This is a genomic window from Micromonospora sp. U56 (assembly GCF_018070095.1).
Lineage (GTDB): Bacteria > Actinomycetota > Actinomycetes > Mycobacteriales > Micromonosporaceae > Micromonospora > Micromonospora purpureochromogenes.
This window is the reverse complement of sequence record NZ_JAGPYL010000002.1, coordinates 168968-219668: the sequence shown is the minus strand read 5'-3', so window position 1 is coordinate 219668 and position 50701 is coordinate 168968. Positions and strand designations below refer to the sequence as shown.

At 71.4% G+C, this 50701-nt stretch carries 45 protein-coding genes, 2 tRNA genes and 1 pseudogene (1 of these 48 only partly in view); 20 read left to right on the top strand and 28 right to left on the bottom strand.

The annotated features are described in order from the left end of the window. Positions 1–215: 215 nt before the first annotated feature. Positions 216–323: pseudogene (locus KBX37_RS34100) on the bottom strand (integrase core domain-containing protein); the annotation flags it as partial. 228 nt (positions 324–551) lie between these two features. Between KBX37_RS34100 and KBX37_RS02270 the strand changes: the two are divergent. The 6 genes from KBX37_RS02270 to KBX37_RS02245 all read left to right on the top strand — a co-directional run bounded on the left by KBX37_RS02270 (position 552) and on the right by KBX37_RS02245 (position 6642). Then, positions 552–1391 carry an alpha/beta fold hydrolase gene (locus tag KBX37_RS02270; protein ID WP_210774075.1) on the top strand — a complete coding sequence of 280 codons (840 nt, stop codon included), beginning with the start codon at positions 552–554 and terminating at the stop codon, positions 1389–1391. A gap of 609 nt (positions 1392–2000) precedes the next feature. Then, positions 2001–2363 (top strand): nuclear transport factor 2 family protein, encoded by a 363-nt coding sequence (locus tag KBX37_RS02265; RefSeq protein WP_210774073.1) that lies wholly within the window; start codon positions 2001–2003, stop codon positions 2361–2363. Continuing rightward, entirely contained in the window at positions 2350–3186 is an 837-nt protein-coding gene (locus KBX37_RS02260; RefSeq protein WP_247656850.1) for a site-specific integrase, read from the top strand. Before KBX37_RS02265 ends, KBX37_RS02260 begins: the two co-directional genes overlap by 14 nt. Before the next feature lie 379 nt (positions 3187–3565). Then, positions 3566–3946, top strand: a complete 381-nt coding sequence (locus KBX37_RS02255; RefSeq protein WP_210774071.1) for a VOC family protein — start codon at positions 3566–3568, stop codon at positions 3944–3946. 639 nt (positions 3947–4585) lie between these two features. After that, positions 4586–5029, top strand: a complete 444-nt coding sequence (locus tag KBX37_RS02250) for a tyrosine-type recombinase/integrase (RefSeq protein ID WP_210774069.1) — start codon at positions 4586–4588, stop codon at positions 5027–5029. Between the two features lie 881 nt (positions 5030–5910). Next, a complete protein-coding gene (locus tag KBX37_RS02245) occupies positions 5911–6642 on the top strand; it encodes an alpha/beta hydrolase (protein ID WP_210774067.1) in 732 nt (243 codons plus the stop codon). A gap of 10 nt (positions 6643–6652) precedes the next feature. Here the strand turns inward: KBX37_RS02245 and KBX37_RS35175 are convergent, their stop codons facing one another. The 3 genes from KBX37_RS35175 to KBX37_RS02235 form a co-directional block, all read right to left on the bottom strand. Further along, positions 6653–6781, bottom strand: coding sequence for a hypothetical protein (locus KBX37_RS35175; protein WP_256440173.1), 129 nt, complete (start codon positions 6779–6781; stop codon positions 6653–6655). A gap of 490 nt (positions 6782–7271) precedes the next feature. Then, positions 7272–7832 (bottom strand): hypothetical protein, encoded by a 561-nt coding sequence (locus KBX37_RS02240; RefSeq protein WP_210774065.1) that lies wholly within the window; start codon positions 7830–7832, stop codon positions 7272–7274. A 93-nt stretch (positions 7833–7925) separates the two neighbouring features. Then, complete coding sequence (locus KBX37_RS02235) at positions 7926–8342, bottom strand: nucleoside deaminase (protein WP_210774063.1); 417 nt, start codon at positions 8340–8342, stop codon at positions 7926–7928. A 79-nt stretch (positions 8343–8421) separates the two neighbouring features. Between KBX37_RS02235 and KBX37_RS02230 the strand changes: the two genes are divergently transcribed. Further along, a complete protein-coding gene (locus KBX37_RS02230; RefSeq protein WP_374103634.1) occupies positions 8422–9294 on the top strand; it encodes a tyrosine-type recombinase/integrase in 873 nt (290 codons plus the stop codon). Between the two features lie 55 nt (positions 9295–9349). Here KBX37_RS02230 and KBX37_RS02225 read toward each other — a convergent pair. The 6 genes from KBX37_RS02225 to gyrB form a co-directional block, all read right to left on the bottom strand. Further along, a tRNA-Ala gene (locus tag KBX37_RS02225) sits at positions 9350–9425 on the bottom strand. A 42-nt stretch (positions 9426–9467) separates the two neighbouring features. Then, positions 9468–9596, bottom strand: a complete 129-nt coding sequence (locus KBX37_RS02220; RefSeq protein WP_210774060.1) for a DLW-39 family protein — start codon at positions 9594–9596, stop codon at positions 9468–9470. A gap of 44 nt (positions 9597–9640) precedes the next feature. Beyond that, positions 9641–9714: transfer RNA gene (locus KBX37_RS02215), tRNA-Ile, on the bottom strand. Between the two features lie 231 nt (positions 9715–9945). Continuing rightward, complete coding sequence (locus tag KBX37_RS02210) at positions 9946–10833, bottom strand: DUF3566 domain-containing protein (RefSeq protein ID WP_210774059.1); 888 nt, start codon at positions 10831–10833, stop codon at positions 9946–9948. 4 nt (positions 10834–10837) lie between these two features. Further along, positions 10838–13357 (bottom strand): DNA gyrase subunit A, encoded by a 2520-nt coding sequence (gyrA, locus tag KBX37_RS02205; RefSeq protein WP_210774058.1) that lies wholly within the window; start codon positions 13355–13357, stop codon positions 10838–10840. 130 nt (positions 13358–13487) lie between these two features. Beyond that, on the bottom strand, positions 13488–15434 hold the full coding sequence (gyrB, locus tag KBX37_RS02200; protein WP_210774057.1) for a DNA topoisomerase (ATP-hydrolyzing) subunit B: 1947 nt from the start codon (positions 15432–15434) through the stop codon (positions 13488–13490). A 524-nt stretch (positions 15435–15958) separates the two neighbouring features. On the opposite strand from gyrB, the gene KBX37_RS02195 reads away from it, so the two are divergent. Continuing rightward, positions 15959–16513, top strand: a complete 555-nt coding sequence (locus KBX37_RS02195; protein ID WP_210774055.1) for a hypothetical protein — start codon at positions 15959–15961, stop codon at positions 16511–16513. 55 nt (positions 16514–16568) lie between these two features. Here the strand turns inward: KBX37_RS02195 and KBX37_RS02190 are convergent, their stop codons facing one another. Further along, positions 16569–17054 (bottom strand): MarR family winged helix-turn-helix transcriptional regulator, encoded by a 486-nt coding sequence (locus tag KBX37_RS02190; protein WP_210774053.1) that lies wholly within the window; start codon positions 17052–17054, stop codon positions 16569–16571. Positions 17055–17140: 86 nt separating this feature from the next. Between KBX37_RS02190 and KBX37_RS02185 the strand changes: the two genes are divergently transcribed. Beyond that, a complete protein-coding gene (locus KBX37_RS02185; RefSeq protein WP_210774051.1) occupies positions 17141–17371 on the top strand; it encodes a hypothetical protein in 231 nt (76 codons plus the stop codon). Positions 17372–17378: 7 nt separating this feature from the next. On the opposite strand, the gene KBX37_RS02180 is transcribed toward KBX37_RS02185, so the two are convergent. The 5 genes from KBX37_RS02180 to dnaA form a co-directional block, all read right to left on the bottom strand. Then, a complete protein-coding gene (locus KBX37_RS02180; RefSeq protein WP_210774049.1) occupies positions 17379–17897 on the bottom strand; it encodes a DUF721 domain-containing protein in 519 nt (172 codons plus the stop codon). 265 nt (positions 17898–18162) lie between these two features. Then, a complete protein-coding gene (recF, locus tag KBX37_RS02175) occupies positions 18163–19296 on the bottom strand; it encodes a DNA replication/repair protein RecF (protein ID WP_210774048.1) in 1134 nt (377 codons plus the stop codon). 16 nt (positions 19297–19312) lie between these two features. Next, positions 19313–20185 carry a phosphogluconate dehydrogenase (NAD(+)-dependent, decarboxylating) gene (gene gnd, locus KBX37_RS02170; protein WP_210774047.1) on the bottom strand — a complete coding sequence of 291 codons (873 nt, stop codon included), beginning with the start codon at positions 20183–20185 and terminating at the stop codon, positions 19313–19315. Positions 20186–20226: 41 nt separating this feature from the next. Continuing rightward, the gene (dnaN, locus tag KBX37_RS02165; RefSeq protein ID WP_210774046.1) at positions 20227–21360 is read right to left on the bottom strand and encodes a DNA polymerase III subunit beta; all 1134 of its coding nucleotides are present in this window, start codon (positions 21358–21360) and stop codon (positions 20227–20229) included. 841 nt (positions 21361–22201) lie between these two features. Then, entirely contained in the window at positions 22202–23995 is a 1794-nt protein-coding gene (gene dnaA, locus KBX37_RS02160; RefSeq protein WP_210774034.1) for a chromosomal replication initiator protein DnaA, read from the bottom strand. Positions 23996–24629: 634 nt separating this feature from the next. On the opposite strand from dnaA, the gene rpmH reads away from it, so the two are divergent. The 9 genes from rpmH (at position 24630) to KBX37_RS34095 (ending at position 33847) form a co-directional block, all read left to right on the top strand. Continuing rightward, positions 24630–24767: a 50S ribosomal protein L34 gene (gene rpmH / locus KBX37_RS02155; protein ID WP_117668129.1), complete on the top strand. Its 138-nt coding sequence runs from the start codon at positions 24630–24632 to the stop codon at positions 24765–24767. Between the two features lie 35 nt (positions 24768–24802). Continuing rightward, the gene (rnpA, locus tag KBX37_RS02150) at positions 24803–25219 is read left to right on the top strand and encodes a ribonuclease P protein component (protein ID WP_210774032.1); all 417 of its coding nucleotides are present in this window, start codon (positions 24803–24805) and stop codon (positions 25217–25219) included. Then, a complete protein-coding gene (yidD, locus tag KBX37_RS02145) occupies positions 25216–25503 on the top strand; it encodes a membrane protein insertion efficiency factor YidD (RefSeq protein ID WP_210774030.1) in 288 nt (95 codons plus the stop codon). The genes rnpA and yidD overlap by 4 nt, the downstream gene beginning before the upstream one ends. Positions 25504–25506: 3 nt before the next feature. Next, positions 25507–26490 carry a membrane protein insertase YidC gene (yidC, locus tag KBX37_RS02140; RefSeq protein ID WP_210774028.1) on the top strand — a complete coding sequence of 328 codons (984 nt, stop codon included), beginning with the start codon at positions 25507–25509 and terminating at the stop codon, positions 26488–26490. A 212-nt stretch (positions 26491–26702) separates the two neighbouring features. Further along, entirely contained in the window at positions 26703–27305 is a 603-nt protein-coding gene (locus tag KBX37_RS02135) for a R3H domain-containing nucleic acid-binding protein (RefSeq protein WP_210774026.1), read from the top strand. Between the two features lie 64 nt (positions 27306–27369). Further along, positions 27370–28125, top strand: coding sequence for a 16S rRNA (guanine(527)-N(7))-methyltransferase RsmG (gene rsmG / locus KBX37_RS02130; protein ID WP_247656898.1), 756 nt, complete (start codon positions 27370–27372; stop codon positions 28123–28125). Between the two features lie 228 nt (positions 28126–28353). Continuing rightward, positions 28354–29712: an AAA family ATPase gene (locus KBX37_RS02125; RefSeq protein ID WP_374103629.1), complete on the top strand. Its 1359-nt coding sequence runs from the start codon at positions 28354–28356 to the stop codon at positions 29710–29712. A gap of 27 nt (positions 29713–29739) precedes the next feature. Beyond that, positions 29740–30762 (top strand): ParB/RepB/Spo0J family partition protein, encoded by a 1023-nt coding sequence (locus KBX37_RS02120; RefSeq protein ID WP_210774022.1) that lies wholly within the window; start codon positions 29740–29742, stop codon positions 30760–30762. Between the two features lie 2137 nt (positions 30763–32899). Next, positions 32900–33847 carry a hypothetical protein gene (locus KBX37_RS34095; protein ID WP_307848917.1) on the top strand — a complete coding sequence of 316 codons (948 nt, stop codon included), beginning with the start codon at positions 32900–32902 and terminating at the stop codon, positions 33845–33847. A gap of 350 nt (positions 33848–34197) precedes the next feature. Here KBX37_RS34095 and KBX37_RS02110 read toward each other — a convergent pair whose 3' ends face one another. Together KBX37_RS02110 and KBX37_RS02105 are read right to left on the bottom strand one after the other, a co-directional pair. After that, on the bottom strand, positions 34198–35196 hold the full coding sequence (locus KBX37_RS02110) for a D-alanine--D-alanine ligase (protein ID WP_210774020.1): 999 nt from the start codon (positions 35194–35196) through the stop codon (positions 34198–34200). 7 nt (positions 35197–35203) lie between these two features. After that, the gene (locus tag KBX37_RS02105; protein ID WP_210774018.1) at positions 35204–36514 is read right to left on the bottom strand and encodes a PLP-dependent aminotransferase family protein; all 1311 of its coding nucleotides are present in this window, start codon (positions 36512–36514) and stop codon (positions 35204–35206) included. Positions 36515–36810: 296 nt separating this feature from the next. Between KBX37_RS02105 and KBX37_RS02100 the strand changes: the two genes are divergently transcribed. Further along, positions 36811–37476, top strand: a complete 666-nt coding sequence (locus tag KBX37_RS02100; RefSeq protein ID WP_179802428.1) for a GNAT family N-acetyltransferase — start codon at positions 36811–36813, stop codon at positions 37474–37476. 44 nt (positions 37477–37520) lie between these two features. Here the strand turns inward: KBX37_RS02100 and KBX37_RS02095 are convergent, their stop codons facing one another. The 7 genes from KBX37_RS02095 to murJ all read right to left on the bottom strand — a co-directional run bounded on the left by KBX37_RS02095 (position 37521) and on the right by murJ (position 45959). Beyond that, positions 37521–38678, bottom strand: coding sequence for an N-acetylmuramoyl-L-alanine amidase (locus KBX37_RS02095; RefSeq protein ID WP_210774016.1), 1158 nt, complete (start codon positions 38676–38678; stop codon positions 37521–37523). A gap of 194 nt (positions 38679–38872) precedes the next feature. Next, positions 38873–39196, bottom strand: a complete 324-nt coding sequence (trxA, locus tag KBX37_RS02090) for a thioredoxin (RefSeq protein ID WP_088959679.1) — start codon at positions 39194–39196, stop codon at positions 38873–38875. A 36-nt stretch (positions 39197–39232) separates the two neighbouring features. Further along, the gene (gene trxB / locus KBX37_RS02085) at positions 39233–40186 is read right to left on the bottom strand and encodes a thioredoxin-disulfide reductase (protein WP_210774010.1); all 954 of its coding nucleotides are present in this window, start codon (positions 40184–40186) and stop codon (positions 39233–39235) included. 193 nt (positions 40187–40379) lie between these two features. Next, positions 40380–41345 (bottom strand): hypothetical protein, encoded by a 966-nt coding sequence (locus KBX37_RS02080; protein ID WP_210774009.1) that lies wholly within the window; start codon positions 41343–41345, stop codon positions 40380–40382. Beyond that, the gene (sigM, locus tag KBX37_RS02075; protein WP_210774008.1) at positions 41342–42118 is read right to left on the bottom strand and encodes an RNA polymerase sigma factor SigM; all 777 of its coding nucleotides are present in this window, start codon (positions 42116–42118) and stop codon (positions 41342–41344) included. Before sigM ends, KBX37_RS02080 begins: the two co-directional genes overlap by 4 nt. 43 nt (positions 42119–42161) lie before the next feature. After that, positions 42162–43772 (bottom strand): protein kinase family protein, encoded by a 1611-nt coding sequence (locus KBX37_RS02070; protein WP_210774002.1) that lies wholly within the window; start codon positions 43770–43772, stop codon positions 42162–42164. Positions 43773–44216: 444 nt separating this feature from the next. After that, on the bottom strand, positions 44217–45959 hold the full coding sequence (murJ, locus tag KBX37_RS02065) for a murein biosynthesis integral membrane protein MurJ (RefSeq protein ID WP_210773999.1): 1743 nt from the start codon (positions 45957–45959) through the stop codon (positions 44217–44219). Positions 45960–46086: 127 nt separating this feature from the next. Here murJ and KBX37_RS02060 point away from each other — a divergent pair, with 127 nt between their 5' ends. Continuing rightward, a complete protein-coding gene (locus tag KBX37_RS02060) occupies positions 46087–47556 on the top strand; it encodes a CCA tRNA nucleotidyltransferase (protein ID WP_210773997.1) in 1470 nt (489 codons plus the stop codon). Between the two features lie 43 nt (positions 47557–47599). Here KBX37_RS02060 and KBX37_RS02055 read toward each other — a convergent pair whose 3' ends face one another. The 3 genes in view from KBX37_RS02055 to KBX37_RS02045 are tightly spaced (at most 41 nt apart) and all read right to left on the bottom strand, a layout consistent with a single transcriptional unit that may run on beyond the window. Beyond that, positions 47600–49129 (bottom strand): flotillin family protein, encoded by a 1530-nt coding sequence (locus KBX37_RS02055; RefSeq protein WP_210773996.1) that lies wholly within the window; start codon positions 49127–49129, stop codon positions 47600–47602. Between the two features lie 41 nt (positions 49130–49170). Continuing rightward, positions 49171–49713, bottom strand: a complete 543-nt coding sequence (locus tag KBX37_RS02050; RefSeq protein ID WP_210773994.1) for a hypothetical protein — start codon at positions 49711–49713, stop codon at positions 49171–49173. A 10-nt stretch (positions 49714–49723) separates the two neighbouring features. Next, positions 49724–50701, bottom strand: partial view of a PD40 domain-containing protein gene (locus KBX37_RS02045; protein ID WP_210773992.1) — the 3' portion only. 93 nt of this gene lie beyond the right edge of the window; 978 of the gene's 1071 nt are visible here — the last part of the coding sequence; its start codon lies off the right edge, out of view — the gene reads right to left on this strand; the stop codon is at positions 49724–49726.

The following is a 50701-nucleotide window of genomic DNA, read 5'->3' as shown; positions in this document are numbered from 1 at the left end:
TCGCCCTCCAGCCCCAACCCGATCTACCCAACGCGGCCTGACCGCAACAAACCCACAGCCCGGCTCCGCTGCGCTACGCCGGGCGCTGCCGCCTGCCCACTCGCTCACCGATTTACGAGTCTGGAAGGACGAAGAACACGGCCGACAAATTATGAGATCAAGTTGAGCGACCCGGCGAGCCGCACGTATGGACCTCTAGCTGTACCCGGCCATAACGTTGGTGACAGGCGGCTGGTCGACGGAAGTCCTCCGAGTGCGGTGTGACGCCGTTGAGTGTTGTACTGCTCGAGCCATGGGGCAAGGGCGGCTGATCGGTCATCGTTCCCTTGCGGACAGGGTCCCGATGAGTTTCCGCCCCGCCAGTTGTCCATCTCTGAGAGCCAACCCCAGTCGCGCACGTTCAACGCGACGCATACCACCGGCGGGAACGCGTAGCTTGTGCCGCCGTCCCCGCGCCACCGGTCCACTACGCCGCCCTGGAGGTTCATGATGTATCCGACGGTCCACTCGTTCCGCACGTCCGGCGGCGTCATCGCGACGGCGGAGGCGTGATGACGACGGTCGAGGCGGACGGCGTCACGCTCGGGGTCGAGCACTTCGGCGACACGGCGGCACCGCTCGTTCTGCTCGCGGGCGGCACGACCATGCTCTCCTGGCCCGACGCACTCTGCGAGGCGCTCGCGCGCGGCGGGCGCCACGTTGTGCGGTACGACCTGCGCGATTCCGGCGCGTCGACCACCGTCGATCCCGAGGCTCCGGTGTATACGCTGCGCGATCTTGCAGCCGACGCCGCGGCGCTCGCCCGCGAACTCGACGACCGGCCGGCGCACCTGGCAGGCATCGGCGTTGGCGGGATGGTCGCCCAGGTCGCCGCGCTCGACCACCCGGACGCGTTCTCGGCGCTCACCCTCGCCGGAACGCGGCCCGTCGCTCCAGGCCCGGTCGACGACGACCTGCCTGACCATGACGCGGCGACGATGGGCCGGCTGTTCTCGCGTTCGATGCCCGATTGGTCCGACCGCGCCGCGGTGGCCGAGTTTGCCGCCGCAGGCGCAGAGATCCTCGGTGACGACCCCGTCGCCGCGCGCGCGACCGCCGAGCGCAGATGGGACCGCACGCCGGGCACGGAGCCCGCGGTGCAGATGGCCAACCACCTGGGCATGGTGTTCGCCAAGCTCGACTGCAAGCCGCGCTGGCGCGAGCGCCTGTCCGAGCTCGCGATCCCGTCACTGGTGGTGCACGGTCGCCGCGACCCGTTCTTCCCTGTCGGCAACGGCGAAGCGCTCGCGCGCGAGATCCCCGGTGCGCGGCTGCTCGTGCTCGAACGGGCCGCGACGGCGATCCCCGATGCGGCCGCCGGTGAGGTCGCGGCGGCGATGCTCGCGCTCTAGCAGCGGAAACGCCTCTCGGTATCTCTCACCACTCCCTCGCCGTCCGTGGACCTCTTGCGGACCTGGCCTCGCTGGCGGATCTCCTCGTCGGGCAGTCGTAGACCGTCCAGCCTCTCCCGGACGGGGACAAGGTGGAGCGTCCTACCGGAACGACCTTGTCCCCGTCCGGGGAGGCTGGTAGCCCTTGTGGTGCCCGGCGAGGTGATCCGCTTCCGGCCGATCTCTGAGGAGGGCCGGGGTTCGGGGCGGAGCCCCGAGGTCTTCGAGTCCTGTTCGTCCCAAGCGTGGCCGGCCGGCCCGGCCGATGCCGGCCGGTGGTCGCCAGCCGGCCGGGGCCGGGCCGGCGCGGCCCGCTTTGCGGGCCGCCTTGATCTGATAGAGCGGAATTCGGCAACTGTTCGCGCTGCCCCGGTGTGATCCGCCAACTGATCCGCCACACACCTCCGTCAGTTGTGTACGACAGAGGGTCTAGGGCCTAGCGGCGGGTCGGCAGAGCGTGAGCCCACGGATCAGGCGATGAGCGGATGCCCTACTGTGCCGGGTCGTGCGGCTTGATCGGTTTCGCGGGGTCGGCTTCCACCGGAACGGACGGCCGGGCAGGATCTGTTCGTGATCTCCGACGTTCATCGACTTCAGCGTGCCTTCGACGAGGCCGAGCTACGCGCCGACACTGACGTGCTGAACGCATTGCTGGCCGACGACTTTCGGTCCATCGGCGAGCAGGGCTATGTACTTGACAAAGCACAGTGGGTCGGCAAGTTCGCCGAGTTCGCCTACACCAGCCTGGAGAGCCGCGAAGTAGAGGTGTCTTTCTACGGTCACGCGGCCATCGTCCGGTGCGTTCAGCGCAGCCACTCGACCTGGCGCGGGCAGGAAATGGCGTTGACCGTCCGCGTCAGCCAGACCTGGATCGAGTTGCCCGAGGGCTGGCAGCTGGCCGGCATCCAGTTCAGCTCCCTTGGCGGCGCGTGACGGAAACATTCAACACGCCGCGATCCGCGCGGACGTCCAGCTGTTCCTGACCGGTCTGCGGGGCAAGCTCGCGCCGGCCAGCATCATCAAGGTGCGCGCCGCGCTCGGCGTCGCCCTGGCCGACGCCGAGCGGATGGACCTGGTCCCGCGCAACGTCGCCAAAGCGGCCAAGCCGCCCGCCCTCGGCCGTACCAAGCGACGTGCTCTAACTCCCGAGGAAGCCAAGACGCTGCTGTCGGTGCTGACCGGTGATCGGTTGGAGTCGCTGTTCGTCCTGGCGCTGGCGACCGGGCTCCGGCGCGCTGAGCTGTTGGGCCTCCGGTGGTCGGATGTCGACCTGTCGGGAAGGGCGCTGTCCGTTCGGCAGACACTCCAGCGAACGGAACGCGGGTTGGAGTTCGTGCCACCGAAGACGCACCGGTCGACCCGTCCGCTGCCGCTGTCGACTCTGGCCATCCGGGCGTTGGAGGCACAGCGCGTGCGCCAGGCCAAGGAACGGCTCGCCGCTGGAGAGGTGTGGCCGGATCTGGTCCTGGTCTTCGCCAGCAACATCGGCACCGCGATGGAACCGCGGAACGTCAACCGGCGCTTCGAGCAGCTCCGCGAGGTGGCCGGGCTGGACTGGCTGCACCTTCACGACCTGCGGCACGCCTTCGCCACGTTCCTGCTCGACCAGGGCGAGGAGCTGCGGACGGTGATGGAGCTACTGGGGCACTCCACGATCCGGATGACGGCCGACACCTACGGGCACGTCCTGCCGGCGCGGGCTCGCAACGCTGCCTCGGCCATCGATCGGGTGCTGGGCGAGGAGGCCACGGCGTGACCGCTTGGCTGTACGAATGGCTGTACTCGGGACCGAGACCAACCAAGGAAAGTGCTGGTGGAGCCCAGGGGACTCGAACCCCTAACCCCTGCCTTGCAAAGGCGGCTCCACACAGTTGATGCTTGTTGATCAATGCCGACGACTGGTGTTGTCGTCCGGGACTTTGCTGTCCCGTACCAACGGTTGACGGCTGTTGTCGCGCGTCTCGCTGACTTCCTGCTGACTGACGACCGTCAGGGCTCAGCCCGACGGGCACCCTCGTCCAGCCCCGCTCGCCTCGCCCGGTACGATCGCGAGCTTGTTCGCACTGCAGGGAGCCCATGAGATCCGGGTGCGGCCGCCCCGGCAGTTCCCATGCTGCTGAGAGTAGGTTTCGTCAATGGCATGCCGTATCAGTGAGCTCGTGCTCAAGTGCCACGACCCCGAGGTGCTGGCGCGGTTCTGGTGCGAGGTCCTGGACTTCATAGAGCTCGATCGCGAAGAGGGGGTCTACATCGAGATAGGTCCGCGCGAAGGGTTCGGCGGCCCGCAGCCGACGATCTTCCTCATCCGCAACGACGAGCCGAAGAACGGGCATGCCCGGCTGCACATCGACGTCAACCCCACCGACCGCGATCAGGACGCCGAGCTCGAGCGCCTCCTGGCCGCCGGGGCCAAACTCGTCGACATCGGTCAGCCTGCGGAGGCGTCCTGGCACGTCCTCGCCGATCCAGAAGGCAACGAGTTCTGCCTGCTCAAGCGCCGCCTCGACCCACTCTGACGGCCCTCGCCCAAACGATCGACGCAGCCGCCACCCCGCAGCCACCGACAAGATCTGGCGACCCCATCAATAGCTGGGGGGCCGGGTGGATGCTCGACCCGCCCCGTGTCGCATGCGTGTTGGTGAGGCATTGACCCAGCCAGCGGAACCTCGCCATCCCGTCGCCGTCGACCCGCCCTTGTGGGAGCGGGCCGCCGTCGGGCCCGCCACGTCAAGACGGCCTTGACGCACGGACGGACGCTGGCGGTCCCGGCGGCGGTCTGCTCGGCTCGCCCCGGGTCTTCGGCGGTGGGATGGCGCTACCGCAACCACCCACGGACCGCGACCCGCCGACGGAGCCCCGGCCATCCTGGAGCCGGAGCGCCCCCGCCGGAGGCGCACTAGCCGCAACCCCGCGACCGCCGCCAGCTCGCCGACGCGGCCGGCGTGCGCTCCCTTACGCCGCGCGGGCACGTGGCCGCGCGGCCCGGCCGGCTGCCGGCCCACCCCTCACTCGTCAACGATCTGTCGTTCGGCCCCCGGGCTTCCCGCTGTCCGCGCCAGCCGCCGGGCGTCAGGCGTGACGGCCGCAGGGCGATAGCGGCAGCGGCCGGCGCGCGCCCAGGCGGCGGCGCGTGGGGCCCGTTGCGGGCCGCCTTGATGTTGCGTAGCAACTTCCGGCGTCAGGTCTGGCGCCCGTCCCTTGTCCGGTCCGGGCTCCTCGGCCAGGTCACCGAGTCCGGGCCGTTCATGTTCCGCGCAACCTGGCCCGACCGCGACGGCGTCGAATGGACAGCGGAGTTCACCACCGAGCGGGAAGCGGTCGACTGCGTGGCGACCAAGGCGGCCGGTGGACTCCGGTTCCATGATCTGCGGCACTGCTACGCGACGTGGTTGGTGTCCGGCGGAGTCCCTGTCAACATCGTCCAAGCGGTGATGGGCCATGAGCAAGCGTCGACGACGCTCAACCGCTACACGCATACCCCGGCGGATTTTCTCGAGTCGGTGCGCGGGGTCTTCAACAGTTCTGCTGACGATCCGCTGACTACCGTAAAAGATCCTCAATCTGAGGGAACGCAAGACAAGGATGAGGACAGCCTGTGACCAGGCCAGATGGTGTGGTGGAGCCCAGGGGACTTGAACCCCTAACCCCTGCCTTGCAAAGATCAAGCCCTCTGTCGGCCAGCGTCGGTCACTGACGCTGACCTGCTCATCGCGTCGCCCGATGCCGACCTCGGACCGTACCCGTCGGCTGGCTTGGCTGTACGGATGGCTGTACAGCCACCTTCTGATCCTAGATTCCCAAGACCATGTCTAGGCCGTCCGGTCCGGTCCGCTTGGTCCTGGTACTCGGCCGCTCGGCAACTCGATCGGTTCCGGTCCGTCCGGTCCAGTCCGCCCCGGTGGCTCCCACGTGTGGCTCCCAGACTGTCAGACCCGAAAATGGGCTCCCCAGCCGACGGCCAGAGTGACAAACTGCAGGTAACAGCTATGGCCCGCCGTGCTCCCCACCCCGCGCCACGGCTTTGATTACGGGCCTCGGGGCGGTTGGCGTGTCCATTTTCCCGCATGTGCGGCGCCCCGAAGGGACCCAGGAACAGCTTGGGAATTGTCGATCTCCGACAGGCCACCGGGATGGCGGCCTGGTCTTGGCGGTCTCTCGTGGCCTCCGCTGACCCCTGTTGTCCCCGTCCAATGGCACGCCAATGGCACGCCGGGTGATCGCCGCGGCCGACGGCCGGAAGCGATCGCCGACCCTCGCCTTGCAAGGATCAAGACGACTGTCCGCCGGTGTCCGGCCACGGAGCCTCGGCAAAACCCGTTGGCAGACCACGGCGACCACTGCTAACTTTCCGGAGGCCGTGCCAGAGACCGAGGAGGTGGTACCCGTGAACGTATCGACATGGGTGCTCCCCTCTGGGGTCACGGTCGGACGATAGGTCGTCCGGGAGCGCCGTTCAGGAGCACTCCCGAAAGGCACGACCTTGCGATTCACTTCCGAACAGCGCCTCGACGACGGTGTCCTCGAGCGCGAATTCACCCTCGGCGACATCCCTGGCATCCTGTGGACGCCCGCATCCGCATCCGCACCGGCGCCGCTGATCCTGGTTGGCCACCCCGGCGGACTGCACATGATGTACCCCCGACTGGTGGCCCGGGCCCGGCACTCCGCGGCGGAGGGCTTCGCCGCGGCCACCATCGAGCTCCCCGGGGGCGGTGACCGGCCCCGTTTCGCCGCCGCCGAGGAGGCCCGCGCCGACCTGCACCGGGCGCTGGAGGCCGGCGAGCCGGTCGACGACGAGATCGTCGACCGGCTCGTCCTCCCACTGGTCGAAAAGGCGGTCCCGGAATGGCGGGCCGCCCTGGACGCCCTCCTTTCGCTGCCCGAGATCGGCGGCCCGGTCGGGTACGCGGGAGGGGTGACCGCCATCGGCGTCCGGCTGGCGGTGGTCGAGCCGCGCATCTCGGCCGCCCTTCTGTTCGCCGGGAGCTTCGTGCCCCGCACCATGTTCGAGGAGGCCCGGCAGGTCACCATTCCGCTGCAGGTCCTGCTGCAGTGGGACGACGAAGGAAACGACCGGCAGCTGGCCCTGGACCTGTTCGACGCCTTCGGCTCCAAGGAGAAGACGCTGCACGCCAATATGGGCGGGCACACCGGCGTCCCGCAGTTCGAGGGGGACGACGGGAACCGGTTCTTCGCCCGGCACCTGAAGTGAGGCCGGGCCGTCAGGCAGGCAGCAGCAGCCGATAGGAGCTGTCGGCCAGGGTGCCGCTCATCGAGGACAGGTCCCGGCCCTCCTCGATGGCGGTGGCCAGCAGATGCACAACCGCCCCGACCGCGGCGGTACCGGACATCGGCGGTACCGGCCGGTCGGGGCGGCGCATCCCCGGCTTGACGTCGGTGAAGAGCTCCGCTTTGGCTTGAAGGACTGATCCGGGTTCGGAGCGCGAAGCTTCACTCCGTCAGTGCTCGCCGCGGTGTAGCTCGCTCACCTGCTGCCATCTCGTCTGCCGCCGACCCACACCTCGGTGGAGCGGGCCAGGGCCAGGGTGACAAGGTGGAGCGCCCTACTGGACGTACGACCTTGTCACCCTGGCCCTGGCCTGCTCGGCTTGCCTGGGTCGGTGGCTGGCGGGATGGCATCCCACCACCCACGAACCGAAACCGTTCGGCAACTCCATCTCGGAGTCGTCTGGCCCCCGCCGGAGGCATGCCCTTCATTGGCCGGCGCGCCGGCCGATGCCGGCGCTTGCGCCGCCAGCAGGCCGAGCGCGGCCGGCGCGGCCCGCTTGCGGGCCGCCTTGATCCGCTAAGAGCCCAATTCGGCAGTGGTGCGTCTTGCGCTCATGTTGCGCCGATGTGGAATCGCCCACCCGAGTAGTACGTCAAGGCGTGGAGCAGCTCGATGCTGGCGATCTGGGGCACGACCACTGACCCATCGGCGCCGATGACACGTCGTACTGCGGTGGAGCGTTGGGCGATCATCGCGCGACCCGCAGCCGTGAGACGGATGTTCAGAGACGGGCTTGTCAGGGTCGAGAGGGGGCCCTCGATGAGGGTCAGTTCGGCGATGGCGGGCCAGGGCACATGAAGATAGCGTCCTGGGCGCCAACGGCCGTGCTCGCCGAGATGGACGTGCAGTCCGTCGGGCGCGACGCGGAGTGCAGCAGGTTCTGGGAAGCGATAGTCGCGCTGCCTGATCGGGTGCGTGAGCGTCAGTAGAACGGAAGCTGCACCGATCAGGGTGCCAAACAGTGCGCCCAGGACACCCCCGATGGTTGTGCCAGACTGACAACCGAATACCAGACCGAAGATGAGCGCGGCGAGTAGCCAGGGCCACCAGCGGATCGGCCGCACTTTGTTACCGCCGAACTCGAGTCCCTTGCCTGGGAAGCCGGTGGGCATGAGGCCACTGTGCCCCATGCCCGACGCGGGGGATCAAGCGGCATGCCTCATCGGCTACGCCTGCGGGACTGACTCGCAACACGCCGGTACGACTCAGTACTTCGGCTCGACCGGTACGGGCAGCTTGTCGGCCCATGCTCGAAGGACTTCGACGGCCTGCGCACGGAGTGCACCCTCTGCGAGCTCCTCCCGAAGCGACCGGCGATCGATGGGCTGGGCAATCTCTCGGTAGAACTGGAGGTCCTCGAAGCCGTAGGTGGCGACGTCGTGGCTGCTGGCTCCGAAGATCAGGCGCGGTATGCGCGCCCAGTAGCAGGCGACGAGGCACATGGGGCATGGCTCGCTGCTGGCATACATGACGCCGTCCTCGAACAGGTGCCGTCCCAGCTTGGCGCCGGCGTGGCGTAGTGCCATCACTTCGGCGTGCGCCGTGGGGTCCCGCAGCTCGACCACGCTACTGGTGCCTTCGCCGACGATCTTTCCTCCGACGACAACACGTCCCGCAGCCACTCGGTCAACCAGGCTTCCACCGTCCGAGGCTGCGCGGTGAGGTCGACGCCGAGCTGTAGTTGGGACACGGCCCTCCACACTGGTTCGCTACCGCCTTGCGGTGAGCAAGCACCTGGTGCCGGGGCTGGGACGGGTGAAGCTCGACCGGCTGACGCCTCGGGACGTGCAGCGGTTCCTGACCGAGCTTCGGGGCAAGCTGGCGCCGGCCAGCATCATCAAGGTGCATGCCGTCCTGCGCGTCGCCCTGGCCGACGCTGAGCGGATGGACCTGGTGCCGCGCAACGTCGCCAAGGCGGCCAAGCCGCCGGCTCTCGGCCGGTCCGAGCGACGGGCCCTGACTCCTGAGGAGGCGAAGAGTCTGCTGTCGGCGCTCACGGGTGACCGGCTGGAGTCGCTGTTCGTGTTGGCGCTGGCAACCGGGCTGCGACGGGCTGAGCTGTTGGGCCTGCGGTGGTCGGATGTCGACCTGCCGGGTAGGGCGCTGTTCGTTCGGCAAACGCTACAGCGCACCGACAAGGGCCTGGCGTTCGTGCCGCCGAAGACGCACCGGTCCAGTCGGCCGGTGCCGCCGTCCGCGCTGGCTGTGCGGGCGTTGGAGTCGCAGCGGGTACGGCAGGCGAAGGAGCGGCTTGCCGCCGGGGAGGTGTGGTCGGATCTGGGCCTGGTGTTTGCCAGCACGATCGGCACGCCGATGGAGCCGCGGAACGTCAACCGGCGTTTTGAGCAGCTCCGTGCAGTGGCCGGCCTGGACTGGCTGCACCTGCACGACCTGCGGCACGCCTTCGCGACGTTCCTGCTCGACCAGGGCGAGGAGCTGCGGACGGTGATGGAGCTGCTCGGGCATTCCACGATCCGGATGACGGCCGACACCTACGGGCACGTCCTGCCGGCGCGGGCTCGCAACGCTGCCTCGGCCATCGATCGGGTGCTGGGCGAGGAGGGCACGGCGTGACCGCTTGGCTGTACGGATGGCTGTACTCGGGACCGAGACCAACCAAGGAAAGTGCTGGTGGAGCCCAGGGGACTCGAACCCCTAACCCCTGCCTTGCAAAGGCAGTGCTCTGCCAGTTGAGCTAGGGCCCCGAGGGCGGGCGGAGCCGCCGGTGCTGGCCGGTGCCAGCGGGATCAGCGCAGGTCGGGCGCGGTGGTGGCCTCGTGCCAGAGGGCGCGCTCGTCGTTGGAAGCCTTGACCTTCTTGGCGACCAGGGCGGCCACGCCGACGACGCCGACCAGGAACAGAAGCTTCTTGAACATGGGGCGACCCCTCGCGCTCGACTAGCCGTCGGAACGGTGTGCGGTGGGGCTAGCTGGAATCGAACCAGCGACCTCAGAGTTATCAGCTCTGCGCTCTAACCGACTGAGCTATAGCCCCGCGTGGCGACGAGCAAGGTTAACCCATTGCCACGTCCGGCCCCAAATCGGGGTGGTCGTGGCGCCCGTCCCACTCGAACGTACCCGTACCGGCGACGAGCAGGCGACCGCTTTCCCCGGGCGGTCCCACGCCGAGATCAACTCGGTTTGCGTCGAGCCCCGGCGACGGGCGGGGCCGGACACGGCGACGCCGGGGCGGCCGCGGTTGGCGGTGCCCCGGCGTCGTCGGGTGTCAGTCGCGCTCGGCGAGCGTCAGCTCGATCCCGCCGACCAGGTCGGCGCAGACGTTGTAGACGAATGCGCCGAGGGTGGCGAGCGCCGTGAACAGGACGACGTTGACCAGGCCGATCAGCGCCGAGCTGAGGATCACGCCCCTGGCGGTGATCTGGAACCCGCCGGAGCTCTGCCCGCCGGCGTTGACCAGGTCGGTGAGGCTGTCGTTGACGCTCTGGAAGACGCCCATCGCGTCCAGGGCCAGGTAGAGCACCGAGGTGGCGACGACCACCACGATGAAGAGCACCACCGAGACGGCGAAGGCGAACTTCATCACGGACCACGGGTCGATCCGCTTGAGGTTCAGCCGGGCCCGGCGCGGCCCGCGGGACGCGGCCGAGCTGACCGAGCTACGCGCGGCACGTACCGCGTCACCCACGCGCGCGGCCCCGACGGCCGCCGCTCCGCTGATGCCCGGCGGCAGCCCGCCACCGTTGGCAGGGCGGGCGGTGCCGGCCGTACGGCCGCCGTCGGGCGACGGCCTGGTCGGGCCGCCCACCTTCGGCTGGGTGCCGGTGCTGGACGGGGACGTGGCGGTGCCCGCCTTGATCGGCTGGGTGGTGGTAGCCGGCGCGACCGGGGCGCTGACCGGCGCGGCCGCGGAGGTCGGCGCGTCGGGTCCCGGTGTCTCGGCCTTCTCGCTCGCCCCCGAGTCCTCCCCGGGCTTCTCCGGCGGCGGTGCCATGCCGGGAGCCCGGGTGAACTTCGGGGCAGGCGCGTCGGCGGGGACGGTCGCCCGGCCCACGGCGGCGCGGCCGGCCGCCGATGTGCCGCTCTTGGCGGCCTCTTCGTCGACCGGGTTGGCCGAGGTCCCCTTGTTCCCCGACTTCGCCTGTGTCTCCGTCATTCAACTAGTCCTGTTCGTCAGGCTCGTCGGCATTGCGAGCAATCGCCACGATAGTCACGCCGTCCGGGAGGTCCATCAGCTTGACCCCCATTGTGTTCCGGTCACGCGTACGGCGTACAGGCTTCACCGGAGTCCGGATGACGCCGCCGTTGCTCGTGATCGCGAACAACTCGTCGTCCGGGTCGATCACGACCGCGCCGACCAGACCACCGCGTCGCTCGGTGATCTTCGCAGTCAGCACGCCCTTACCTCCCCGGCCCTGGACCGGGTATTCCTCGATCGGGGTACGTTTCGCGTATCCCCCGTTCGTGGCCACCAGAACGTCCAGACCCTCCCGAACCACCTCCATGGCCAGGAGCACGTCGTCGTCGGTGAAGCGCATGCCGATCACGCCCGTGGTCGCCCGCCCCATCGGCCGCAGCGCCTCGTCGGAGGCGTTGAACCGGATCGCCTGCGCCTTCTTCGACACCATCAGCAGGTCGTCGGAGGGCGCGACGAGGGCAGCACCGACCAGCTCGTCCTCATCGCGCAGGTTGATCGCGATGATGCCGCCGGAACGGGGGGAGTCGAACTCCTCGAGCCGCGTCTTCTTCACCAGGCCGTTCTTCGTGGCCAGTACCAGGTAGGGAGCCACCTGGTAGTTCGGAATTTCGATGATCTGCGCGATCTGCTCGTCCGGTTGGAAGGCGAGCAGGTTGGCCACGTGCTGGCCCTTGGCCACCCTACTGGCTTCCGGCAGTTCGTACGCCTTGGCCCGGTAGACGCGGCCCTTGTTCGTGAAGAACAGGATCCAGTCGTGGGTGGAGCATACGAAAAAGTGGCTGACGATGTCGTCCTGCCGCAGCGTCGCGCCGCTGACGCCCTTGCCGCCGCGCCGCTGCGAGCGGTACAGGTCGACCTTGGTCCGCTTGGCGTACCCGGTGCGGGTGATCGTGACCACCACGTCCTCGCGGGCGATCAGGTCCTCCATGGAGACCTCGCCGTCGAACGGCACGATCTTCGTACGCCGCTCGTCGCCCCACTTCGCGACGATCTCGCCGAGCTCCTCCGAGACGATCCTGCGCTGCCGCTCCGGCTTGGCGAGGATGTCCTTGAGGTCGGCGATCTCGATCTCGAGCTTGGTGAGGTCGTCGACGATCCGCTGCCGCTCCAGGGCGGCCAGCCGGCGCAGCTGCATGTCCAGGATCGCGGTCGCCTGGATCTCGTCGATCTCCAGCAGCCGGATCAGGCCCTGCCGCGCGTCGTCCACCGTGGGCGAGCGCCGGATCAGGGCGATCACCTCGTCGAGGGCGTCCAGCGCCTTGGCCAGACCGCGCAGGATGTGCGCCCGCTCCTCGGCCTTGCGCAGCCGGAACGCGGTCCGCCGGCGGATCACGTCGATCTGGTGCTCGACGTAGTAGCGGATGAACTGGGCCAGGTTCAACGTGCGCGGCACCCCGTCGACCAGGGCCAGCATGTTGGCGCCGAAGGTCTCCTGGAGCTGGGTGTGCTTGTAGAGGTTGTTCAGCACCACCTTGGCGACCGCGTCGCGCTTGAGCACGAGCACGATCCGCATGCCGGTACGCCCGGAGGACTCGTCGCGGATGTCGGCGATGCCGGCGAGCTTGCCCTCCTTGATCAGCTCGGCGATCCGCTCGGCCAGGTTGTCCGGGTTCACCTGGTAGGGCAGCTCGCTGACCACCAGGCAGGGGCGGCCGCGCTTGTCCTCCTCGACCTCCACCACGGCGCGCATCCGGATCGAGCCGCGCCCGGTCCGGTACGCGTCCTGGATCGCGGCCTGGCCGACGATCAGGCCGTAGGTGGGGAAGTCGGGGCCCTTGACGATCTCCAGCAGCGCTTCGAGGGTGGTCGCCTCGTCCGCCTCCGGGTGCTCCAGGCACCACTGCACCGCCGCGCCGATCTCGCGCAGGTTGTGCGGCGGGATCTTGGTGGCCATGCCGACCGCGATGCCCTCGGAGCCGTTGACCAGCAGGTTGGGGATCCGCGACGGCAGGATGGTGGGCTCCTTGGCCCGGCCGTCGTAGTTGTCCTGCAGGTCGACGGTGTCCTCGTCGATGTCCCGCAGCATCTCCATGGCCAGCGGGTCGAGCTTGCACTCGGTGTACCGCATGGCGGCGGCCGGGTCGTTGCCCGGGGAGCCGAAGTTGCCGTTGCCGTCCACCAGCGGGTACCGCAGCGACCAGGGCTGCGCCATCCGGACCAGCGCGTCGTAGATCGCCGAGTCGCCGTGCGGGTGGAACTGACCCATCACGTCACCGACGACGCGGGAGCACTTCACGTAGCCGCGGTCCGGCCGGTAGCCGGAGTCGAACATGGCGTAAAGGATCTTGCGGTGGACCGGCTTGAGCCCGTCCCGGACGTCCGGCAGGGCGCGCCCGACGATGACGCTCATCGCGTAGTCGAGGTACGAGCGCTGCATCTCGACCTCGAGGCCGACCGGCTCGATCCGGTCGTGCGCCACGACGGCCGCGGTTGTCTCCGGGATCTCCGGCTCGTTCGGGGTGGACTCGGGAGTATCGGTCACTGTTAACCCTTATCAGACTCAGAGTCGTTTTCGTGCTGTGGATAACGGCTGTGGAAACCGGCCAAGCTGTGGATAACTCTGTGGACCGGCGGGTCGGCCGGGGACCGCCCGGCCGACCCGCCCACCACCGTCAGATGTCGAGGAACCGCACGTCCTTGGCGTTGCGCTGGATGAACGAGCGGCGCGCCTCGACGTCCTCACCCATCAGCACGCTGAACAGCTCGTCGGCGGTTGCGGCGTCGTCGAGCGTGACCTGGCGCAGGGTGCGGGTGGCCGGGTTCATCGTGGTCTCCCACAGCTCGGGGTAGTTCATCTCGCCGAGACCCTTGAACCGCTGGATGTCGTCCGGCCTGGCGTTGGGCTTCTTCTGCTGGCGCAGCGCGATCAGCCCGTCCCGCTCCCGGTCCGAGTACGCGTACTGGGCGTCGTCGCCCTTCTTGTTCCACTTGATCTTGTAGAGCGGCGGGGCGGCCAGGTAGACGTGCCCCAGCTCGACCAGCGGCCGCATGAAGCGGAACAGCAGGGTGAGCAGCAGCGTCTGGATGTGCTGGCCGTCGACGTCGGCGTCGGCCATCAGCACCACCTTGTGGTACCGCAGCTTCTCCATGTCGAAGTCGTCGTGGATGCCGGTGCCCAGCGCGGTGATCAGCGCCTGGACCTCGTTGTTCTTCAGCACCCGGTCGATCCGGGCCTTCTCCACGTTGAGGATCTTGCCGCGGATCGGCAGGATCGCCTGGGTGCGCGGGTCGCGGCCCTGCTTGGCCGAGCCGCCGGCCGAGTCGCCCTCGACGATGAAGACCTCGGACTCGCGCGGGTCGGTGGACTGGCAGTCGGCCAGCTTGCCCGGCATCGAGCCGGACTCCAGCAGCGACTTGCGCCGGGCCAGCTTGCGCGCCTGCTGCGCGGCGATCCGGGCCCTGGCGGCCTGGGACGCCTTCTGGATGATGGTCTTCGCCTCGGCCGGGTTCCGGTCGAACCAGTCGACCAGCCACTCGTTGCAGACCCGCTGCACGAAGCTCTTCACCGGGGTGTTGCCCAGCTTGGTCTTGGTCTGGCCCTCGAACTGCGGGTTGGCCAGCTTGACCGAGATGATCGCGGCCAGGCCCTCGCGGATGTCCTCGCCGGAGAGCTTCTCGTCGCCCTTGAGCAGCTTCTTCTCCGCGCCGTAGCGGTTGACGACGCTGGTCAGCGCGGCCCGGAAGCCCTCCTCGTGGGTGCCGCCCTCGTGCGTGTTGATCGTGTTGGCGAAGGTGTAGACCGACTCGCCGTACGACTCGTTCCACTGCATGGCGATCTCGACCGACATGCCCTCCTCCTCGGCGCCGAACTCGACCACCGTCTTGTGGATCGGGTTCTTCGAGGCGTTGAGGTGCCGGACGAAGTCGGCGATGCCGCCCTCGTAGAAGAAGGTGACCTCGCGCGGCTTGCCCTCCTCGCCCTCCGGAACCCGCTCGTCGAGCAGATGGATGCGGAGGGCACGGTTGAGGAAGGCCATCTCCTGCAGGCGCCGGTAGATGGTCTGGAAGTCGAAGTCGACGGTCTCGAAGACGTCCGAGTCCGGCCAGAAGGTCACGGCCGAACCGGTGCGGTCGGTGGTCTCGCCCTTCTCCAGCGGCGACGGCTTGGAGTTGGAGTACTGCTGCCGCCAGACGAAGCCGGACTTGTGGATCTCCACCGCCATCCTCGTGGAGAGCGCGTTGACCACGGAGACGCCGACGCCGTGCAGACCGCCGGAGACCGCGTACGCCTTGCCGTCGAACTTGCCGCCCGCGTGCAGCACGGTGAGCGCGACCTCGACACCCGGCTTCTTCAGCTTGGGGTGCAGGTCGACCGGGAAGCCTCGGCCGTTGTCGGTGACCCGGACGCCGCCGTCCTCCAGCAGCACCACGTCGATGGTGTCGCAGTAGCCGGCCAGCGCCTCGTCCACGGCGTTGTCCACGACCTCCCACACGAGGTGGTGCAGACCGCGCTCGCCGGTCGACCCGATGTACATACCGGGCCGCTTGCGCACCGCCTCGAGCCCCTCGAGGACGGTGATCGACTCGGCGCCGTACTCCTGCTTGTCCTGCGCTGCCACCCTCGGCCACTTTCTCGCGCCGGCCGCGCCAGGGGCGCGCCAGGCGCGGGTTCGGCGGACAGGACGCGACGTCGGCGCACGGACCGCCCCCGGGAACTCCAGGTCACGGATCGCATACGCCGGTCGCCGCGGTTGCCCGCGGATCGCGATCGGCTCCACCCGCCGCGGTACTTTGACCAAGGGCCTCCAGGCCCGGGTCCGTCGCTCCGCGTCGGGTCTTCGTCTCGCTGTCAATCCTACTGTGCGCGGACGACAGAGACGCCACTCGGCACCCCCTGCGCGGCGTCTGAGACCTCCGTAGCGGCCCGAATCGCGCTAGCCGCGACTCCCCCTACACGCCAAGGGGGGATCGAGGGCGGGGCCGCCACGGAATCGGGCCGGGCCGAAGGCCGGTCGGGGGTCGCGCGCAGAGCGGCCGTACCGTACCTTTGCGGCGCCACCGGTGCTCGTCTTGATCTTTACCATCCGTAACCGGGACGATCGACCCGATCGATCCGACACGTGCTCACAAGGGGTGACGCCAGATGGGGCTGGACAACGTCGCGGTGCACTGGCCGCGGACCGGCCGCTTCTACGATCCGGTCGCGCCGGCCGAGTTCGTCGACTTCGGGGAGATCGTGGACATCCCGCAGATCTCCGCACCGACCGCGGCGCTGGCCGAACACATCGCCAAGACGGGGACGGTCCGGGCGACCGCCTACACCGAACTGGTCGACCTGATCCTCGGCCTGGAAAATGTGCTCTACGCCACTGACGCCGCCGCCGAGGACGAGGACCCGGTGATCGACCCGGACGGGTGCTCCTGGATCGCCGGCGGCGTGGAGAAGTTCGTCGCCCAGCACCGGCCGTTCGGCGAGCCGGTCACCTTCGAGTCGGTCAGCGAGGTGCTCCGCTCGCTGCTGGCCGACGGGCGGCTCGCCGAGCAGCAGCTGCGCTGGCTGGGCACCCGGCTCGACGCGTTGCGCGACGAGAATGGCAACCCCCCGCAGTGGGACTTCACCTGCGCCGAGCTGGGCGTGCTGGCCGCCTTCTACCGCCGCTGCGCGGACCGTGGCTTCGCCGTCTACGCCGACGCCTGATCCCGCGCCGGCCCGACCCGCCCCGTCGACCTGACCGGGCCGGTCGCCGGCGTCGTCAGGAAGTCGTCGGGCCCGGCGCGGCGGGGGTGCCGGTCACGGCGCGGTTGGCCGCGCCGATCACCTCGGTCAGCATCGTGTGCAGGCGCCGCAGCTCCTCGATCGGCATTCCGAGCCGCTCCACGATCGTCGGCGGGATCTGCTCGGCGCGGGCGCGCAGGGCCTGACCGCTGGCGGTGAGGGTGACGGCGAGGCTCCGCTCGTCCGCGGCGTCCCGTTCGCGCCGCAGGTAACCCGCCGCCTCCAGGCGCTTGAGCAGGGGGGACAGCGTGCCGGGATCGAGCTGGAGCAGGCGACTCAGCTCCCGGACCGACAGCGGTGCGTGCTGCCACAGCGCGAGCATGACCAGGTACTGCGGGTGGGTCAGCCCCATCGGCTCCAGCAGCGGCCGGTAGACGGCGACGACCCCGCGCGCGGCGACGGAGAGGGCGAAACACACCTGCTGCTCCAGCGCCAGCGGATCCCCGTCCAACTGGTCACGCACCGATCGGCCTCCTCATGATCGTTGCTATCGTACCAATCATTGGTGTGCCAATCGTTGGGGCGCAAAACATCGAGGAGAGGTCGGCGATGGGCGAGGAGAAGCGGCAGCAGCGGGCTCCCGGGGAGGGCGGCAGGCTGTGGGCCTGGGCCTACAAGTACCTGGCCGGCCCGGCCGAGGGGGTGCCGGGTGCCGTGCAGGGCGGTTCCACCCAGGCCCGCGAGGCGTGGAAGCGGGACCTGGAGAACCGCAAGCGGTGGAGCCGTGAGCAGCGGGAACGCAAGCGCGCCGAGCGCGAGGCCCGCCGCGCCGAGCGGTGACCCGGGCTCAGCCGTAGGTGTCGCGCGGGCCGCGGCCCCGGACCCGCCGCGGGCCCTTCGCCCAGGACGGCGCCGCCGGGCCGTGGATGTGCAGCTTGCGCACCACGTTGTGGCCCACCTCGCCGGCGATCCGCTTGAGCAGCGAGCCGGCGAGCAGCCGCAGCTGGGTGGCCCAGGCCGTCGAGCGCGCCTCCACGGTCAGCTCGCCGTCCTCCAGCTTGACCGGGCGGCTGTGTTGGGCGATCTCCGGCCCGACGACCTTCTCCCAGGCGCCGAAGACGGTCGCCTCCGCGGCCGGCTGCTGCCAGCCGCGCGCCTTCATCAGCCGTTCCAGCACCACGCCGAGCGGCTGCGGGTCGCGCGGGTCCGGGCCCGGCCCGGAGTAGCCGCGCAGCCGCCGCTCGCCGCCGTCGCCGGAGACCGCACTCTTCCGCCGGGTCTTCGCCGCCTCCGCCCGGCGGGCCTTCGCCGCGTCCAGCACCGCGCGCGCCAGCTCCGGCCCGGCCGCGCCCGCCCCGGCGTCCACACCGGCACCGGCCGGGCGCGCCCCGTCGGCGTTCCCGGCACCGGGCGCGCCGGTCGCACCGGCCGGTCGCGCCGGCCCACCGGTTCCGGCCCCCCGCCCACCAGGCGCGGCGGCCGCACCGGCCCCGGCCGCGTGGGCGGCGGCACCGCCCGCGTCGGTTCCAGCTCCCGGAGGGGTACGCGCACCGCGCTGGCCACCCGAGGCGGCGCGACTCGGGCCGCCGGTCCGGCGACTCGGCCCACCGCCCTCGGCGGCGGGCTCCGGCTCAGTCGACACGTCGCACCGTCCCCTCGCCCACCGCGTACCGGGTGCCGCGCAGCGCCGCCGGCACGTCGTCGTCGACCGCACAGGTCACCAGGAGCTGACCGGCCCCGCCGACCAGCTCCGCCAGCCGCTCCCGGCGGCCCGCGTCCAGCTCGGCGAAGACGTCGTCCAGCACCAGCACCGGCTCGATGCCGTCGGCGCGCAGCAGGTCGTACCCGGCCAGCCGCAGGGCCAGCGCGTACGACCAGGACTCGCCGTGGCTGGCGTACCCCTTGGCGGGCAGCGGGCCGAGGGTGAGGCTGAGCTCGTCACGGTGCGGGCCGACCAGCGTCGTGCCGCGGTCGATCTCGTTCGACCGGGCCTCGGCCAGCGCGGCGGTCAGCGCCTCGGCCAGCACCGCCCGGTCGGTGGTGGCTTCGGCCAGGTCCAGCGACGGCCGGTACGCGATCCCCGCCGCGCCCCGGCCCGCCGCCACCGCGTCGTACGCCTTCGTCACGTGCGGGGCCAGCGCGGCGACCAGTTCCAGCCGGCCGGCCAGCAGCTCGGCGCCGTGTCGGGCCAGGTGGGTGTCCCAGACGGCCAGGGTGGACAGGTCCCCGCCGCGCGACCCACCCGTCTTGCGAGCCAGGTACGCGGTGCGCAGCAGGGCGTTGCGCTGCTTGACCACCCGCTCGTAGTCGGCGCGCACCCCGGCGTACCGGGGCTGCCGGAGCACCAGCAGGTCGTCCAGGTAGCGGCGGCGCTCGGCCGGGTCGCCCCGGACGAGTTCCAGGTCCTCCGGCGCGAAGAGCACCAGCCGCAGCGCGCCGAGCACGTCCCGGGCCCGCCGGGCGGGTGAGCGGCCCAGCCGGGCCCGGTTGGCCTTGCCCGGGACGATCTCCAGCTCGACCAGGAGTTCCCGCCCCTCGTGCACCACCGCGCAGCGGATCACCGCCGAGGCGGCGCCCATCCGGACCAGGGGGGCGTCCGTGGCGACCCGGTGCGAGTCCAGGGTCGCCACGTAGCCCAGCGCCTCGACCAGGTTGGTCTTGCCGACGCCGTTGGCGCCGATCAGGACGTTCGGCCCCGGCTCCAGGTCGACGCCGACCCGCTCGTACGAGCGGAAGTCGACCAGTTCGAGCCGGCGGACGTACACAGGCTGTGGATACCGGTCAGCGCTTGTGGACAGCGTGCCCGCCGAACTGCTGGCGCAGCGCGGCGACCGCCTTCATCGCGGGCGAGTCGTCCTGGCGGGAGGCGAACCGGGCGAAGAGCGAGGCGGTGATGACGTTCAGCGGCACGGCGAGCCGGACCGCCTCGTCGACCGTCCAGCGGCCCTCGCCGGTGTCCTCGGTGTAGCTGCTCAGCTCGGCCAGCTCCGGGTCCTCGTCGAGGGCCCGGTCGAGCAGGTCCAGCAGCCAGGAGCGGACCACGGTCCCCTCACGCCAGGACTTGAAGACGCCCGGCACGTTGGTCACCAGCTCCGAGGCGGCCAGCAGCTCGTAGCCCTCGGCGTAGGCGTGCATCAGGCCGTACTCGATGCCGTTGTGCACCATCTTGGCGTAGTGGCCGGCGCCGACCGGGCCGGCGTGCACGAAGCCGTACTCGCCCTCCGGCTTGAGCCCCTCGAAGATCGGCATCAGCCGCGCGACGTGCTCCTGGGCGCCGCCGACCATCAGGGCGTACCCGTTCTGCCGGCCCCAGACACCGCCGGAGACGCCGACGTCCAGGTAGCCGATGCCCTGCTCGGCGAGGCGCTCGGCGCGGGGGCCGTCGTCGCTGAAGCGCGAGTTGCCGCCGTCGATGATGATGTCGCCCTCGCCCAGCACGCCGGCGAGCTCGTCGATGGTCGCGTCGGTGACGCCGGCCGGGACCATCACCCAGACCGCGCGCGGCGACTCCAGCTTCTCGGCCAGCGCCGCCAGGCTCGGCACGTCGCTCAGCTCCGCGTTGTGGTCGAAGCCGACCACCTCGTGCCCGGCGGCGCGCAACCGTTCGCGCATGTTGCCGCCCATCCGGCCGAGTCCTACCAGGCCGAGCTGCATCTGCTCCTACCTCCGTGCGTCTGGATCTGCTGGGGCTGCGATCAGCGGGACACGCGGATCGGCATGATGAGGTACCGGTACCCCGGGATGACCTCGCCATCCTCCCCGGCGGGGGAAATCACCGCCGGCTTGAAGGCGTCGACGAACGCGAGCTGAGCGAACTGGGCGCCCAGGTTGGCCAGACCGTCGATCAGGTACTGCGGGTTGAAGCCGATGGTCAGCGGCTCGCCGGTGAAGGTGGCCTCCATCGCCTCGCTGGCCCGCGCCTCCTCGGTGCCGCCCGCCTCGACCACCAGGCCGTCGGAGGAGAAGCTCAGCAGCACCGGGGTGGTCCGCTCGGCCACCAGGGCGACCCGCTTGACCACCTCGGTCAGCGCGCTGACCGGCACCCGCGCCTCGGCGTTGTGGGTGGCCGGGAAGAGCGAGCGCACCGGCGGGTAGTTCGCCCCGTCGAGCAACCGGCTGGTGGTGCGCCGGGTGCCGCCGGAGAAGCCGATCATGCCCTCGCCGGCCGCGCCCTGGGAGAGCGCCATGGTGACCTGGCCGCCGATCGGGCCGAGGGCCTTGGCCGTGTCGTGCAGGGTGCGTGCCGGCACCAGCGCGTTGATGCTGATCTCCGAGTCGTCCGGGTTCCACTCCATCTCGCGCAGCGCGAGGCGGTAGCGGTCGGTGGCGAGCATCGCCAGCCTGCCGCCGGAGAGCTCCAGCCGGACGCCGGTCATCATCGGCAGCGTCTCGTCCCGGCCGGCGGCCACCGCCACCTGGGCGACGGCGGCGGCGAAGGCGGCCGCGTCGACGGTGCCGGCGCTCTCGGGCATCTCGGGCAGGGCCGGGTAGTCCTCCACCGGCATGGTCGGCAGGGTGAACCGGGCGCTGCCGCAGACCAGCTCCAGGTGGGCGCCGACCGCGGCGATGTCCACCGGCTTGGCCGGCAGCGCCTTGGTGATCTCGGCGAGCAGGCGGCCGGAGACCAGGGCGGCGCCGTCGGCGTCCCCCTGCACCTCGACGGTCACCTGGCTGGAGACCTCGTAGTCGAAGCCGGAGACCTGCAGGTTGCCGTCGGTGACCCGGAGCATCACCCCGGCGAGCACCGGTACGGACGGCCGGTTGGGCAGGCTCTTCGCGGTCCACGCCACCGCTTCGGCGAGCGCGTCGCGCTCTACTCGGAACTTCATCAATGCCTCCGCGTCGACGTCAGCGACAACTCTCTCATGCCGACCGCTGCCCACCGTCCCGCCCGACCGTGCGGGTACCCATCGCACCTTAGGGCGCGTGGGCATCGGCTGTGCGCCCGACCCCGTTGATTCAGATGCCGGAGCGACCGCCGACGGCGGCGTCCGAGCCGATCCACAGGAAGTCCAACGGTGATGATTGGTTTTTGATTCTTTTAGAAGAGATAACTCATCGTCTTCATCGCACCTGTGCAAACTGTGGAGAACCGGCGTCCGCCCAGGTCAGACAGGTTATCCACCGGTGGTTTGGCTGTGGAGAACCGGGGGGTAAACCGGTGTCGTGGTCCACAGGCCGGCCGGACCCCCAGGTTGTCCACGGTTGTCCACCGGTTGTCCACGGGTAATCCACCGGGTTTCTCCCCAGTGCTGTGGACACCGGCGAGGGCCCCAGGAGCCGTCGTCCCCAGAACCTTCAACAGGCTGCCCACAGGTCGACCGTCGTCGGTGGACAACCGGACCGTCGTCCCCAGGCGTCCACAGCTCCGTCCCCAGGGTTTGTCCACAGTCTGTGGGTAACCGGCTCGGAACGCTACGTGGTTTTCCACCGCCTGTGGAACAGGGGGTGTGGACAACCGGGGCGTGCTGTGGACGAACACGACACCGATCCTGGGCCCTCGACCCGGTGCAGGGTCAACCGTCGGCTCTCCACAGGCACGAAAAAGCGCCCGGCCGAACTGGCCGGGCGCGTCTCCGCGCTCCCTCACCGGCGGGCGCCAGCGTGGCGTACGTAACGACGACTTCAGTTCGGCGCGTCTGACGCCGCGCCGCGACCTGAAGCCGTCGCTCAGGTGTTCTGCTTTATCCGGTTGGTCAGCTCGGCGATCTGGTTGTAGAGCGAGCGGCGCTCCGCCATCTGCTGACGGATCTTCCGGTCGGCGTGCATCACCGTGGTGTGGTCCCGGCCACCGAAGGCCTGCCCGATCCGGGGCAGCGACAGGTCGGTCAGCTCCCGGCACAGGTACATGGCGACCTGGCGGGCGTTGACCAGCACTCGGGACCGGGAGTGCCCACGCAGGTCCTCCAGGCTCACCCCGAAGTAGTCGGCGGTGGAGACCATGATCTGGTCGGCCGTGATCTCCGGCCCGGTGCCGTCCGGGATGAAGTCCCGCAGCACCTCCTCGGCCAGCGACAGCTCGACGTTCGACCGGGTGAGGCTGGCGAACGCCGTGACCCGGATCAGTGCGCCCTCCAGCTCCCGGATCGAGTTCGACACCCGGGAGGCGATGAACTCAAGCACGTCCGGCGGGGCGTACAGCCGCTCCTGGGCCGCCTTCTTCTGCAGGATCGCGATCCGGGTCTCCAGGTCCGGCGGCTGGATGTCGGCGAGCAGGCCCCACTCGAACCGGGTCCGCAACCGGTCCTCCAGCGTCGCCAGCTGCTTCGGCGAGCGGTCGGAGGTGATCACGATCTGCTTGTTGGCGTTGTGCAGCGTGTTGAAGGTGTGGAAGAACTCCTCCTGGGTCCGCTCGCGGTTCTCCAGGAACTGGATGTCGTCGATCAGCAGGATGTCGACGTCGCGGTAGCGGCGCTGGAACGCGCTGGTCTTGTCGTCGCGCAGGGAGTTGATGAAGTCGTTGGTGAACTCCTCGGTCGAGACGTACCGGACCGAGCGGGCGTTGCCCAACGTGGTGGCGTAGTGCCCGATGGCGTGCAACAGGTGGGTCTTGCCCAGCCCGGAGCTGCCGTAGATGAACAGCGGGTTGTACGCCTTCGCCGGCGACTCGGCCACCGCGACGCTAGCCGCGTGGGCGAACCGGTTCGACGAGCCGATGACGAACGTCTCGAACATGTACTTCGGGTTGAGCCGGTTGCCGCCGCCCTCCGCGCCCCCGGGGCGACGGTCGTCCCGCCCGCCGGGTCGGTGGTCGGCGGCGGACCGGCCGGGGCCGCTGTCCGTACCCCCGTCGCGCGGCAGGCCGCGCGGACCGTGCTGGTCGCGCGGCGGCCTGGCCTCGCCCCGGTACGCGGGCTCGAAGCCGCGGCCGTCGACCCCTGGCCCGTCGGGAAGGGCGCGTTCCTCGAAGCCGCGCCGGTCCGGGCCGGGACCGGAACCCCGCAGCGGCTCGGCGAACGCGGCGCCGAAGAGGGTGTCCTGGCCGCCGTCCCGGCTGGCCGGGATGCGGCCCGGGCGGTGGCCGTCGGATGCCGGCGGCGCGACCGGCGACTCCGGCTCGGTGGGCAGCTCCGGGTAGCCCGGCGCCAGGTCCGCGAAGGCGGGCGGTTCCGGGGCGAAGTCGTCCGCGGGCACGTCGAGGCCGAGCTGCGCCGGCTCCGGGCCGCTGCGGTAGACGGTGCCGGCGGGTCGGCCGGCGGTGTCCTCGGCGACCCGGACGGTGACCGCGACCTGGATCGGCCGGCCCAGCCGGCGGGTGAGCGCCTCGGTGATGGCCGGGCGGAGCCGGGACTCGATCACATCCCGGGTGAAGGCATCCGGCACGGAGAGCAGCGCGGTGTCCTCGACGATTGCCCGCAGCCGGGTCAGCCGCAGGTACGCGCGTTGCTGCGCGGAGATGATCTCGTCGGCGAGTTCGTCCGTCGCCGCGGTCCACACCGCGGCAAGGTCGGTCGTACCGGCCACCGTCGTGCCACCCCCTCGCATCTGCTCCCGGTCGCCGCTGTCGTCCAGTCGGCCGTTCCGGGCCCGCCACCGCGTTCGAGCGGGTGGTACCTCACCCCACCGGGCGGCTGACCGACCGGCATCCACAAGTTATCCACAGCCTGTGTGTACCGACCGATTGTGCCGCCCGCCGTGCGCGGGTCGGACCTGCCCCCCTGGTCGGGCGGGACGTTGCGCGGGTTCACCGTGCCGAACGATTCACTGCCGTGTCCGGTCTTGCCTGCCAGCGACAACCCGGACCCCCGACGCTGACCGCAATCGGGCACGGTAACAGCGACGGCCGGGCACCATCAACCGCCCACGCTCCGGGCGCTTGGCGGCATCAGTGAAAACCGCCGGTTCGGTCGGACGGCCGCCCTGCTCGTGCCTCCGGTGACCTGTTTGACGGTCATTGCCCCCCTGCGTAGGCTGGAGGGGCTGCTCTGTCGCCCTCTGCTAGGGTGATGGGTGCTTGCTGTCCGCGATCGCTTCCCCGCATCGCCGAGGTCCCGGGTCGCCGGGCAGCATGGATCGGAGGTCACCGCCGAGGTGGCCTGGACCACCACACGACCCCGGCGATCCCGCGCCGTGGACGTACGAAAACGGAGAGCCTGACGTGAGCAAGCGCACCTACCAGCCGAACAACCGCCGGCGCGCGAAGACCCACGGCTTCCGGCTGCGCATGCGCACCCGGGCCGGTCGCGCCATCATCTCGACCCGCCGCTCCAAGGGCCGCACCCGCCTGTCGGCCTGAGCCGACCGGGTCCGGTCCGGGGGACGTGGGCAGTCGTGCTGACGGCCGCACAGCGACTGCGGCGCAGCAATGACTTCGCCGCAGCGGTCAGGGGTGGCCGACGCGCCGGACGAGGTGCCGTCGTCGTCCACCTGACGCTGCCGGCGACCCCCGAACCCACCGCGACAACCTCGCCGGAGCCGGCGCGGGTCAGCGGCACGGAGACGATCTCCGCGCCGACCCGCGCCGGCTTCGTCGTGTCCAAGGCCGTCGGCCCCGCCGTGGTCCGCAACAAGGTCCGGCGCCGGCTGCGGCACCTGGTCCGCGAGCGCCTGGCCGCGCTTCCCGAGGGAAGCACCCTGGTGGTACGCGCACTGCCCGCCGCCGCCGAGGCGAACTATCTCCGGCTGGGGACCGACCTGGACGCGGCGATCGCCGCCGCTCGGGCACCCCGGGGGCGGCGGTCCCGATGAGCCCCGGATCAGCCGGTTCGCGGCCTACCAGCCTGGGTGCCCGAGTGCTGAGTGGCCCCATCATCGCGTACCGTCGTTGGATCAGCCCGGCGCTGCCGGCCCGCTGTCGGTTCTACCCGTCGTGCAGTGCGTACGCCCTGGAGGCGGTGGCCCGGCACGGCGCGCTGCGGGGAGCCGGGCTGACGGTCCTGCGCTTGTCGCGCTGCCACCCCTTCCACCCAGGTGGACACGACCCGGTGCCCGAGCCGGGTGACCGCCGCCGTGCCGACGTGACTGGAGCCTGAGAATTGAGTCTCGACTGGATCTACTACGCGATCTCGTGGATCCTGCTGACCTGGCACTCGGCCTGGGACGCCATCAAGGTGCCGGTCGGCTCGGTGCTCGGCACGAACTGGGCCTGGATCCTCGCGATCATCTTCCTGGTGGTCACCGTCCGGGTGATCCTCTTCCCGGTCTTCGTCAAGCAGATCAAGTCGCAGCGGGCGATGCAGGCGCTCCAGCCCAAGGTCAAGGAGCTGCAGGAGAAGCACAAGGGTGACCGGGAGACGCTCCAGAAGGAGATGATGGAGCTCTACCGGAAGGAAAAGGCCAACCCGCTGATGGGCTGCCTTCCGATGTTCCTCCAGATCCCGGTCTTCCTCGGTCTCTTCCACGTGCTGCGTCGCCTCGACCCGGCGAAGTCGAACAAGACCCTCTACGGCTGGACGGTCGACCAGTTCAACAGCGCCTCCAGCGCGAAGATCTTCACCGCCCCGATCGCCGGCAAGTTCGGCTCGACCGCCGACGAGCTGGCCCGCCTCGGCGCCAACGGCACCACCGTGAAGATCATCGCCGGCATCCTGGTCCTGGTCATGATGGGCACCACCTACCTGACCAGCCGCCAGATGATCCTGAAGACCGGTTGGGCGGAGGACCCGCAGCAGCGGATGGTGCAGCGACTGATGCTCTACGGCATCCCCCTGTCGCTGCTGATCTCCGGCGCGATCTTCCCGATCGGTGTGATCATCTACTGGGTCACCAACAACCTCTTCACCCTCGGCCAGCAGCAGTGGGTGCTGCGCAAGTTCCCGCCGCTGGTGACCAACCAGAAGCCCGGCAGCACGGCACCCCGCAGTCCGGTGCAGCCGGCCAAGGCCGGTGGCTTCCTCAACCGCGCCAAGCCCGCCGCGCAGGTGCCGGCCAAGCCCGCCGCGCCGAAGGTCGCCGGGCCGAAGCCAGGTGCGAAGCCCACCAATCCGAAGAAGGGTCGGCCGGCCAAGCGGCAGGGCTGACCCCAGGGCCGCCGTCGGGACCACCGGCGGCGGCCTTCCGGCATCGCGCAGCCGCCGTACGGCCGGCGCCGGGCCGGAACCGCCGCGCCTGGCGCGGCCACGGGCGAGACTGCCCGTACAAGACGTGCCCGTGGGCACCGGCCTTCTCCCGCCGGACCCCCGGGAAACCAGCGGACCCGACGGTCCGGCCGAGCGAGTACGGAGATGACACCGTGACCGACACCAGCATCCCCAGTGCGGAGCAGTCCGTGGACGAGGAGATCGTGCCGACCGCCGCGACCGGTGACGGCGAGCCCGAGGAGGCCGGGGAGGCGGCGGCCGAGGTGGGTGCCGCCCCCAAGAAGGCCGCCGGCGAGGGCGAGCTCTTCGCGCAGAGCGAGATCGCTGCCGACTACATCGAGGGCCTGCTCGACATCCTCGACTACGACGGCGACATCGACGAGCTCGTCTCCGGCGGGCGCCCGGTCGTCGAGGTGGTCGGCGCCCGGCTGCAGAACCTGGTCGGCCAGCGCGGCGCCACCCTGGAGGCGCTCCAGGAGCTGGCCCGGCTCGCGGTGTTCCGCCAGACCGGTACGCCCAGCCGTCTGCTGCTCGACGTCGGCGGCTACCGCGCCACCCGGCGCAAGGAGCTCGCCGCCGTGGCCAAGAACGCGGTGGAGAAGGTCAAGGAGCACGGCGAGCCGGTCCGGCTGGAGCCGATGTCCGCCTTCGAGCGCAAGTGCGTGCACGACGTGGTCAACGCCATGAGCGGTGTGGAGAGCGAGTCCGAGGGCGTCGAGCCGAACCGGTGCATCATCGTCCGGCCGGCGGACTGACCGGGTGACCCACGACGACGCCACGGCCGACGCCGTGACCGGCCCGGGTGGTACGCCGCCCGGGCTGTCGCCTGTCCGCCCCGTTCCCTCGCCGGAGGACGCCGCGCTGCCGGCCGAGCTGGCCCCGGCGGCCCGGACGCTCTTCGGTGACCGGCTGGACCTGGCGGCCGCGTACGCCGAGCTGCTCGCCACCGACGGGGTGGTACGCGGCCTGATCGGCCCGCGGGAGGCGCCCCGGATCTGGGACCGGCACCTGCTCAACTGTGCCGCCGTAGCCGAGCGCATCCCGGAAGGGGCCAGCGTCATCGACGTCGGCTCCGGCGCCGGGCTGCCCGGGCTGGTGCTGGCGATCGCCCGCCCCGACCTCCAGGTGATCCTGGTCGAGCCGCTGGCCCGGCGTACCTCCTTCCTGATCGAGGCGGTGCAGCAGCTCGGGCTGGCCAAGACGGTCCGGGTGTTCCGGGGCCGGGCCGACGAGGCGGCCACCGACGCGACGGGCACCGGTCCGTTCAGCGCCGACGTGGTGACCTCGCGAGCGGTCGCGCCGCTCGACCGGCTCTCCGGCTGGTGCCTGCCGCTCGCCGTACCCGGCGGCCGGCTGATCGCCCTGAAGGGCTCCTCCGCCGCAGACGAGATCGCGGAGCACGCCGAGACCGTCGACCGGCTCGGTGGCGGCGAGCCGAGCGTGCACCTCTGCGGGGTCGGCGTCATCGACCCGCCGACCACCGTGGTGGAGATCGTGCGCGAGCGGGTGGTCCGACCGCCGTCCGCCAAGAAGGCACCGAAGCGCTCACGGGGCGGACGCAAGCGCGCTCGGTGATCCCCGCTCGGGTTCCGGCGTGTCGCACGGGCGTGCGGACAACCGAGATGGACCCGCCGCGCCCGTCCCCCGTAGGCTGGCCGCGCGTCGATAGTGTGGGACGGGCGGGCGTCGGGCGCACCGGGTCCCGACCGTTCCCGCCGGGACCGTACGCGCTGCGGTGCGAGTGCGCGTGTGGCCTGATTGACGGGATGCGGACCGACCATCCGGAGCGGGCAGGGATGACAGGTGCATGACGACGGTAGGTACGACGATCCACGGGTGAGACGCCCGGAGGGCATTCCCTCCGGAGTGGACCCTGTTTCACGTGAAACCGACCACGACCTTGGGCCCGCTGACGGCCAGCCGGGTTCCGCCGGCCCGCCGGACTGCGGTCCGGTGGTCCGTCAGGACGTGCCCGCGGTCGGCGCCGCGCGCCCCTCGCCCGAGTCGTACATTCCGCCGCCGCCCATCGCGGACGACGGGGGTCGGCCGGTCAACGCGCCCAGCGACCGCACCGCCCCGGTCCAACGCAACTCCGGCGCGCCGTCCCGCTTCGAGACACCGGTCGGTGGCAACGTGCCGCCCGCCGTACCCCAACAGCCGCACCCTGGCGCGGTGGCGGACTCCGAGTCCGTCGCCGCGAACACGCCGGGGTCGGCGGCCGGGGGCGTGACCGTCGACTCGGCCGCCGCCGCGTACGTTTCACGTGAAACCCCGACGCGCGAAGAGGATGACCCACCGTTGGCTATGGAGGCGATGCGCGCCGTGCAGATCCTGAATCCGAGTGGCGAGGTGACCATGCCTCGGCCCGACCGGACCCGGGTCATGTGCGTCGCGAACCAGAAGGGTGGCGTGGGTAAGACCACGACCACGGTGAACCTGGCGGTGGCGCTCGCCCTGCACGGCAACCGGGTCCTGGTGGTCGACCTCGACCCGCAGGGCAACGCTTCGACCGGGCTCAACGTGCCGCACCACACCGGCGTGCCGGACGTCTACGACTGCCTGATCAACAGCGTGCCGCTGGAGGAGGTCGCCCAGGAGGTCGAGGGCATCCCCAACCTGTGGTGTGTGCCGGCCACCATCGACCTGGCGGGCGCGGAGATCGAGCTGGTGTCCGTGGTCGCCCGGGAGTCCCGGTTGGACCGGGCCATCGACGCGTACCCGGGGCACTTCGACTACGTCTTCATCGACTGCCCGCCCTCGCTCGGCCTGCTGACGGTCAACGCGCTGGTCGCCGCGCAGGAGGTGCTGATCCCCATCCAGTGCGAGTACTACGCGCTGGAGGGCCTCAACCAGCTGATCAACAACATCAACCTGGTACGGCAGCACCTCAACCCCAAGCTCGAGGTCTCCACGATCCTGCTCACCATGTACGACCGGCGTACCCGACTGGCCGACGCGGTCGAGCAGGACGTCCGGAACCACTTCGGCGACAAGGTCCTCCAGGCGGTCATCCCGCGCAACGTGCGGGTGTCCGAGGCACCCAGCTACGGGCAGTCCGTGATGACCTACGATCCCGGTTCGCGGGGGGCGACGAGCTACTTCGAGGCCGCCCAGGAGATCGCCGAGCGCGGTGTCAAGGAGCCGGTGAGCCGGAATGCGTAGTGCGCACGAGTCGCTGGGAGGCGTCGCATGAAGAACCGTCCCCGTGGCGGTCTGGGTCGAGGGCTCGGGGCGCTGATCCCGACCGGGCCGGCACCGGAGGCGCCGGGCACCACCCTCACCGCGCCGGTCGAGGCCGCTCCCGGGCGTACGACGGGTGACGTTCCCGTCGAGGCGGTGACCGCGCCGGTCGCCACCCCGTCGGCGCCACCCGAGCCGCAGCTGAGCCCGGTCCCGGGTGCCCGCTTCGCCGAGATCCCGGTCGACGCGATCGTGCCGAACCCGAAGCAGCCCCGGCACGTCTTCGACGAGGAGGCGCTGGAGGAGCTGAAGACCTCCATCCAGGAGGTGGGCTTCCTCCAGCCGATCGTCGTCCGCCAGCTCGACGCCGAGAAGTACGAGCTCGTCATGGGCGAGCGCCGATGGCGGGCCGCCCAGGCGGTGGGCCGGGAGAGTATTCCGGCGATCGTCCGGGACACCAAGGACGACGCGATGCTCCGGGACGCCCTCCTGGAGAACATCCACCGGGCGAACCTCAACCCGCTGGAAGAGGCCGCGGCCTACCAGCAGCTGCTGGAGGAGTTCGGCGCCACCCACGAGGAGTTGGCGCGGCGGATCGGCCGCAGCCGGCCGCAGATCTCCAACACGATCCGCCTGTTGAACCTCCCGGCGCAGGTGCAGCGTCGGGTCGCCGCGGGCGTGCTCTCGGCAGGCCACGCCCGGGCGCTGCTGAGCCTCGACGAGGCGGAGGCGCAGGAACAGCTCGCCCTCCGGATCGTCGCCGAGGGCTTGTCCGTACGCGCGACCGAGGAGATCGTGGCGCTCGCGCTCAACGACGGGCCGGCGAAGACGCCGGCGGCGAAGCGGCGCACCAAGCCGCACGCCCCGGCGCTCACCGATCTGGCCGACCGGCTCTCCGACCGCTTCGACACCCGGGTGAAGGTCGACATCGGCCGGAGCAAGGGCAAGATCACCATTGAGTTCGCGACGGTGGACGACCTGGAGCGGATCGTGGGCATCATCGGCGTCGGCGAGCAGGAGCCGGAGGACTGACCCCGCCGTGGTTCTATCACCGGCCGCGTCGCCCCTGAGGCACGCGGCCGGTTCGTTTCCTGCTGTCGCTGCGGGCTTCGGTGGCCTGGGTGCGGGATGGCGACCGCGACGTGTTTCACGTGAAACCGGTGTGGCCCTGTTCGGTCGGGCGGCGACTGGAGGCCGGCGAGGGCGCTGGGACCGCCGCGGCGGCTTCCTCGGAGAGTTGCGTCGCTGAGCACTTCACGGAGACCGGCTCGACCCGAGACGCCGTGCTCGTCGGTTGTGAGGCGATGCGGTGTCCGGCGGAAGGACCGATGGTGGGCAGCCGATGCGTCGCGAACCGACAGGCCGATCGGTTCGTGCCGGGGTGGCGAGGTTCCGGTTCCCACCGGACTCGCCAGGGATCGGCAGCTTCCATCACCGGCCTGGCTCACGGGGACAGACGCGCGCGGAGATTGGCTCCTCTACCAACGCGGGCCGCCGAACACAGCGCGAGGAACGTGTCGCCGCCGTCGTTCTGCGTCACGGGGATACCCGTACTCGGCTGACGGGTTGCTCGTCGGTGGCCGTATCGTCGCCCGTCGCCCGTCGCCCGTCGCCCGTCTCAGTGACGGCCGGCGTGGGCGTGGCTCTGACGCCAGCTCTTTCAGGTCAGCCGTAGGAGGCCCCTGTAGCGCCGCCTGAGGCCTCGAGGCGCCCCTGAGGCAAACGGGGCCGCAGTGACGGGCCCTCGTCCCGCCTGGGGCGCCTGGGAGGGCTTCGGCGGTTGCTTCCGGTCGGGGCGGAGATGACACCTGCCCGAACGGACCGGTACCGCAGCACCTCGTTTCACGTGAAACGAGGTGCTGGGAAAGCATTCTCGTGACATGCCCACGACTCAGGCTCGCCCCTGCGGGGATCGATCTCACTGCCAGGGGGTCGCGTTCGACGGGCGCGGCTGGAACGTGCCAAAGGCGATCGGGATCGGCGCGCTGCCCGAGCTGCCGAGTTCACCGATGTCAGCTCGTGATGTCGGCTGCCTCGTCCCCGCTCGCCGGGCAGATCCCGGATCGTCATCGAAGGAACCTGTAGCCGAGCCTGGTGTAGCCCCGACCACGGCGGAGGCCTCGGCGGGTCGTTCTCGGCAGCCTTCTTGACGCGGATACGCCGCCCACACCTCCTGCCGGCAACCACCAATGCCGGCGAAGTCCTGGTGGCAGTGGGCCGGCCAATGCCGGCGGAGTTTGGAGGCAGTTGGTCAGCTGCCCCAATGACGTGGGGCCGGAATCCAGCCCGCCTGCGTGGCGATCGTGGGCTCATGGATCACGCCGAGAGCGAGCCACGCCAGTCCGGCCGAGCCATCCCGGTCGGACCCCATGGACGCCAAGCGGTTCGAGGGCGTGCACCTGCCGCCGGTGGCCCGACGAGGACGGGACGTCGGAGGACGACCCCTCGCCCGGGTCAGCGCCTCGCCCCAGTGGGCCGGCCGATTGCCACCGGAACCGGCTGGACGGCCCACGGCGGCCGGTGCGCATCTGCGGGACGCCGCCCGGCCGGGTCCGCAATCGCCGCGCCCGATCGCCACATGGGGAGGCGCCCCCGGTGTTCCACGTGAAACCGGCGAGGTTCCACGTGAAACGAGCGAGCGGGTCGTTCGGGCCTACCCACGGATCGCTCCGCTCCGGCCTCCGACGCCGCGACCGACGTGGAAGCGATCCGGACCGAGGATGGCCCCTGCGGCGCAGGCCCGCTGAAGCCGGAACACCAACTGCGGCAGATCGAAGACGAGGCGCCGTCGTCGACTGGAACGCCATCCCGGTGCCCTCTCGGCGCGCGTTGCTCGGCAGAAACGCCGCTTCCGGCAGCAGCCAACCGGCGCTTCGCTCGTTGGGAGAAACGGGCCCGCCCTGCCTGTGGTCAGGGCTGTGGATTGGACTCCCCGGTTATCCACAGCGGTTTTCCACAGGCACCCCTCGTTTCACGTGAAACACGGTGTCAGATGGCGTCCTGGCCTGTGGATGACGTGGTGTGGTGGTGATCTCACCAGCCTGTGGACAACTGCTTTCCGGCGGCCTCCGCACGCCCTCGGGTGGCGCCCTGCCGCCCACGAGACGGACTCACGATCGCCGTCGTTCGGGTAGGGACAGCGGTCTCCGACTCGGTTAGGGTCAGCGTCGTGCACGACACTCCTCCCGCAGTCCCGGATTTCACCCAGTGGCCCTCCTTCCCCTTCGAGGGGGACCTCCGCGTCAAGCAACTCGAGGATCCGGTCCCGGTCGAGCCGCCCCGCAAGGGCGAAGGACTCCGGGAATGCACGGCCTGCAACGCCCCCGACGACGCCTACATCTGGGTGGGCGAGCGCTGGCGGGTACGCGCCATGGACCGGCCCACCGGCCTGCCGATGGTGCTGATCCTGGAGTCCCGCTCCCACCTCGACCTCGGCGACCTGCCCAACCTGCTCGCCGCCGAGCTGGGGGTCATGACGGTACGACTGGAACGCGCCATCCGATCGCTGGACGGCGTCGCCCGCGTGCACGTCAACCGCTGGGGCGACGGGTCGGCGCACCTGCACATGTGGTTCCTGGCCCGGCCGTACGGGCGGCTCCAGCTTCGGGGCACCTTCCTGTCGCTGTGGGACTCGATCCTGCCGCCCATCTCCGAGTCCCAATGGCGGGAGAACCTGGCCATGGTGGCCGCCTGGCTGGCCGAGTTCGGTGGACGCCCACTGGCCGAGCCACCGCGCATCCAGTGGCAGGCGCCGTCCAGCCTGTCCGCGCAGGCCTCCCGGAAGCAGGAGGCCGCAGAGCAGCAGGAGGAGCCGGTGTCGGTGATCGAGTCGGACGAGGAGACGCCCGTACCGGCGGCCGACCCGGACGCCGCAGAGGCTGACACGGGCGACGTCAGGGCCGGCGACGATGGCACCGCGGGCGCCGACGTCGAGGTGACGGCCGACGCGGACAGCGCCGACGCGGAGGACAGCAACGGCGGCCAGGAGGACAAGGCTCCCCGGCACGGCGGACACCCCCGGCACGACGACGCTCCGGCCTCCGCGACGACCTCCGCCCCGGCGACGACCTCTGAAACAGCGACGAGCCCGGGAACAGCGACGAGCCCGGGACGGTGAAAGATCCCGCGACGCTGACCGATCCCGCGACGCTGACCGCTCTGGTGACGCCAGGCAGTCAACGGGACTGGAGCGGCGTCGGCGGCCAGTCCGCTGCGTAGCTCACGCCGCGGAACCGAGCGCGAGGTGAGGGAGCTACCGGGAGCGCACGGCGGGCGAACACCCGTCGTGGAGCAGCAGCCGGGGAACGTCGACCCACTGGCCGCGGTCGTCGTCCTGCTCCCGAGAAGCGCGAGTCACCGCTGCCCGGGCCGACTCGGCGGTCGTTCACCGACGCGCTGGCCCAACGCAGTCGACGGGTGGGTTCACACCGGCCGCCGCATCGGCAGCGCGGCACGCGCGGGAAGCGGTCAGCCGCGCCGGGCGGCGGCGCGGCTCACCAGCGACCCCAGCACCCGCCCGAAGTCCAGCCCGGCCGCCTGGATCGCCAGCGGCAGCAGCGACGTCTCGGTCATGCCCGGCGAGACGTTCACCTCCAGCACGTGCGGTCGGCCGTCGGCGTCGACGATCAGGTCGACCCGGGACAGGTCGCGCAGGCCCAGGGCGGTGTGCGCGGCCAGCGCCACCTCGGTGACCGTGTCGGCGACGGCGCTGTCCAGCCGGGCCGGGGCGTGCCAGGTGGTCCGGCCGGCGGTGTAGCGGGCCGCGTAGTCGTACACGCCGTTGCGGGGCACGATCTCCACCGGCGGGAGGGCGCGCGGGCCGTCACCGAGGTCCACCACGGAGACGGCCACGTCCATGCCGGGCACGTACCGCTCGACCAGCGCCGTCGAGTCGTACGCGAAACAACCGACCATCGCGGCGGGCAGCGCCGTGGCGTCCCGGACCACGGCGGCGCCCAGGCCGGAACCACCCTGGGTCGGCTTCACCATCAGCGGCAGCCCCAACCGGTCCACGATCCGGTCGAGCACCGCCACCGCGCCCAGCTCGGAGAAGCGGTCGTGCGGCAGCGCCACCCAGTCGGGAGTGGGGATGCCGTTCTCCCGCAGCACGGCCTTCGCCGACGGCTTGTCCCAGGCGAGCCGGGAGGCGCGGGCGTCGCAGCCGACGTACGGCACGCCGCAGAGGTCCAGCACGCCGCGCAGCGAACCGTCCTCGCCGGTCGCGCCGTGCAGCGCGATCACCACCGCGTCCGGCGGGTCGGCGGCCAGGGCGGGCAGCAGCGCCACGTCGGCGTCCCGCAGCTCCGCCTCCACGCCGACCGCGCGCAGCGCGTCGAGCACCCGGCGACCGGAACGCAGCGAGACGTCCCGCTCGTAGGAGAGGCCACCGGCGAGCACCAGCACGTGCAGGTCGGCGGTGACGGCGGGATCGGTCACGGGGGATGCCCCGGCGGAGGTCACGGCCATGCCGGAATCATGCCAAGTCGGGTCCCGGCGCGTCCGCGCCGCCCTGCCGCCGGCGCCCGGGCGGGGTCACCGTGCCGAAGACCCGGCGCATGGCGATGTCCTGCTCCATCACGCTCGCGAGGCGCCGGACGCCCTCCCGGATCCGCTCCGGCGACGGGAAGGAGAAGTTGAGCCGCATGTTGCCGGTGCCGGAGCCGTCCGCGTAGAAGCCGGTGCCCGGCACGTAGGCGACCCGGGCGGCGATGGCGCGGGGCATCATCGCCTTGGCGTCGAGCCCGTCCGGCAGGTTCGTCCAGACGAAGAGGCCACCGGCCGGGGTGGTCCAGGTGGTGCCGTCCGGCATCAGGTCCTCCAGCGCGGTGAGCATCGCGTCCCGCCGCTCCCGGTAGACCTCCCGGTAGACCTTCAGCTGCTGCCGCCACGGCATCGTCGACAGGTACGTCGCCACGGCCGCCTGGGCGTAGCCGCTGGGGCAGAGGATCTGCGCCTCGCTGGCGATCACCAGCTTGTCGCGAACCGCGTGCGGGGCGAGGATCCAGCCGACCCGCAGGCCGGGGGCGAAGGTCTTGGAGAAGGTGCTCAGGTAGAAGACCCCGTCGCGGCGGCGGGCCCGCAGCGGCAGGGGCGCCTCGCCCTCGAACCCGAGCTGACCGTACGGGTCGTCCTCCACCACGAGCAGGCCGGCCCGCTCGCAGATGTCCAGCACCCGCTCGCGGCGCTCCTCGCTCAGCGTCACGCCGGTGGGGTTCTGGTAGGTCGGGATGGTGTAGAGGAACTTCACCCGGCGACCGGCGCGGGCCAGGTCGGCGATGGCCACCTCCAGCGCCTCCGGGATCAGCCCCTCGTCGTCCATCGGCACGTGCGCCACCTGGGCCTGGGCGGCCTGGAACACCCCGAGCGCGCCGACGTACGTCGGGCCCTCGGCGAGCACCACGTCCCCCGGGTCGAGGAAGAGCCGGGCCACCAGGTCGAGGGCCTGCTGGCCGCCGACGGTCACCACCACGTCCTCCGGGGAGGCGCCGCAGGACGCGTCGATGCCGGAGAGGGCCATCACCTCGCAGATCCGCTCGCGCAGCTCCAGGGTGCCCTGGCCGATGCCGTACTGGAGGGTGGTCACCCCGTGCTCGGAGCCGAGCCGGCCCAGCATCTCCCCGACCGCGTCGAGCGGCAGCGCGGCGATGTAGGGTGCCCCACCGGCGAGCGAGACGACCTCCGGCCGGCTGGCCACCGCGAAGAGCGCCCGGATCTCCGAGGCGGTCATTCCGCGGACGCGCCGTGCGTACCGGTCGGTGTAGTCGTCGAGCGTCGTGCCGGTCATGACATCACCTCGATCGGGTGTCGGTCGGGCTCCCGCCCCGTGTGGTACCCGTGGAGCCGGCGACCATGGCGGCGCGGGACGCCGGTTGGTCGATCCTAGTCCGCGGCCGCCACCCCGGAACCCCTGACGTGGGCCGCGTCCACATCCCGGACCGCCGTCCCCGGCTCGGGTGGTCGTTCGCGCGTCCCCTCCCGTACGGTCGGCTGGCGGCGTACGATCGCTCGTCGGGGGGCAGGAAGGCGGCGGCGTCTCCTCCGCGCTGGTTTCACCTCCGAGCCTATTGTGGGGATCCGCCAATGTCGCGACGTCTGGTCAGTCTGACCCTCGACACCCTGGAAGACCTGCCCCGCCCGTGCCGGCAGTGCGTCTACTGGGAGCTCGACCCGGTCTCCGCCGACCGGGCCTGCGCCGCCGGTGACCCCGGCCTGGAGAAGGAGGCCTGGGTCTCCCAGACCCTGCTGGAGTGGGGCTCCTGCGGCAAGCTGGCCTACGTCGACGGCATGCCCGCCGGCTTCGTCATGTACGCCCCGCCCGCCTACGTCCCCCGGTCGATGGCCTTCCCCACCTCGCCGGTCTCCGCCGACGCGGCGCTGCTGATGACCGCCAACGTGGTGCCCTCGTTCGCCGGCGGCGGGCTGGGCCGGATGCTCGTCCAGGGCGTCGCGCGGGATCTCACCAAGCGCGGCATCAAGGCGATCGAGGCGTTCGGCGACGCCAAGTTCGGCGACGGCGACGACGCGACCCGGGCCTGCGTCGCCCCCGCCGACTTCTTCCTCTCGGTGGGCTTCAAGACCGTCCGGCCGCACCCGCGGTACCCCCGGCTGCGCCTGGAGTTGCGCACGGCGCTGAGCTGGAAGTCCGACGTCGAGTACGCGCTGGAGAAGCTGCTCGGCTCGATGAGCCCGGAGACCCTGCTCCGCCCGGTACGCCCCGCCCCGGCCACCCGCGCCACCACCGGCTGACGCCGGAAGGCCGGCGGAAGGGGGAGCGCCCCGGCGATGACGGCTCAGTCCATCACCGCGCCGGCGGCCACCACCTTGCGCAGCTCGCTGACGTCGATCGAGCCCGTCGGCACGTCCCGCTCGATCGGGAAGAACATCCGCTGCACGGCGGCCACGATCGCCTCGACCACCCTGTCCCGGAACCGGGGGTCCACCAGCCGGGTCCGGTCCCGAGGCGAGGTGAGGTAGCCGACCTCGACGCGTACCGCCGGCATCCGGGTCAGCCGCAGCAGGTCCCACGCCTTGGCGTGGGTACGGCAGTCCCGCAGCCCGGTACGCGCCACGATCTCCCGCTGCACCAGCCCGGCCAGCCGCTCCCCGGTCGCCGAGGTGACGCCGTTGTCGGTGCCGTAGTGGTAGGTGGCCACCCCGTCGGCCTCGGGGTTGGCGTGCCCGTCGGTGTGCAGCGAGATGAACACGTCCGCACCGAGCGAGTTGGCCAACTGGGCCCGGTCGGTGTCCGGCAGGCACGTCGCCGGCGTCGGGCCACGGGTCAGCTGCACCCGTACGCCCGCTGCGGCCAGCCGCCCCTCCAGGCGGCTGGCCAGGTCGTGCACCAGATCCGCCTCGCTCCAGCGCAGCGGGCCGTCCGGCACCACCACACCCGGGTCGGTGCCGCCGTGGCCGGGGTCGATCACCACCGTCCGCCCCACCAGGGTCGGCCCGGACTGCCGGATCGCGTCGGACTCGCGCAGCCACTGCGGCCGGCCGCCGACCACCTTGCGACCGAGGCGGCGCAGCGCACCCATGGTGTGCGGGCCGCAGGAGCCATCCGGTTTCAGGCCCACCTCGCGTTGGAACTGGGCCACCGCGCGGGCGGTGCGGACGCCGTAGATGGCGTCGGCGTGGCCCACGTCGTACCCCATCTCCAGCAGCCGCTCCTGGAGCGACCGGACGTCCTCGCCGGTGAGAGGTTCGGGCACCGCGTGGTAGAGGGTGCGGGCGCCGAGCCGCCAGCGGGCGGCGTCCAGGGCGCGCCAGGTCTCGGCACCCACCCGACCGTCGACGCTGAGCCCCCGGGACTGCTGGAAGGCGCGGACGGCGCGTTCCGTGGCGACGTCGAACTCGTCGCCGATGGCGGGCGGAAGCAGTTCGAGGCCGGTCAGGACCGTGCGGATCTCCGTCACGGCAGGCCCACGGTCACCGGGTCGGATCGGACGCACGCACGACCCCCTCTGCACGGATGCTGGCTGGGCGGGCGCCACGGTCGCGCGACCGGAGTGCTCTGGCGCGTAGCGGATGCCTACGGAGCGTACCGTGCCCGGTGGCCGTCCACCCGGCGTTCGCCCAGCTCAGGGCCGGGAACGACGGAACCCCCGCACCCGGGGAGGGTACGGGGGTTCCGGTGCTGCGACCGTCAGAGGGCCGACTCGATCAGCCGGACCAGCTCGCCCTTGGGCTTGGCGCCGGCGATCGACTGCACCGGCTCGCCGTTCTTGAAGATGGTGAGGGTCGGTACGGACATCACCCGGTAGGCGCGGGCGGTCTCCGGGTTCTCGTCGATGTTGAGCTTGACGATGGTGACCTGGTCGCCCATCTCGCCCGCGATCTCCTCCAGCAGCGGGGAGACCTTGCGGCACGGCCCGCACCACTCGGCCCAGAAGTCCACCAGTACCGGCTTGTCGGACTTCAGCACGTCAGTGGCGAAGTTCGCGTCGGTGACGACCTTTGTTGCTCCCACTATGACCCTCCTCCGGGACTTTCGTTCTTCGGTTGTTCAGCCGCTGATCGTGGCGATGAAGCGCTCGGCGTCGAGGGCGGCGGCGCAGCCCGTGCCGGCCGCCGTGATGGCCTGCCGGTAGGTGTGGTCGACCACGTCGCCGGCGGCGAAGACACCCGGCACGCTGGTCCGGGTGCTCGGCGCCTCGACCTTCACGTACCCCTCGTCGTCCAGCTCCACCTGCCCCCGGAAGAGCTCGCTGCGCGGGTCGTGGCCGATCGCCACGAACACGCCGGTCACGTCGAGCACCTTGGTGTCGCCGGTGTGCACGTTGCGGACCCGTACGCCGCTGACCTTGCCGTCCTCGCCGAGGATCTCCTCGACGGTGCTGTTCCACTCGACCTTGATCTTGTCGTTGCCGAGGGCGCGGTCGGCCATGATCTTGCTGGCGCGGAACGAGTCGCGCCGGTGGATGATGGTGACCGAGTCGGCGAACCGGGTGAGGAAGCTCGCCTCCTCCATCGCGGAGTCGCCACCGCCGACGACGACGATGTGCTGGCCGCGGAAGAAGAAACCGTCACAGGTGGCGCAGGACGACACGCCGTGGCCCAGGAACTCCTGCTCGCCCGGCACGCCCAGCGGACGCCAGGCCGAACCGGTGGAGAGGATGACGGCCCTGGCCCGGTGGGCGGTCTCGCCGACCCAGACGGTGCTGACCGCGTCCGACCCGATCATGCCGGTGTCCTGCAGCTCGACCCGGGTGACGTCGTCGGTGAGGAACTCCGCGCCGAACCGCTCGGCCTGCTTGCGCATGTTGTCCATCAGCTCGGGGCCGAGGATGCCGTCGGCGAAGCCGGGGAAGTTCTCCACCTCGGTGGTCGTCATCAGCGCGCCGCCGGACTGCACACCCTCGATGACGAGCGGCTTGAGGTTGGCGCGCGCGGCGTAGACCGCCGCCGTGTAACCGGCCGGCCCGGAGCCGATGATGATCAGGTTGCGGACCTCGTCCACTGCCGTCTCCCGATGTGTGTGTTCGACATCCGCCCCCGGCTGACCCACCGCCGGGACGACGCCGATCCGAGTGCCGACGGCTCAGCGACGCCGGCGGCTGACTTGCAAAACGTCATCGTACGAACCGGGGATTCCCGAACCGGTCATCCGGTGGGTCACGTCACGCGGCGGCGGACGGCCGGCGACCGTGACCTCACCCTACCCGCGCCCGGTAGCGGGTGTCCGCGCCGGATCCCGGCACGCCACACTCCGCGCCGCTCGCCCAGGCCCAGCGCTCTCCCGACGGATCGGCGAACCGGAGGACGAGCGCCGGTTCCCCCTGGAAGCTGGCGTAGTCGAGCAGTTCCACCGTGATCGCCCCGCGTCCGTGCTCGGCGGCGATCTCGGTGAGACAGGCGTCCAGCGCGTCCGGAGGGGCGAGCCGGAGGAGCCCGCCGGGGGACGGGCGCCGGTCCGCCTCGGAGGACTTCGCGGTCGACCCGCCCGGTGCCAGCCCGGGGCCGTCGGTGGCCACCCGGGGCAGCGCGGTCGGGGCCGCGCCTCCGGCCAGGGTCTGCGGCGTCCAGTCGGTGCCGCTGGTCTGCGGTGCGCCGGTGACCCGGAAGGGTGCCGTCGCCGAGGCGGCGTCGCCCCCGGCGACCGTCGACTCGGCCGTGCCGCCGCCCCCCGAGGTGTCGAGCAAGTGGTCGACGCCGAGCCCGACGGCCGCGAGCGAGGCCGCGGCCAGCGCGACCGGGGCGGCGAGCCGCGCCCAACGCCGGCGCCGACGGCCCGGCCCGGTCGCGTCGTCCCGGCCGGCCCCGGCGGTACGCCCCGGCCTCCGCGCGGACTGCGCCGGCACCGGCTGCTGCCGCTCGCCGGCCGGCGTGCCGGCATCCACCGGGGTGGTGAGCGCCGGTGCGGGACCGGCGCCGGCCAGCGCGGCGGTGAGTCGTTCGGTGACCGCGAGCGGCATCTGCAGGGCCGGTTCGGCCCAGCCGGCCAGGTCGGCGCGGACCTGGGCGACGGCTGGCGCCAGCAGCGCGTACGCCTCGGCCCAGGCCGGGTCCCTCTCGACGAGTCGGGCGACGGTGGCCGCCTCCGGAGTGCCGTCCAGCGCCCCGCCGAGGTAGTCGGCGAGCAGGTCGTGGTCGACCCCGCTGAACTTCCCGGCCGTCACGCGTCCTCCTGGTTGGCGTCCGGTCGGGAGTGCCCCGACCCCGATCCGACGCCCTCGGAGGCCCGGGGGTTCCCGAGGGTGACGCCGGGCACGCCCCGGCCGGCGACCGGGACCGCATCCGGCCCGGCGTCGTCGGAGCCGGTCCGCAGGTGCCCGAGCTGGACCGCCAGCCGGGCGCGGCCACGGGCGCAGCGGCTCTTCACCGTCCCCTCGGCGACGCCGAGGATCCGGGCCACCTCGGCGACCGGGTAGCCCTGCACGTCGACCAGCACGAGGGCGGACCGCTGCTCGACCGGCAGCGTGGCCAGGGCCTGTCGGACGACCAGCGCGGTGTCGTGGTCCGCAGCCGGAGCGGCCGGCTCGACGCCGCCCGAACCACCCTCGTCGACCCGGGTGCCGTCGGGCAGCGGGACGGTCGGGTGCGCCTGGCGGCGGCGGATGCGGTCCAGGCAGGCGTTCACCACGATCCGGTGCAGCCAGGTCGTGACGGCCGAGTCGCCCCGGAACCGGGCGGCGCCCCGGTGGGCGGAGAGCAGCGCGTCCTGGAGGGCGTCGGCGGCCTCCTCGCGGTCGCCGAGCGTCCGCAGGGCCACCGCCCAGAGGCGGTCGCGGTGCCGGTGGAACAGTTCGGTGAACGCGTCCCGGTCACCGGCCACGTGGGCGCGGAGCAGTTCGACGTCGCTCGCCTCGGCGGGCGCGACCGCGCGCGGCGGTACGACCGGCACCGCCTCGCCGGTCGCCGGATCGGGCGTACGCCCGCCGCGACCGGCCATCACCCCGTCCGTCGGATGCGGTGCCGGGCGCGCGGCGGGCGGCTCACGACCCCTGGACCGTGATTTCCTGGACGCCGAGCTTCCAGCCGTCTCCGCTGTCCTTCTCCGGCAGCTCGGTGATCCAGAAGAGCAGGTAGCGGTACGTCTTGTCGGCGTCGAAGCCGTTGAAGGTCATCTTGGTGCCGTCGTGCCCCTCGAACGGCTGCCCGATCCGGGTCGTGTAGGCGGCCTTCAGCTGCTTGTCACCGGCGGAGCTGGGCGGGAAGTCGGCGTCACCGGCGAGCAACTCGGCGGAGGCCCCGGTGGACGAGAGGACCGCCTGCACCGACTTGACCGTGTGCGGCGCGCCCAGGTCGATCCAGACGCCCATGCCATCCTTCAGGCCGCCGAACTTGCCGTTGTTCCGGTAGCTCTGGGTCTCCCAGCCCTCGTCCTCGTCGCCGTCGATCACCTTCTCGGCGTCGCGCACCTCTGCGCGGTCCCGGCTGTCCGGGTCGACGATCCGGACCTCTTCGACGTTAAGCTTGCGCACGGCGGGCGCGGGTGCGCTGGCCTGGCCGGACGGGGCGCTGTTCGACGGCCGGGCGACCGGCTCGGTGTCGGGCGACTTGTCGTCGCCGCCCAGTGCGCTGATCCCGATGAGCAGGCCGACCAGGGCGACCGCCAGCAGACCGGCGATGCCCACGGCGACCTTCCGCCCACCGGCGGCGGCCAGCGGGGACGGGTCGTCGCCCGGGTCCGCGGTGAACCGGATGGTGCCGGTCTGGTCGAGGAAGTGGTCCTCGGCCGGGACGTCGAGCCGGGCCAGCTCAGCGGCGAGCACGTCCGACGAGGGCGGGGCGATCTCGGCGTCGAGCAGGTCCATGGTCAGGTCGTCGAGGTACGCCGGCACGCCGGCCCGGACCTGCCGGGGCGCGGCGATCGCGCCGCTGGCGTCCCGGACCGCGTCCGGGATGGCGGCCCGACCGTGCCCGGCGGTCGCGCCGCGCAGCGGGGCCTCGGCGTGCGGCCAGTGCCCGGTGAGGGCGAAGTAGAGGATGCCGCCGACCGCCCGGATGTCGTTCTCCTGGCTGTCCGCGCCGTCGGTGCGCGCGTCGGCCAGGACCACCCGGCCGTCGTCGCTGATCATCACGGTGCCCGGGTGCACGTTGCCGTGCACCATGCCGGTGGCGTGCACGGCGGCCAGCGCGCTGGCGACGGCGTTGCCGATGGCCGTGGCCCGGGCCGGGTCCATCGGCCCGTCGGCGACCATCTCGCGCAGGGAGTTGCCGTCGACCCACTCGCGGACGACGTACGCCCGCTCGTCCTCGTCGATCGCGTCGTAGACGCCGACCAGGTTGGGGTGGATGACCCGGCTCGCGGCCACCGCCGCCTGGAGCATCTCGGTGGCGGAGTCGCCGCCGGGGTAGCGCAGCACGACCGCGACCGGTCGGCGCAGCACCACGTCGACCCCCCGCCAGACCAGCCGCCCGGCGCTGTCGTTGTTGATGTGCTGGACCAGCTCGTACCGCTCGGCGAGGATCTCACCGGCCGTGGGAGCACCGAAGGTCATGACGGGCGGAGCAGTCTCCTCCGCCTCCTGACCCTCGCCGACCTGGGTCACCCGTCCTCCCTCGGTGATCGTGTCGATCGATGGACCCGCGCTGCTGGGCATGTGGCTTCCCGCTCTGCCTTCGAAGGAACCGGCCGGCGTCTCGACGCGTACGTCGGCCACCTGCCGTATCCGTCGAGAGCGACCTTACCTGGACTGCCCGTCATCCCGACATGTCATCTTCCCGCCGTGCCCGGCGAGGTGCCGGATGTGGACGACCTCGCCCGGTTACGACCGTTGTCAGCCACGTTGCTGGCACATGTACTAGCCAATCTAGAGGTTGACCGCAAGTGATCGCAGCAGGGGCCGGCGCTGGTGTGGCGGTCCGCCGACGTCCTGTCAGGTTCCCTCCGAACGGCCCTCCATGCTCAGCCGTACGGTTGGTTGTCCACAGGCCGATCCGGTAGCTGACCGGGGAAACGCGAAGTTATCCACAGCCACGTCCCCAGGCTGGTGATCCTCGTTCACCGTCCGTGCCGGGCGGCCGGCCGTCGACCGGTCGCCGGCTCAGCGGCCGAGCCGCCGGCGGACCATCCCGACGACCTCGGTGATCTCGCCGACCCGCAGCACCATGGCCAGCCCGAGGTAGGTCGCGCCGATCACCGCGCCGCCGATCACCAGCTGGACCGCCGCCGCGAGCCAGCCCAGGTCGGCCGGGTCGCCCGGGAGCAGGCTGACCACCAGCAGGCCGACCAGCGCGGCACCGAGCGAAGCGACGATCACCTTGCCCATGGTCCGCATGATCCCGCCGAGCCCGATCCGGCCGACCCGCGGCCGCAGCAGCATCGCCGAGACGACCGCCGCCGCGACGTATGAGATCGCGTTGCCGAGCATCATCCCGGCCGCCGCGAAGGCGGGCGAGAAGACGATGAAGAGGCCCACCTGGAGCAGCACCCGCAGTGCCACCACCGGGATGTTGACCAGCGCCGGGGTGCGGGTGTCCGGCAGCGCGTAGAAGGCGAAGGTGAAGAGCTGGCTGATCGCGAACGGCACCAGGCCCACGGCCGCGACTAGCAGCACCGTCGACGTGGCGCGGGCGTTGTCGGCGTCGAAGGCGCCGTACTGGAAGACCACCCGGGAGATCGGGTCGGCCAGGACCGCGTAACAGACCGCGATCGGGGCGAGCACCGCCGTCACCATCCGGGTGCCCCGGGACAGGTCGGCGGTGACGTCGCGGAAGCGCCCGTCCGCGGCGGCGGCGCTCATCCGCGGCATCAGCGCGGTGATGATCGAGACGGCGATGATGCCGTGCGCCATCATCAGCAGCAGGAAGACGTTGTTGTAGATCAGGATGCCGGCGCTGTCCTCGCCCGCCGCCCGGGTGAGCAGGTTGACCACCACGAAGAGGCCGAGCTGGTTGACCGCGACGTAGCAGAACATCCAGGCGCCGAGCTGGGCCAGCTCGCGCAGCCCCAGCTCGCGGAAGTCGAACCGCCACTTCCACCGGAAGCCGACCTTGCGCAGCGCCGGCAGCAGCCCGGCGGCCTGCACCGCCACGCCGAGCAGGGTGCCGCCGCCGACCAGCAGGATCTGGCCCACGCCCAGCTCGCCGGGCTGCAGCGCCTTCGCCCCGAAGACCAGGATGTAGAGCCCGAAGGTGCTGATGACCACCAGGTTGTTCAGGATCGGCGCCCACATCGGCGCGGCGAAGTGCCCCCGGGTGTTCAGCACCGCGGCGATCAGCGCGCTGACGCCGGTGAAGAACAGCATCGGCAGCATCAGGTACGACAGGTACGTGACGAGGTCGGTGTAGTCCGCGTCCTTGCCGCTGGCGTAGAGGGCGGTCAGCACCGGCGCCGTGAGCACCGCGAGCAGCGCGGCGGCGGCCAGCGCGATCACCGCGAGGGTGAGCAGCCGCTGCGCGTACGCCTCGCCCCGGTCCGGGTCGGTCTTGCGCCGGCGGACCAGCACCGGGATCAGCACGCTGGTGAGCACGCCGCCGAGCAGGAACTCGTACACCTGGTTCGGCAGGAACTGGGCGGTGGTGTACGCGTTGCCGACCAGGTTGCCGAGCGCGGCGCCGATCATCAGGTTGCGGATGAAGCCAGTACCCCGACTGATCAGGCTGCCGACCGCCATCACCGCGCTGTTCGCCGCGGCGCTGGCCTCCCCCACCTGTTCCGGCGGCGGTGCGGTGGCCTCCACCGCCGGCTGGTTCAGCGGCTCGGCGGAGATGAAGGTCGCCTCGTCGGTCGGTGGGATCGCACCGTCCGGCGTGGCGTTCGCGCTGCGGTAGAGCCCGCCGCTCATCTCCTGCCTCCAAGGGGTACGTCGGAGCCGGACGACCGGCCCGCACGCCAAGACCTTAGTCAACGCCGCCCTCATACCCGCGCCCGGCGGATCAGATCCCGCCCCGGCCCGATAGGCTGGCGATCCCATGTCCGAAGCTGCCTCCGCACCCCACGCCGCCGACCGCCGCGAGCTCACCGCCGCGCAGCGCAACGCCGTCGCCGAACTGCTCCGCGTGTCCCCGGTCGCCGACGAGCTCGGTCGCCGCTTCGCGCGCGCCGGGCACGAGTTGCACCTGGTGGGTGGTTCCGTCCGCGACGCCCTGCTCGGCCGGCTCGGCGAGGATCTGGACTTCTGCACCGACGCCCACCCGGACCAGACGCTGCAGATCATCAAGGGCTGGGCCGAGTCCATCTGGGAGACCGGCCGCGAGTTCGGCACCATCGGCCTCCAGCGCGACGGGCTCCGGCTGGAGATCACCACCTTCCGCGCCGAGGCGTACGACCAGGTCAGCCGGAACCCGATCGTCGAGTACGGGACCAGCCTCACCGAGGACCTGCGGCGGCGGGACTTCACCATCAACGCGATGGCGGTCAGCGTTCCCGACCACCGGTTCACCGACCCGCACGGCGGCCTGGACGATCTCGCGGCCAAGGTCATCCGTACCCCCGGCACGCCCCGGGAGTCCTTCGGCGACGACCCGCTGCGGATGCTGCGGGCGGCCCGCTTCGCCGCGCAGCTGCGCTTCGCCGTGCACCCCGACGTGCACGAGGCGATGACCCGGATGGCCGCCGACCTGGACCGGATCACCGCCGAGCGGATCCGGGACGAGTTCACCAAGCTGCTCTGCGGCGCCGACCCGATCACCGGGCTGCGGCTGCTGGTCGACACCGGGCTGGCCGAGCGCTTCCTGCCCGAGCTGACCGGGCTCAAGCTGGAGATCGACGAGCACGCCCAGCACAAGGACGTCTACGAGCACACCCTGACGGTGGTCAGCAACGCGGTCTCCTTCGAGACCGACGGCTGTGACTTCGTGCTCCGGATGGCCGCGCTCATGCACGACGTGGGCAAGCCGGCCACCAAGTCGGTCGGGCCGGACGGCCGGGTCAGCTTCCACCACCACGAGGTGGTCGGCGCGCGGCTGACCAAGGCCCGGATGAAGGCGCTGCGCTACCCCAAGGACGTCACTGCGCAGGTGGTCAACCTGGTGGCACTGCACCTGCGCTTCTACGGGTACGGCCGGGGCGAGTGGACCGACTCGGCGGTGCGCCGTTACGTCACCGACGCCGGTGACCTGCTGCCCCGGCTGCACAAGCTGACCCGCTCGGACTGCACCACCCGCAACCGTCGCAAGGCGGCCCAGCTCGCGGCGGACTACGACGCGCTGGAGGAGCGGATCGCCCGGATCGCCGCCGAGGAGGACCTCGCCCGGGTCCGCCCCGACCTGGACGGCAACGCGATCATGGAGCTGCTCGGCGTACCGCCGGGGCCGGTGGTCGGGCGGGCCTGGCAGTACCTCAAGGAGCTGCGCCTGGAGCGCGGCCCGCTGGAGCGGGACGAGGCCGAGGCCGAGCTGCTGCGCTGGGCCCGCGAGCAGGGCGTCATCGACCAGAGCTGACGCCGAGGGCGCCGTCGGAGTGGACGGCGCCCTCGGCAGCTGGTCAGCGGGTCTCGACTGCGCTGCCGTCGACCGCGGGCTTGCCGTTGCCCGCCGACGCCGAACCGCCGGCGGACGCCGAGCCGAGCCGGGCGAGCAGGCCGGGCAGGTCGATGCCGGTGAGGTCGGAGCCGAGCTGGAGGCCCTGCGCCACGTTGCCGGCCACCGACTTCGTCAGCGACGACGCGCCGTCGGTGGAGATGACGGTCATCTTGTCGATCGCCCCGATCGGGGCGCTGGCCGCCTCGACCACCTGCGGCAGCACCTTGACCAGCAGGTCCAGTACGGCCGCTTCGCCGTACGCGGCGAACGCCTCCGCCTTGCGGGCCATCGCGTCGGCCTCGGCCTGCCCCCTGGCCAGGATGGCCGCGGCCTCCGCCTGGCCTTCCCGCTCGACCGCCTCGGCGATCGCCGAACGCCGGCGCTGCTCCGCCTCACCCTCCTTGGCGCCCTCGATCGCGTTCGCCTCGGCGAGCGCGGCCCGGCGGGCCCGCTCGCCCTCACCGGTCAGCCGGGACTGCTCGGCGGCGGCCTGGGCGGCGGCGATGACGGCCTGCCGCTGCGCGTCGGCGTTGAGCACCGCCGCGTTGCGGGCCGCCTCGGCCTCCTGCTCCACCTTGTAGCGCGCCGCGTCGGCGGGCTTGCGCACCTCGGTGTCGAGCTGGCGCTGCTTCAGCTCGGCGTTGCGCTCGGCCACCTTCTGCTGCTCGGAGAGGATCGCCTGGTCCCGCTCGGCCTGGGCCAGCGGGCCGGCCGCCGCGGACCGGGCCTTGGCCGCGTCGATCTCGGCCTGGATTCCGGCCTGCTTGAGGGACAGGTTCCGGTTCGCCTCGGCGATCGCCTCCTCGGCGAGCAGCCGCTCCTGCTCGGCCTGCTGCCGGGCGCGCGCCTCGGCGATGGCCGCGTCCTTGAGCACCCGGGCGGCCTCCGGCCGACCCAGGTCCTGCAGGTAGGAGCCCTCGGCGAGGATGTCCTGGAGCTGGAAGGTGTCCAGCACCAGACCCTGGTTGGTCATCGAGTGCTCGGCCTCCTCGGCCACCGCGCTGGCGAACGCCGCCCGGTCCCGGATGACCTCCTCGACGGTGAGCCGGCCGACGATCGAGCGAAGCGCGCCGGCCAGCACCTCGCGGGTGAAATTGTCGATCTCGTCCTGCTGGTGCAGGAAGCGCTGGGCGGCGGCGCGGATGGCGTCCTCGGTGCCGCCGACCTTGACGATCGCCACACCGTGCAGGTCGGTGCGGATGCCCTGCTTGCTCACCGCCCCCCGGATGCCCACGTCGATGCGGCGGCTGGACAGGTCGAGCGACTGGAGCTTCTGCACCACCGGCAGCACGAAGACCGAGGCGCCGAGCACCACCTTCTGGCCGGACATGTCGGTGGAGCGGCCACCGTCGGCCGTCTGCGTGGTCCGGCCCTTGCGGCCGGTGACGATGAACGCCTCGTTGGGGCCGGCGACCTTGATCCGGGAGAGCACGAAGAGCACCAGGACGAGCGCCAGCAGGACCGCGCCGCCGACGGCGATGACAAGGGGCATGGGCAGTTCCGTCTCTGCGAAAGGGGGTGAGGAGGGGGTGGTCAGTAGGTCTCGACGTGGACGCTGGTTTCGCTCAGCGCCTGCACCACGAAGATCTGCGCGCCGACCGGGATCGGGTGGTCGGCACGGGCGTTGAGCTTCACCGGCTGGCCGGCGACGCGTACCCGGACCTCGCCGTAACCCACGGCGGGCACCGGGGTGACCACCAGGCCGAGCGCGCCGACCAGGTCGTCCCGGGTCGGGGTGGGATCGGTCCGCATGTCCCGCGCCGCCCGGCTCAGCCGGGCCGCGAGCCACGCGGTGGGCACGGCGGCGAGCGCGCCACCGGCCGCCGCCGCCGCGATCATCCCCGGGGTACGTCCGCCGACCAGCTCGTTGACGATCGCGGCGCCGAAGCCGAACGCGCCGAGGAAACCGGCGACCGCCTCGACCGAGACCGGGCCGTCGACATCGGCGTGACCGAAGTGGAGCAACTCGGCGCCGAGCAGGGAAAGCGCCAGCACGGCGACGCCCGCCCCACCGATGATCAAAAAGATGAAGGTCCCCGTGGTCACGACCTGCACGGTATCGACGTCGTGCAACATTCCCGCCTAATTATTGCGGGGCCACGGAGACGTCCCGGTCGACCAGTTCCCGGGGCAGCGGCTGCCGTTCCAGCTCCCGGCCCTCGGTGTCGGCGAGCACGAAGTCGCCACTGCCGGACGGTCGGCGGTAGAGCAGCCGGTCGTTCGAGACCCAGGCGACCTCGGCCGACGGCAGGGTCCGGACGACGGTCCCGGTCACCGCGTCGACCAGCAACGGATCCCGCTGGCCCTGCACGACCGCCCACTGCCCGTCGGGCGAGAACGCCCACGGTCCGGCGGGGTCTCCGGGAATCGTCACGAACCGGGTGGGTTTGCCGTCGTCGGCGGAGAAGAACTGCACCCCCCAGCGTGGATGCCGTTCGCTCTCCGACCGGGGTTTGAACGCGTCGGTCAGCGGCAGCGCCACCTCCCGCCCGTTCCGCGCCCAGGTGAAGAGACAGCGGTCGGTGCAGAAGTACCGGGTCCGGTCCACCGCGTACTCCCGGAACGTCCCGTCCAAGGCGAGGATGCCGATGTGGTGGGCGCCCTGGCGGAACCTGGTCAGGACGAGCCGGCGCCCGTCCGGCGACCACTGGGGGTCCGCCCCCGGCGCGCGGTACCAGCGCATGGTCGCCTTCCGGCTGTCGACGAGGCCGATCTGCCCGGGCCGGTCCTCGTCCGCGACGGCGGTGACGGTGCCGGTCGGGGCCGGCCACACCTCGTCGTACCCCCGGGTGCGGACGTAGCGGCCGCGGTCGAGCAGGTAGCCACTGCCGCCTCGGACGCCGCCGGTGACCCGCCAGCCGCCCGGCAGGGCCAGTGGCGAGTCCTTCCAGCCGGTGCCCGGTGTCGCGTGCACGGACGGCGTGGGCTGCGGTTCCGGCACGGCGGGACGGGTCGGCGGCGCCGGCCGGAGCAGCACGAACGGCACGGTCACCGCGAGCACCGCGACCAGCACGGCGGTGCCGGCCGTGGCCCGCCGCCGGGCCCGCAGCCGGCGACCCCGGGC

Excerpts from the sequence above, each read along its gene's own strand:
- KBX37_RS02270 (WP_210774075.1), top strand. The coding sequence starts at position 552 with ATGACGACGGTCGAGGCGGACGGCGTCACGCTCGGGGTCGAGCACTTC.
- KBX37_RS02255 (WP_210774071.1), top strand. The coding sequence starts at position 3,566 with ATGGCATGCCGTATCAGTGAGCTCGTGCTCAAGTGCCACGACCCCGAG.
- KBX37_RS02250 (WP_210774069.1), top strand. The coding sequence starts at position 4,586 with ATGTTGCGTAGCAACTTCCGGCGTCAGGTCTGGCGCCCGTCCCTTGTC.
- KBX37_RS35175 (WP_256440173.1), bottom strand. The coding sequence starts at position 6,781 with ATGTCCGGTACCGCCGCGGTCGGGGCGGTTGTGCATCTGCTGGCCACC.
- KBX37_RS02240 (WP_210774065.1), bottom strand. The coding sequence starts at position 7,832 with ATGCCCACCGGCTTCCCAGGCAAGGGACTCGAGTTCGGCGGTAACAAA.
- KBX37_RS02220 (WP_210774060.1), bottom strand. The coding sequence starts at position 9,596 with ATGTTCAAGAAGCTTCTGTTCCTGGTCGGCGTCGTCGGCGTGGCCGCC.
- KBX37_RS02210 (WP_210774059.1), bottom strand. The coding sequence starts at position 10,833 with ATGACGGAGACACAGGCGAAGTCGGGGAACAAGGGGACCTCGGCCAAC.
- KBX37_RS02195 (WP_210774055.1), top strand. The coding sequence starts at position 15,959 with ATGGGGCTGGACAACGTCGCGGTGCACTGGCCGCGGACCGGCCGCTTC.
- KBX37_RS02185 (WP_210774051.1), top strand. The coding sequence starts at position 17,141 with ATGGGCGAGGAGAAGCGGCAGCAGCGGGCTCCCGGGGAGGGCGGCAGG.
- gnd (WP_210774047.1), bottom strand. The coding sequence starts at position 20,185 with ATGCAGCTCGGCCTGGTAGGACTCGGCCGGATGGGCGGCAACATGCGC.
- dnaN (WP_210774046.1), bottom strand. The coding sequence starts at position 21,360 with ATGAAGTTCCGAGTAGAGCGCGACGCGCTCGCCGAAGCGGTGGCGTGG.
- yidD (WP_210774030.1), top strand. The coding sequence starts at position 25,216 with ATGAGCCCCGGATCAGCCGGTTCGCGGCCTACCAGCCTGGGTGCCCGA.
- KBX37_RS02120 (WP_210774022.1), top strand. The coding sequence starts at position 29,740 with ATGAAGAACCGTCCCCGTGGCGGTCTGGGTCGAGGGCTCGGGGCGCTG.
- KBX37_RS02110 (WP_210774020.1), bottom strand. The coding sequence starts at position 35,196 with ATGGCCGTGACCTCCGCCGGGGCATCCCCCGTGACCGATCCCGCCGTC.
- KBX37_RS02105 (WP_210774018.1), bottom strand. The coding sequence starts at position 36,514 with ATGACCGGCACGACGCTCGACGACTACACCGACCGGTACGCACGGCGC.
- KBX37_RS02100 (WP_179802428.1), top strand. The coding sequence starts at position 36,811 with ATGTCGCGACGTCTGGTCAGTCTGACCCTCGACACCCTGGAAGACCTG.
- sigM (WP_210774008.1), bottom strand. The coding sequence starts at position 42,118 with ATGGCCGGTCGCGGCGGGCGTACGCCCGATCCGGCGACCGGCGAGGCG.
- KBX37_RS02070 (WP_210774002.1), bottom strand. The coding sequence starts at position 43,772 with ATGCCCAGCAGCGCGGGTCCATCGATCGACACGATCACCGAGGGAGGA.
- murJ (WP_210773999.1), bottom strand. The coding sequence starts at position 45,959 with ATGAGCGGCGGGCTCTACCGCAGCGCGAACGCCACGCCGGACGGTGCG.
- KBX37_RS02060 (WP_210773997.1), top strand. The coding sequence starts at position 46,087 with ATGTCCGAAGCTGCCTCCGCACCCCACGCCGCCGACCGCCGCGAGCTC.
- KBX37_RS02055 (WP_210773996.1), bottom strand. The coding sequence starts at position 49,129 with ATGCCCCTTGTCATCGCCGTCGGCGGCGCGGTCCTGCTGGCGCTCGTC.
- KBX37_RS02050 (WP_210773994.1), bottom strand. The coding sequence starts at position 49,713 with ATGTTGCACGACGTCGATACCGTGCAGGTCGTGACCACGGGGACCTTC.